Annotated in this window: 54 protein-coding genes and 1 pseudogene (2 of these 55 cut by a window edge); 34 read left to right on the plus strand and 21 right to left on the minus strand. The window is 57.2% G+C overall.

Annotated elements, in window-relative coordinates:
• Together IPP88_10645 and IPP88_10650 are read right to left on the minus strand one after the other, a co-directional pair.
• On the minus strand, positions 1–270 hold the start of the coding sequence (locus tag IPP88_10645; protein MBL0123150.1) for a VC_2705 family sodium/solute symporter. Its footprint begins 1,794 nt before the window's first position; only the first 270 of its 2,064 coding nucleotides appear in the window; the start codon lies at positions 268–270; the stop codon falls past the left edge of the window.
• Positions 267–533, minus strand: a complete 267-nt coding sequence (locus tag IPP88_10650) for a DUF4212 domain-containing protein (protein MBL0123151.1) — start codon at positions 531–533, stop codon at positions 267–269. Before IPP88_10650 ends, IPP88_10645 begins: the two co-directional genes overlap by 4 nt.
• Positions 534–921: 388 nt before the next feature.
• Here IPP88_10650 and lptG point away from each other — a divergent pair, with 388 nt between their 5' ends.
• Positions 922–2,022 (plus strand): LPS export ABC transporter permease LptG, encoded by a 1,101-nt coding sequence (gene lptG / locus IPP88_10655; protein MBL0123152.1) that lies wholly within the window; start codon positions 922–924, stop codon positions 2,020–2,022.
• Here the strand turns inward: lptG and IPP88_10660 are convergent.
• From IPP88_10660 to IPP88_10675, 4 genes are read right to left on the minus strand one after another with little or no spacing between them, the layout of a single operon-like run.
• A complete protein-coding gene (locus tag IPP88_10660; protein ID MBL0123153.1) occupies positions 2,019–2,525 on the minus strand; it encodes an RDD family protein in 507 nt (168 codons plus the stop codon). The genes lptG and IPP88_10660 overlap by 4 nt on opposite strands.
• Before the next feature lie 18 nt (positions 2,526–2,543).
• Entirely contained in the window at positions 2,544–2,978 is a 435-nt protein-coding gene (locus tag IPP88_10665; GenBank protein ID MBL0123154.1) for a DUF3106 domain-containing protein, read from the minus strand.
• Positions 2,979–2,983: 5 nt separating this feature from the next.
• Complete coding sequence (locus tag IPP88_10670) at positions 2,984–3,358, minus strand: DUF3619 family protein (protein MBL0123155.1); 375 nt, start codon at positions 3,356–3,358, stop codon at positions 2,984–2,986.
• A gap of 10 nt (positions 3,359–3,368) precedes the next feature.
• Positions 3,369–3,962 (minus strand): RNA polymerase sigma factor, encoded by a 594-nt coding sequence (locus IPP88_10675; GenBank protein ID MBL0123156.1) that lies wholly within the window; start codon positions 3,960–3,962, stop codon positions 3,369–3,371.
• A 381-nt stretch (positions 3,963–4,343) separates the two neighbouring features.
• Between IPP88_10675 and IPP88_10680 the strand changes: the two genes are divergently transcribed.
• From IPP88_10680 to IPP88_10710, 7 genes are all read left to right on the plus strand, one after another.
• A complete protein-coding gene (locus IPP88_10680) occupies positions 4,344–6,104 on the plus strand; it encodes an acetolactate synthase 3 catalytic subunit (GenBank protein MBL0123157.1) in 1,761 nt (586 codons plus the stop codon).
• Between the two features lie 3 nt (positions 6,105–6,107).
• Positions 6,108–6,599 (plus strand): acetolactate synthase small subunit, encoded by a 492-nt coding sequence (gene ilvN / locus IPP88_10685; protein ID MBL0123158.1) that lies wholly within the window; start codon positions 6,108–6,110, stop codon positions 6,597–6,599.
• 26 nt (positions 6,600–6,625) lie between these two features.
• A complete protein-coding gene (gene ilvC, locus IPP88_10690) occupies positions 6,626–7,642 on the plus strand; it encodes a ketol-acid reductoisomerase (GenBank protein MBL0123159.1) in 1,017 nt (338 codons plus the stop codon).
• Between the two features lie 250 nt (positions 7,643–7,892).
• Positions 7,893–8,780, plus strand: a complete 888-nt coding sequence (gene psd / locus IPP88_10695; GenBank protein MBL0123160.1) for a phosphatidylserine decarboxylase — start codon at positions 7,893–7,895, stop codon at positions 8,778–8,780.
• A 99-nt stretch (positions 8,781–8,879) separates the two neighbouring features.
• On the plus strand, positions 8,880–9,680 hold the full coding sequence (gene pssA / locus IPP88_10700) for a CDP-diacylglycerol--serine O-phosphatidyltransferase (protein MBL0123161.1): 801 nt from the start codon (positions 8,880–8,882) through the stop codon (positions 9,678–9,680).
• Positions 9,681–9,927: 247 nt separating this feature from the next.
• Positions 9,928–11,460: a 2-isopropylmalate synthase gene (locus IPP88_10705; GenBank protein MBL0123162.1), complete on the plus strand. Its 1,533-nt coding sequence runs from the start codon at positions 9,928–9,930 to the stop codon at positions 11,458–11,460.
• Between the two features lie 31 nt (positions 11,461–11,491).
• Positions 11,492–13,003 carry an aldehyde dehydrogenase family protein gene (locus IPP88_10710; protein MBL0123163.1) on the plus strand — a complete coding sequence of 504 codons (1,512 nt, stop codon included), beginning with the start codon at positions 11,492–11,494 and terminating at the stop codon, positions 13,001–13,003.
• Positions 13,004–13,290: 287 nt separating this feature from the next.
• Here IPP88_10710 and purB read toward each other — a convergent pair whose 3' ends face one another.
• Entirely contained in the window at positions 13,291–14,679 is a 1,389-nt protein-coding gene (purB, locus tag IPP88_10715) for an adenylosuccinate lyase (protein ID MBL0123164.1), read from the minus strand.
• Positions 14,680–14,822: 143 nt separating this feature from the next.
• Here purB and IPP88_10720 point away from each other — a divergent pair, with 143 nt between their 5' ends.
• A complete protein-coding gene (locus IPP88_10720; GenBank protein MBL0123165.1) occupies positions 14,823–15,431 on the plus strand; it encodes a glutathione S-transferase N-terminal domain-containing protein in 609 nt (202 codons plus the stop codon).
• A 71-nt stretch (positions 15,432–15,502) separates the two neighbouring features.
• Here IPP88_10720 and mnmA read toward each other — a convergent pair whose 3' ends face one another.
• The 4 genes from mnmA to IPP88_10740 all read right to left on the minus strand — a co-directional run bounded on the left by mnmA (position 15,503) and on the right by IPP88_10740 (position 18,045).
• Positions 15,503–16,579 carry a tRNA 2-thiouridine(34) synthase MnmA gene (gene mnmA, locus IPP88_10725; GenBank protein MBL0123166.1) on the minus strand — a complete coding sequence of 359 codons (1,077 nt, stop codon included), beginning with the start codon at positions 16,577–16,579 and terminating at the stop codon, positions 15,503–15,505.
• A gap of 124 nt (positions 16,580–16,703) precedes the next feature.
• On the minus strand, positions 16,704–17,045 hold the full coding sequence (locus IPP88_10730) for a hypothetical protein (protein ID MBL0123167.1): 342 nt from the start codon (positions 17,043–17,045) through the stop codon (positions 16,704–16,706).
• Positions 17,046–17,195: 150 nt separating this feature from the next.
• Positions 17,196–17,774: a pseudouridine synthase gene (locus IPP88_10735; GenBank protein ID MBL0123168.1), complete on the minus strand. Its 579-nt coding sequence runs from the start codon at positions 17,772–17,774 to the stop codon at positions 17,196–17,198.
• Positions 17,775–17,841: 67 nt separating this feature from the next.
• A complete protein-coding gene (locus tag IPP88_10740; GenBank protein MBL0123169.1) occupies positions 17,842–18,045 on the minus strand; it encodes a cold-shock protein in 204 nt (67 codons plus the stop codon).
• Positions 18,046–18,364: 319 nt separating this feature from the next.
• Between IPP88_10740 and clpS the strand changes: the two genes are divergently transcribed.
• The 6 genes from clpS to IPP88_10770 all read left to right on the plus strand — a co-directional run bounded on the left by clpS (position 18,365) and on the right by IPP88_10770 (position 25,053).
• Positions 18,365–18,688, plus strand: a complete 324-nt coding sequence (gene clpS / locus IPP88_10745) for an ATP-dependent Clp protease adapter ClpS (GenBank protein MBL0123170.1) — start codon at positions 18,365–18,367, stop codon at positions 18,686–18,688.
• A 227-nt stretch (positions 18,689–18,915) separates the two neighbouring features.
• Positions 18,916–21,183 (plus strand): ATP-dependent Clp protease ATP-binding subunit ClpA, encoded by a 2,268-nt coding sequence (gene clpA / locus IPP88_10750; protein MBL0123171.1) that lies wholly within the window; start codon positions 18,916–18,918, stop codon positions 21,181–21,183.
• A 290-nt stretch (positions 21,184–21,473) separates the two neighbouring features.
• Positions 21,474–22,109 carry a NapC/NirT family cytochrome c gene (locus IPP88_10755; protein MBL0123172.1) on the plus strand — a complete coding sequence of 212 codons (636 nt, stop codon included), beginning with the start codon at positions 21,474–21,476 and terminating at the stop codon, positions 22,107–22,109.
• Positions 22,110–22,191: 82 nt separating this feature from the next.
• A complete protein-coding gene (locus tag IPP88_10760; protein ID MBL0123173.1) occupies positions 22,192–23,097 on the plus strand; it encodes a hypothetical protein in 906 nt (301 codons plus the stop codon).
• 68 nt (positions 23,098–23,165) lie between these two features.
• Positions 23,166–23,744 (plus strand): cytochrome c4, encoded by a 579-nt coding sequence (locus IPP88_10765; GenBank protein ID MBL0123174.1) that lies wholly within the window; start codon positions 23,166–23,168, stop codon positions 23,742–23,744.
• 16 nt (positions 23,745–23,760) lie between these two features.
• Positions 23,761–25,053 (plus strand): FCSD flavin-binding domain-containing protein, encoded by a 1,293-nt coding sequence (locus IPP88_10770; protein MBL0123175.1) that lies wholly within the window; start codon positions 23,761–23,763, stop codon positions 25,051–25,053.
• Positions 25,054–25,292: 239 nt separating this feature from the next.
• On the opposite strand, the gene IPP88_10775 is transcribed toward IPP88_10770, so the two are convergent.
• Both IPP88_10775 and IPP88_10780 read right to left on the minus strand, forming a co-directional pair.
• Positions 25,293–26,087, minus strand: a complete 795-nt coding sequence (locus tag IPP88_10775; protein ID MBL0123176.1) for an alpha/beta hydrolase — start codon at positions 26,085–26,087, stop codon at positions 25,293–25,295.
• Complete coding sequence (locus IPP88_10780) at positions 26,084–27,412, minus strand: O-acetylhomoserine aminocarboxypropyltransferase (protein ID MBL0123177.1); 1,329 nt, start codon at positions 27,410–27,412, stop codon at positions 26,084–26,086. Before IPP88_10780 ends, IPP88_10775 begins: the two co-directional genes overlap by 4 nt.
• A gap of 333 nt (positions 27,413–27,745) precedes the next feature.
• Here IPP88_10780 and pbpG point away from each other — a divergent pair, with 333 nt between their 5' ends.
• The 5 genes from pbpG (at position 27,746) to IPP88_10805 (ending at position 32,995) form a co-directional block, all read left to right on the plus strand.
• The gene (pbpG, locus tag IPP88_10785; GenBank protein MBL0123178.1) at positions 27,746–28,561 is read left to right on the plus strand and encodes a D-alanyl-D-alanine endopeptidase; all 816 of its coding nucleotides are present in this window, start codon (positions 27,746–27,748) and stop codon (positions 28,559–28,561) included.
• Between the two features lie 114 nt (positions 28,562–28,675).
• Positions 28,676–29,410: a (Fe-S)-binding protein gene (locus tag IPP88_10790; protein MBL0123179.1), complete on the plus strand. Its 735-nt coding sequence runs from the start codon at positions 28,676–28,678 to the stop codon at positions 29,408–29,410.
• A 99-nt stretch (positions 29,411–29,509) separates the two neighbouring features.
• Positions 29,510–30,919 carry an iron-sulfur cluster-binding protein gene (locus tag IPP88_10795; GenBank protein ID MBL0123180.1) on the plus strand — a complete coding sequence of 470 codons (1,410 nt, stop codon included), beginning with the start codon at positions 29,510–29,512 and terminating at the stop codon, positions 30,917–30,919.
• Entirely contained in the window at positions 30,916–31,566 is a 651-nt protein-coding gene (locus IPP88_10800) for a lactate utilization protein C (protein MBL0123181.1), read from the plus strand. Before IPP88_10795 ends, IPP88_10800 begins: the two co-directional genes overlap by 4 nt.
• A 151-nt stretch (positions 31,567–31,717) precedes the next feature.
• Positions 31,718–32,995, plus strand: coding sequence for a citrate transporter (locus IPP88_10805; protein MBL0123182.1), 1,278 nt, complete (start codon positions 31,718–31,720; stop codon positions 32,993–32,995).
• Positions 32,996–33,026: 31 nt separating this feature from the next.
• On the opposite strand, the gene nhaA is transcribed toward IPP88_10805, so the two are convergent.
• Entirely contained in the window at positions 33,027–34,220 is a 1,194-nt protein-coding gene (nhaA, locus tag IPP88_10810; GenBank protein ID MBL0123183.1) for a Na+/H+ antiporter NhaA, read from the minus strand.
• A 516-nt stretch (positions 34,221–34,736) separates the two neighbouring features.
• Here nhaA and IPP88_10815 point away from each other — a divergent pair.
• From IPP88_10815 to IPP88_10865, 11 genes are all read left to right on the plus strand, one after another.
• Positions 34,737–35,906: a twin-arginine translocation signal domain-containing protein gene (locus IPP88_10815; protein ID MBL0123184.1), complete on the plus strand. Its 1,170-nt coding sequence runs from the start codon at positions 34,737–34,739 to the stop codon at positions 35,904–35,906.
• Between the two features lie 69 nt (positions 35,907–35,975).
• Positions 35,976–36,599 carry a TRAP transporter small permease subunit gene (locus tag IPP88_10820; protein ID MBL0123185.1) on the plus strand — a complete coding sequence of 208 codons (624 nt, stop codon included), beginning with the start codon at positions 35,976–35,978 and terminating at the stop codon, positions 36,597–36,599.
• Between the two features lie 11 nt (positions 36,600–36,610).
• A complete protein-coding gene (locus IPP88_10825) occupies positions 36,611–38,620 on the plus strand; it encodes a TRAP transporter large permease subunit (GenBank protein MBL0123186.1) in 2,010 nt (669 codons plus the stop codon).
• Between the two features lie 113 nt (positions 38,621–38,733).
• The gene (locus tag IPP88_10830) at positions 38,734–39,699 is read left to right on the plus strand and encodes a D-glycerate dehydrogenase (GenBank protein MBL0123187.1); all 966 of its coding nucleotides are present in this window, start codon (positions 38,734–38,736) and stop codon (positions 39,697–39,699) included.
• Positions 39,700–39,713: 14 nt separating this feature from the next.
• A complete protein-coding gene (locus IPP88_10835) occupies positions 39,714–40,562 on the plus strand; it encodes an NAD(P)-dependent oxidoreductase (protein MBL0123188.1) in 849 nt (282 codons plus the stop codon).
• A 172-nt stretch (positions 40,563–40,734) separates the two neighbouring features.
• The gene (locus IPP88_10840) at positions 40,735–41,367 is read left to right on the plus strand and encodes a glutathione S-transferase N-terminal domain-containing protein (protein MBL0123189.1); all 633 of its coding nucleotides are present in this window, start codon (positions 40,735–40,737) and stop codon (positions 41,365–41,367) included.
• A gap of 93 nt (positions 41,368–41,460) precedes the next feature.
• Positions 41,461–41,928, plus strand: coding sequence for a DUF1203 domain-containing protein (locus IPP88_10845; GenBank protein ID MBL0123190.1), 468 nt, complete (start codon positions 41,461–41,463; stop codon positions 41,926–41,928).
• Between the two features lie 144 nt (positions 41,929–42,072).
• A complete protein-coding gene (hrpA, locus tag IPP88_10850) occupies positions 42,073–46,131 on the plus strand; it encodes an ATP-dependent RNA helicase HrpA (protein MBL0123191.1) in 4,059 nt (1,352 codons plus the stop codon).
• 3 nt (positions 46,132–46,134) lie between these two features.
• Positions 46,135–47,310, plus strand: coding sequence for a pyridoxal phosphate-dependent aminotransferase (locus IPP88_10855; GenBank protein ID MBL0123192.1), 1,176 nt, complete (start codon positions 46,135–46,137; stop codon positions 47,308–47,310).
• Complete coding sequence (locus IPP88_10860; GenBank protein MBL0123193.1) at positions 47,307–47,762, plus strand: DUF2214 family protein; 456 nt, start codon at positions 47,307–47,309, stop codon at positions 47,760–47,762. Before IPP88_10855 ends, IPP88_10860 begins: the two co-directional genes overlap by 4 nt.
• A 32-nt stretch (positions 47,763–47,794) precedes the next feature.
• A complete protein-coding gene (locus IPP88_10865; GenBank protein ID MBL0123194.1) occupies positions 47,795–48,370 on the plus strand; it encodes an SRPBCC domain-containing protein in 576 nt (191 codons plus the stop codon).
• 6 nt (positions 48,371–48,376) lie between these two features.
• Here IPP88_10865 and thpR read toward each other — a convergent pair whose 3' ends face one another.
• Positions 48,377–48,901 carry an RNA 2',3'-cyclic phosphodiesterase gene (thpR, locus tag IPP88_10870; GenBank protein MBL0123195.1) on the minus strand — a complete coding sequence of 175 codons (525 nt, stop codon included), beginning with the start codon at positions 48,899–48,901 and terminating at the stop codon, positions 48,377–48,379.
• A gap of 59 nt (positions 48,902–48,960) precedes the next feature.
• Between thpR and IPP88_10875 the strand changes: the two genes are divergently transcribed.
• The gene (locus IPP88_10875) at positions 48,961–49,500 is read left to right on the plus strand and encodes a YIP1 family protein (protein MBL0123196.1); all 540 of its coding nucleotides are present in this window, start codon (positions 48,961–48,963) and stop codon (positions 49,498–49,500) included.
• Positions 49,501–49,535: 35 nt separating this feature from the next.
• On the opposite strand, the pseudogene IPP88_10880 reads toward IPP88_10875, so the two are convergent.
• Both IPP88_10880 and IPP88_10885 read right to left on the minus strand, forming a co-directional pair.
• A pseudogene (locus IPP88_10880) lies at positions 49,536–49,950 on the minus strand (GNAT family N-acetyltransferase).
• A 4-nt stretch (positions 49,951–49,954) separates the two neighbouring features.
• Positions 49,955–50,629: a GNAT family N-acetyltransferase gene (locus IPP88_10885; GenBank protein ID MBL0123197.1), complete on the minus strand. Its 675-nt coding sequence runs from the start codon at positions 50,627–50,629 to the stop codon at positions 49,955–49,957.
• A 474-nt stretch (positions 50,630–51,103) separates the two neighbouring features.
• On the opposite strand from IPP88_10885, the gene IPP88_10890 reads away from it, so the two are divergent.
• On the plus strand, positions 51,104–53,299 hold the full coding sequence (locus IPP88_10890; GenBank protein MBL0123198.1) for a response regulator: 2,196 nt from the start codon (positions 51,104–51,106) through the stop codon (positions 53,297–53,299).
• Between the two features lie 16 nt (positions 53,300–53,315).
• Positions 53,316–53,714 carry a response regulator gene (locus tag IPP88_10895; GenBank protein ID MBL0123199.1) on the plus strand — a complete coding sequence of 133 codons (399 nt, stop codon included), beginning with the start codon at positions 53,316–53,318 and terminating at the stop codon, positions 53,712–53,714.
• Between the two features lie 243 nt (positions 53,715–53,957).
• Here the strand turns inward: IPP88_10895 and IPP88_10900 are convergent, their stop codons facing one another.
• The 4 genes from IPP88_10900 to IPP88_10915 all read right to left on the minus strand — a co-directional run.
• Complete coding sequence (locus IPP88_10900; GenBank protein MBL0123200.1) at positions 53,958–54,821, minus strand: esterase family protein; 864 nt, start codon at positions 54,819–54,821, stop codon at positions 53,958–53,960.
• Positions 54,822–54,975: 154 nt separating this feature from the next.
• On the minus strand, positions 54,976–55,410 hold the full coding sequence (locus tag IPP88_10905) for a GNAT family N-acetyltransferase (protein ID MBL0123201.1): 435 nt from the start codon (positions 55,408–55,410) through the stop codon (positions 54,976–54,978).
• A gap of 94 nt (positions 55,411–55,504) precedes the next feature.
• Positions 55,505–56,827, minus strand: a complete 1,323-nt coding sequence (locus tag IPP88_10910) for a caspase family protein (protein MBL0123202.1) — start codon at positions 56,825–56,827, stop codon at positions 55,505–55,507.
• Positions 56,827–57,671: the 3' portion of a hypothetical protein gene (locus IPP88_10915; GenBank protein MBL0123203.1), read on the minus strand. It continues 301 nt past the right edge of the window; only the last 845 of its 1,146 coding nucleotides appear in the window; the start codon falls outside the window, past its right edge; its stop codon occupies positions 56,827–56,829. The genes IPP88_10910 and IPP88_10915 overlap by 1 nt, the downstream gene beginning before the upstream one ends.

The raw sequence follows: 57,671 nt of genomic DNA on the forward strand, positions 1-57,671 counted from the left end.
ACCGGTTGCCATGCCGTTGAAGAACGCGGGAACGCGTCGACCGGCGACATAGTATTCCGCCGCGTCCACGGTACGGCTCATGATGCCGATCGAGGCATATAGCCCGATGGTGGCGAACAGAAACCAGTAACCGATCCACTTGCGCGACATGCCCATTTGTTCCGCGATGGCAAGCGCAAACAGGAAGGCCAGGAAGCCAACCGTGTAGAAGGTGTAGTACTTCTTCAGTTGCTGGAAAAAACTCTTGTGACTGAATTCCGCCTGGCTCATTCGTCTTCTCCTTCATGCACGCCGTACTCGATATCGAGCTTGTTCATGTAGTGCTGGTAATACCAGATCAGCACGACATAAATAATCAGCGATCCCTGGGCAGCGTTGTAAAAGCCGAGCGGGAAGCCGAGGATCGTGATGCTATTCAGCTCTCTCGAGTACCAGCCGCCCACAAAGGTCACGACGAACCAAATAGACAGCAGTATTGCGGTGATGACGAGATTCTTGTGCCAATATTCCTCTTGCCTAGGTGTTAGTTGCATATTCCCCTCCTGTTTTGACAGCCATTGGATGGACGGACTTCGACCCGTCTGGCGCATCATAGACTGCGAGGCGCGCGGCTTGATAGTAGGGAAAACCCGAACGCCAGCCGGGTACATTTCGCGCCTGAAAATGGTGAATTTCGTATTGCGGCGCAACAATAATTTCGTGGGTATTTCGATTGGGGAATTGACGGGTGGCGGGCTGTTTGCTCTGGCAATAGCACGCCTGCGGGTGCGTTCCTGGTGGCTGCCGTTCATTGTGCGGCGCGCGAAATTGGACGAAAAGGCGCGAATGGCGCGCAACATCCCGGGTTGCGAATCGGTAGAATGAAGTCTATCCGCCGCGTTATTTGCGGCGTTCACTTCATTCCTGGATTCCTACCCCCAAGTGTCGATCCTGTTCCGCTATCTGGCGCGCGAGATTTTCTTGGCCACCTTGCTATTGCTTGTGGCACTGCTTGCCCTGTTTGCGCTCTTTGACCTGATTCGTGAATTGGGTGAGTTGGGAAAGGGCAGCTATAGCCTCTCGCGGGTTCTGACTTACGTGACGCTCTCCCAGCCTTCGCACATTGCGGTGATTTTCCCCATCGCCGCGCTGATGGGGACGCTTTTTGCGATTGCGCGCCTTTCCGCGCAATCTGAACTGACGGTGATGCGATCGTCCGGGTTGTCCATCGCGAGGCTGGCCGGGTTCGCGGCATTGATCGGCCTGGTTTTTTCGCTGCTGACACTTCTGTTTGCCGAGTTCATCGCGCCGGCTTCCGACGAATTGGCGAAACGCATGCGACTGTCGGCCACCAGCACGGTGGTAGCAACCCAGTTTCGCTCGGGTTTCTGGGTGAAGGACGATCTCGCGTTTGTCAATATTCAAAACGTCACGGCGGATACACAGTTGCTCGATATCCGCATTTATGAATTTGACCGTGCCTACCGACTTTCCACACTGAGTGTCGCCAAACGTGCGGTTTACGATTTCGCGCAAAACCGGTGGGTGATGGAAGGGGTGGAAAAAACCACGTTCAAGCCACAAAGCGTGCGCATTGAGCGTCTCGCGACCGACTTCTGGAAGACGGCGATGACGCCGGACCTGTTGGCGGTGCTGAGGGTTAAGCCGGATGACATGTCGTTGCTGAGCCTGTCCGCGTATATCGATCACTTGCGTGAAAACAAGCAGAACAGTACGCGCTATGAACTTGCTTTCTGGGGCAAGGTTTTTCAGCCGGCGACGGTTATCATCATGATGTTGCTGGCGATCCCCTTTGCCATTCAATCGCAGCGGGCAAGTGGCCTGGGAAGCAAACTGCTGGTCGGCATCATGCTCGGATTGGGTTTCTACTTCCTGAATCAGCTTGCGTCGAATCTGACGGAACTGAACAACTGGCCCGCATTGTTGAGCGCGGCAATCCCGCTGATGGTCTTTTTTGCATTGGCCGTGGCGCTGCTGTTGCGCAAGGAATATGCGACCAGGCTGCCGAAGGTGTTGCGTTAGTCAGCCACGACCGAAACCAGGCGTGTGCCGGCCATCCGGTCATGCAGGAACTGGCGGTCGGGATCAAATCGGGCCCACAAAATGGTCGCGAACATTGGCAAACACGTCCACATCGCGATGACCGGGCTGATGCGTTTCGGGAAAAACAACAGCAGTAGTCCGGCAACAGACGGGCCGTAGAACAAAAGCGCACATCCGAAGCGTGCAAGGGCGCGAGTTAGCGTCAACGGTTGCCCGCTCCTGCCGGTGACCCGGAATCGCCAGGTTTTCATGGCAAGGGTTTGGCCGCCGCGTTGCCAGAACCAGGTGAAATAGAACGCCGTGACACTCAGGAGATAGACCTGTGAGAGAAAATGCGGGACGCCTTGAAGTGTCCAGCCTTTGAATCCGGCCAGCGGAAATGCCGCGACAAACAGAACGGCGAGGATCAGCAGGGACTCGTAGGGGAGCGCCGCCAGACGGCGCCAAATGCCGGGCACCTCGGTTGGCTCAGGCCCGGCAATTTCCAGGGAATTCACGGATTACTTGGGTTGTTCGCTGGCCGATGAAGGAGCAGGTTCAGGAACCGGCGCGGCTTTTTTCTCATTCCACTTTTCCCGCAGTTCATGCTGCTTTGCGGGGGGCAGTTTGGAGAGATTCTGATACTTCTCGCGCGCGGCGTTGCGCTGTTCGGGTGTCAGCACCGCCCATTCCTTGATGCGCGCCTGGAAGCGCTCCTGCTGTATTGGCGCCAACTTGGGATATTGCTTGGCCGTCGTCACCAATCGCCGTTGCTGCGTCCCTGACAGCTGGGTCCAGTCCTTCGCGAGGGGCGTCAGGATTTTTTGTTCGGGCGCCGCAATCTTGTTCCACGGCACTTGGGGGGCCGGCTTGGTGCTTTTACTTTCAGCTGCTTGCGCGTACGGACCCGCCGCCGTCAGCGTGGCGGCCAAGAAAAATGCGACGAGTGCGCGCATCACTGCTAGGAAGATTCTTTCACCCACGAAGCAAAATCCTTGTCCAGAAAAGCGTCAATGGGCAATTCGCCCGTCAATAGTTTTGCATCCAGTTCACCGACATCGTCATAGACATCGTCGCCACTATTCAACGAATAGGTAACAAGCGCCGCTGAAACCGCCAGGATCGGCAGCCAGAATAGCGGCTTGCGAATCCAGTTCGACACATTGAGCGTCTGGCCGGAAACCGTGACCAGGCCCAGAATGCTGACGGGCTCGCGGTAAGCATCCATCGCTTTCCGGCGACCGGCGCGCAACTTGGCGAGTTTATCCTCTTCGATACGAGACAGGCCCCAATTCAGGGTGCGCGTGATTTTTTGTCCAAATTCTTCTTCATTCATGATCTTATCCTCAGCTTTCGGACGTGCGGAGAATGGATTCGAGGCTAATTCCCTGATTTTTCAGCATCGCGGAAAGTGCATGAACCGCGCGCGAACAATGTGTCTTGACACTTCCTTGGGAACACCCCATTGCTTTTGCAGTCTCGGCAACGTCCAGTTCCTCCCAGTAACGCAACATGAAAGCTTCGCGTTGACGTCCCGGAAGTTTCTCGACGGATTGTTCGATGATCGTCAGCAATTGTGCCTGCTCCAGCTGGGCAGCGGGTGAAACCGGGATATTGGAGGTGTCGTCCGCCTGCAAAGTTTCGAGAATATCGTAATCTTCGTCATCATCCTTCCCGCCGAAGGAGGAAAACAGTGTTGTCCACGTCGAGCGCACCTTCTGGCGCCGAAACCAGTCACGAATGGTGTTTTGCAGGATTCTCTGGAATAGCATGGGCATTTCGCCCAATGGCCTGTCTGCGTATTTTTCCGCGAGTTTCATCATCGCATCCTGCACGATATCCAGCGCCGATTCGTCCTGACGCACTGCGTACACCGCCTGCTTGAAGGCACGTTTTTCGACGGATGCCAAAAAGTCCGACAGTTCTTGTCTGGTGGCCAGGATTTCCTCTTGGAACAGTGGTTGGTAATTTGCTTGTTACGGCATGCTGGCGACATTGGTTGCCGATTTCCTGTCGCAAAGTCTGCCAATTTTGACATGAAACAACATTTTCATGCGGATCCGGCAAGCGGGAAACTTGACCATTTCACGGGCAATCGGTAAGGTACTCTTTTTTGCACTGCACAATCCGCCGGGCGACCCCTGGTTTTCCCTCCTGAGGGTGGTTTGACGTGGTGGGCAGGACACAAAAGCACGTCGCATGATGGCCGCACAACGGCAACGCGACGCAGCTAGAATTCACAGGTGATTTGGCATACCCGCGACGAGAAATTTTCGTCCCGTTGCCGCTTCCCCTCGGTAACCCTACTCATTGCGCTCAATATGAAACTTTCAGACGCTCCACATAGCTCATCCGCGACCGTCACGCCCGAAGTCCTGAGTGGCGCGGAAATTCTTTGCCGTGCACTCAAAGCCGAAGGTGTCGATTATGTATTCGGCTACCCGGGCGGCGCGGTGCTGGTGATTTACGACGAGATCTATCAACAGAAATCGTTCGCGCACATTCTGGTGCGTCACGAACAGGCCGCCGTGCATGCTGCCGACGCGTATTCCCGATCCACCGGCAGGCCCGGGGTCGCGCTGGTGACATCCGGTCCTGGCGTTACCAATGCCGTAACGGGGATTGCAACGGCGTATATGGATTCGATCCCGATGGTGATTATTACGGGACAAGTACCCACTCACGCGATCGGTCAGGATGCGTTTCAGGAATGCGATACCGTCGGCATTACGCGCCCATGCGTGAAACATAATTTTCTGGTGCGTGATGTCGCGGATCTCGCCGAGACGCTGAAGAAAGCGTTCTATATCGCCACCACCGGGCGCCCCGGCCCCGTCGTCGTCGATATTCCGAAAGATGTATCGATGGCGAAAACGCCGTTTGTCTATCCCGCGACAGTCGAAATGCGGTCGTACAAGCCTGTGAATAAAGGTCACACCGGGCAGATCAAGAAAGCCATGCAGATGCTGCTTGATGCCAGGCAGCCGATGATCTATGTCGGCGGCGGCGCCATTCTGGGCGATGCGTCGCCACAAGTGACGGAACTGGTGAGGCTGTTGGGCTTTCCGTGCACGAATACGCTTATGGGCTTGGGTGCCTATCCCGCGTCGGACCGCCAGTTCGTCGGCATGCTGGGCATGCATGGCACGGTGGAAGCCAATATGGCGATGCAGAATTGCGATGTCCTGATCGCCATTGGCGCGCGATTTGACGATCGCGTTATAGGCAATCCTGCTCATTTCGCGGCCGGCAATCCGACCCGCAAAATCATTCACATCGATATTGATCCGTCTTCGATATCCAAGCGCGTAAAGGTCGATGTGCCCATCGTCGGCAACATCAAGGATGTCGTCATAGATCTGATGGCCTTCATCAAGGCGGCTGAGCAAAAACCGGATGCCAAGGCAATTGCGTCATGGTGGAAACAGATTGACGCGTGGCGCGCCAAGGATTGTTTGAAATACAAAACCGGCGGCGACATCATCAAGCCACAATATGTGGTGCAAAAATTGTGGGAAGTCACCAAAGGCGATGCATTCGTGACATCCGACGTTGGTCAGCACCAGATGTGGGCGGCACAGTATTACCGGTTCGATAAACCGCGGCGCTGGATCAATTCAGGCGGTCTGGGCACGATGGGTGTCGGCCTGCCGTATGCCATGGGTGTCAAGTTCGCGCATCCCGATGCGGACGTCGCCTGCATCACCGGCGAGGGTTCAATACAGATGAATATCCAGGAACTCTCCACCTGCAAGCAATATCATCTGCCGATCAAGATCATTTTGCTGAACAACCGGTATCTGGGCATGGTTCGGCAATGGCAGCAATTCTTCCACGGCGACCGGCATTCCGAGTCATACATGGACGCGCTGCCCGATTTCGTGAAACTGGCCGAATCGTACGGTCACGTCGGCATGAAGATCGAGAAATCGGGCGACGTTGAGGGAGCGTTGAAGGATGCATTCGCGATGAAGGACCGGCTGGTGTTCATGAATTTCATCACGGACCAGAAGGAAAACGTGTTTCCCATGGTGCCAGGCGGCAAGGGCATCAGCGAAATGATTCTGGCGGAGGATTTGTAAGCGATGCGACATATCCTTTCCATATTGCTTGAAAACGAATCCGGAGCGCTCTCACGTGTCGCCGGACTGTTCTCGGCGCGCGGCTACAACATCGAATCCCTGACGGTGGCGCCGACCGAAGACGCCACGCTGTCGCGCATGACAATTGTCACGTCGGGGTCCGACGAGGTGATTGAGCAAATTACCAAGCAGGTCAACAAGCTCGTCGATGTGGTCAAGATTGTCGATCTTAACGAAGGCAAGCACGTCGAGCGCGAGTTGATGCTGGTGAAAGCGCGCGCCGTCGGCAAGGATCGCGATGAATTGAAGCGCACGGCGGATATCTTCCGTGCGCGTGTGATCGACCTGACGGAAAAAACTTACGTGATCGAATTGACAGGCACCGGCGGAAAACTCGATGCATTTCTGGAAGCGATAGACCGGTCACTCATTCTTGAAACCGTTCGCACCGGCGCCTGCGGGTTGGGCCGCGGCGAATGGATTGTGAAGGCTTAGCAGCAAATTACTCTCGGAGAAGAAAAATGAAAGTGTATTACGACAAAGACTGTGACCTCTCACTTATCAAAGGCAAGAAGGTCACCATCGTGGGCTACGGCTCACAGGGGCACGCGCACGCACAGAACCTCAACGATTCCGGTGTAAAGGTCACCGTTGGCCTGCGCAAGGGTGGTGCCTCGTGGGACAAGGCAAAGAAAGCCGGACTGAAAGTTGCCGAAGTATCGGATGCGGTAAAAAGCGCGGACGTGGTGATGATGTTGCTGCCCGATGAAAACATCGGCGACGTGTACAAGAATGAAGTGCACGCCAATATCAAGAAAGGCGCGGCACTCGCTTTCGCGCACGGCTTCAATATTCACTATGGGGTTGTTACACCGCGCGCGGACCTGGATGTCATCATGATCGCACCCAAGGGGCCGGGTCATCTGGTGCGCTCAACTTACGTTGCTGGTGGCGGTGTACCGTCGCTGATTGCCGTGCACAAGGACAATTCCGGCAAAGCCAAGCATTTGGCGCTTTCGTACGCCAAGGGCATCGGCGGCTCGCGCGGCGGCGTGATCGAAACCAATTTCCGCGAAGAAACCGAGACCGATTTGTTTGGCGAACAGGCCGTCCTGTGTGGCGGTATCGTGGAATTGATCAAGGCCGGCTTCGATACGCTGGTCGAAGCGGGCTACGCGCCGGAGATGGCGTACTTTGAATGTCTGCACGAGACGAAGCTGATTGTCGATCTGATTTACGAAGGCGGCATCGCCAACATGAATTACTCGATCTCGAACAACGCCGAGTATGGTGAATACGTCACCGGCCCCAAGATCATCACCGACGAAACACGTCAGGCAATGCGTCAGGCACTGAAGGACATCCAGACCGGCGAATACGCGAAAAGTTTTATCCTTGAAAACAAGGCGGGCGCACCGACGCTGACGGCAAAGCGTCGTTTGCTCGCGGAACACCCGATTGAGGAAGTCGGGGAGAAACTGCGATCGATGATGCCGTGGATCAAAAAGAACAAGCTGGTTGATCAGTCCAAGAACTGATTGCACGCATGGAAAAAAGGCCGGGCGACTGGCCTTTTTTTATGTGTGAGGATAAGGCCGCGCGACATCTTCACGGGGGTTAACACTGGCGATATGATTTATCAAACTCAAGCACTGTAGCGGATTTCCAGCCATAATTGCCCGTGAAGCCGCTACAGTGCTTGAGTTTGATAAAGCTGCGGAGTGCGCGCCGCGATTACATCTCACGCATCGGATAGAATGGCGCTCGTCGTGTCCCCCGGCAACCAACTTGTCTGATCGCCTCGCCGTTTTACTTCAATACCTCTTGCCGAAGCAGGCGCTCACCGCGTTCGCCGGGAAGATTGCGGGCGCTAAAGGCGGTCGCCTCACCACGTGGCTGATCCGTTGGTTCGTGGGCCGCTATGGCGTCAATATGGATGAAGCGGCCAATCCTGACATTGGCAGCTACCCGAGTTTTAACGAGTTTTTCACGCGTCCCCTGCGCAATGGTGCCCGTCCGCTCGCCGACGTGGACTATGTTTGCCCCGTTGATGGGGCCATCAGCCAATTTGGCGCGATCGAGCGCGATCAGATATTCCAGGCAAAGGGCCATCACTATTCGACAACGGCACTGGTCGGCGGTGACTCTGTCCTTGCCGCGCAATTCCAGGATGGAAGTTTCGCGACCCTGTATCTCAGCCCGAAGGACTATCACCGTATTCACATGCCTTGCGATGGGCGTCTGACGCGAATGATATATGTGCCCGGCGCATTGTTTTCCGTTAACCCGGTGACGGCGCGTGGTGTCCCCGGCCTTTTTGCGCGCAATGAACGCATCGTCTGCGTTTTTTCCGGCGCAAAGGGACCATTCGTGTTGACCCTGGTGGGCGCGACAATTGTCGGCAGCATGGCGACAGTTTGGCACGGCGTGGTGAATCCACCGCGCCTCGGTGCAGTCCGCGAATGGACCTATGACACTCAGCAGGTCCTGCTCAAGCAAGGCGACGAAATGGGCCGCTTCTTGCTGGGGTCGACGGTGGTAATGTTGTTCCCGAAAGACACGCTCCTGTTCAACGATCAATGGGCGCCGGCGCGCGGCATTTGCATGGGCGAATGCATGGGCAGGTATGTGATTGCCGGGCCAAAACCAGGCGCGGGCAGCGTTCCGTTACAATAGGCGCATGCAACTATTTCTTCATCGAGATGACGGTTCACGATCGGGAGCCAAAGGTCGCACACCAGGTTACCCAATGCGTGAGTCGCAAGTGATTGGCCGATGATCAATTCGCCCAATCCCAAGATCAAGAAAGGCTTGCTCGATCCCGAGCGCCGCAAGAAGGGCATCTACATCCTGCCAAACCTGTTTACCTGCGCGTCACTGTTTGCCGGCTTCTACGCAATCGTCCAGGGCATGAACGATAAATTCGAGGTTGCGTGCATCGCGATTTTTTGTGCGATGGTGCTGGATGGCCTCGACGGTCGCGTCGCGCGCATGACGCGCACACAAAGTGAGTTTGGCGCGGAGTTTGACAGCCTCTCGGACATGGTCTCTTTTGGCGCCGCGCCCGCGCTGGTGATGTATGAATGGGCATTCAAGCCGATGGGCAAGTGGGGCTGGGCGGCGGCATTTATCTACTGTGCCTGCGCGGCAATGAGGCTCGCGCGCTTCAATACCAACATCGGTGTCATCGACAAGAAATATTTCCAGGGCTTGCCCAGCCCGGCGGCGGCGGCGCTGGTCGCGGGATTGATCTGGGTGCTAAACGACTATCAAATACACGGTGGCGACGTGCGCTGGCTGGCGTGGGGACTTACCGTGTTTGCCGGAATAACAATGGTGACCAATATTCGCTATTACAGCGGCAAGGATTTCAACATGCGGCGCAGCGTGCCGTTTTGGGTCGTGCCGGCGATTTTCGTTGTGTATCTGGTCGTCACCATTGAGCCCTCGCATGTGCTGTGGGGATTGTTTGTGGTGTACGCCTTGTCCGGCTATGTGATGGCGCTGATGGCACTGATGCGTGGCGGCGACAAGAAACCGCCAGCGAACCCGCCCAGCACCCCGGCGGCGCAATGAAAAATGCCCAAGGCAATGATTGGATAGTCCCAGGGGTATTGCTCTGCAGCAAGGCTCGCGCTATATTGTGACCATGAACGCTCGTTCAAATTCTTGCATTACCCTGCCGGCCAGCCTGACTCTTGCGCTTGGCCTGCTGCTGCGCGTCGCGCGCACATAACTTCCCCTCCCTCTCGTTGTATTCAGCGCCCGTGAAATCGGGCGATAAAGTATTTTCACGTTCGGAAATCAGGTAACGGAGATTGCAATGGATAAATTGATCATTTTTGACACCACCATGCGCGACGGCGAGCAGAGTCCCGGCGCATCAATGACCAAGGAAGAAAAAGTTCGCATTGGCAAACAACTGGAAAAGATGCGCGTCGATGTTATCGAAGCCGGTTTTGCCGCGGCCAGCGAAGGTGATTTCGAGGCTATCCACGCGGTGGCAACCGCGGTGAAGGACTCGACAGTGTGTTCACTTGCCCGCGCGCAGGCGGGCGATATCCAGAAGGCTGGCGATGCCATCAAACCCGCCGCGCAGGGGCGCATTCATACCTTCATCGCGACTTCACCGATTCACATGCAGCACAAGTTGCGCATGTCACCGGATCAAGTGCTGGCGGCCGCGGTCGATGCGGTGAAATTCGCACGCACCCTTTGCGACGATGTCGAGTTCTCCGCCGAGGACGCGGTACGCAGCGAAACGGATTTTCTTTGCCGGGTGTTCGAAGCCGTGATCAATGCGGGCGCGCGCACTATCAACGTGCCCGACACCGTCGGCTATAGCGTTCCCGAGTTATGGGCGGAACGCTTTCGGTCATTGATCGAACGCGTTCCGAATGCGGACAAGGTAATCTGGTCCACGCACTGCCACAACGATCTCGGCATGGCGGTCGCCAATTCGCTTGCCGCGGTGCACGCGGGCGCTCGGCAGGTTGAGTGCACGATCAATGGCCTCGGTGAGCGCGCGGGCAATGCATCACTGGAGGAAATCGTGATGGCGGTGCGGACGCGCAAGGATTATTTCAATGTGGAAACGCGCATCGACGCCACCCAGATCGTGCCGGCCTCCAGGCTGGTGGCGACAGTGACCGGCTATCCGGTGCAGCCGAACAAGGCGGTGGTCGGCGCGAATGCATTTGCCCACGAGTCGGGTATTCATCAGGACGGCGTGCTGAAGCATCGCGAGACCTACGAGATCATGCGTGCGCAGGACGTGGGCTGGAACGCGAACAAGATCTCGCTCGGCAAACTATCCGGCCGCTCGGCATTCAGGCAGCGATTGAAAGAACTTGGCATCGAACTGGAATCAGAAGTCGCGCTAAACGTCGCCTTTCAGAAATTCAAGGAGCTTGCCGACAAGAAGCACGAAATCTTTGACGAAGACCTGCACGCACTCGTATCCGACGAATCCATCACACCCGAGATCGAGCAATACCACCTGGTATCTCTCACCGCGCACATCGAGACCGGCGAAGAGCCTTATGCGCGCCTCGTGATTGCAGACGGCGGCAAGGAAATGTCGTGTGAGGCGAAGGGCGCGGGTCCGGTTGACGCGGCGTTCAAAGCGCTGGAAAGCGTCGCCCACAGCAACTCGGAGTTACTGCTGTATTCGGTGAACAACGTGACCGAAGGCACCGATTCGCAGGGTGAAGTGACGGTGCGGCTGTCGAAAGCCGGGCGCATCATCAACGGCGTGGGAACGGATACCGACATCGTCATCGCGAGCGCCAAGGCGTATCTGAATGCGTTGAACAAGCTCGCCCACAAGGAGCGCATGAATCCGCAAATGGGGTAACCTACCGATCTTTCCGCTTCCGGCGACACTCATGGATACCAAGGATTTACTTTCCCGGCTGGGCGTTGACCTCTCTGCACATGCGGGCGATCACCTCATATCACGTTCGCCCGTCGATGGGGTGGCGCTTGCGTCATTGCGCAGTGACACACGTGAGACGGTGGCAAAAAAGATCAGCGACGCGCATGCGGCGTTCCTGAGTTGGCGCACCGTGCCCGCGCCCAAGCGAGGTGAACTGGTGCGTTTGCTCGGTGAGGAGCTTCGCGCCAACAAGGATGTGCTCGGCAGGCTCGTCACGCTTGAATCCGGAAAAATTCTTCAGGAGGGTCTGGGCGAAGTTCAGGAGATGATCGACATTTGCGACTTTGCCGTCGGGCTTTCGCGCCAGCTTTATGGTCTGACGATCGCCTCGGAACGCGCCGGCCACCGGATGATGGAGCAATGGCATCCGCTTGGTGTCGTCGGGATTATCAGCGCGTTCAATTTTCCCGTCGCGGTATGGGCATGGAACACTGCGTTGGCGCTGGTGTGTGGCGATACCGTGATCTGGAAGCCGTCCGAGAAAACACCGTTGACCGCGCTGGCGTCGCATGCATTGCTGCAACGTGCCGTTAGGCGTTTTGCGGATGGTGGTAATGTCGTGCCGCAGGGTTTGTCACAAGTAATCATCGGACGCGCGGATATCGGTGAAGCGATGGTGGATGATGCGCGCGTTGCACTGATCTCCGCGACGGGCTCCACTCGCATGGGACGTGCAGTGGGAAATCGCGCTTCCGCGCGGTTTGCCAAAACCATCCTGGAATTGGGCGGCAACAACGCGTTGATCGTGGCGCCCAGTGCGGACCTGAAGATGGCGTTGCCCGCGATCCTTTTCTCTGCGGTGGGAACGGCGGGACAGCGCTGCACTTCCTTGCGTCGCCTGATTGTGCATGTAAGTGTTTACGATCAGCTATTGCCCAAGCTGAAGGCTGCCTACGCGTCTGTCCGCATCGGTAATCCGCTCGACGAAAACACGTTGGTGGGACCGCTTGTGGATGAAGCCGCATTCAACGGCATGCAAGCCGCACTTGCGTCCGCTGCCCGCGAAGGCGGCACGGTTCACGGCGGCGAGCGCGTGCTTGGCAATGAATTTCCGAACGCCTTTCATGTGCAGCCGGCCATCGTGGAAATGCCTGCGCAGACGCCAATCGTCTGTCACGAGACCTTCGCGCCAATCCTGTACGTATTGCGCTATGACGACTTCGATCAGGCAATCGCCTTGCAGAACGGCGTGCCGCAAGGTTTGTCTTCCGCCATTTTCACCAGTGACATGCGCGAAGCCGAACAATTTGTCGCGGCAGGCGGCAGCGATTGCGGTATCGCGAACGTCAATATCGGCACGTCCGGTGCGGAGATTGGCGGAGCGTTTGGTGGCGAGAAAGAAACCGGCGGCGGTCGCGAATCGGGTTCCGATAGCTGGAAGGCCTATATGCGCCGCGCCACCAATACCATTAACTACTCCCGCAAATTACCGCTGGCGCAAGGCATCAAGTTCGACATTTGAGAAGGCGTCGCCGGATTCACTTCAAGTGCCGGTGCGAGAGCAGTGCATGGCTCGGCGGGATAGGGCGCTTTTATTAACGCTGTCATCCCGGCGCAGGCCGGGATCCAATTTTGATAAGGACATGATGCATTGACAAAGACTGGGCGCCGGACGAAATCCGGGGCGACAGAAATTGAGTTTGAGAAGTACCCAATGCATAAAGTCCGCGACCAGCTTGCCGTTTCAGGCATTTTCGGCTCGAAAGGCGCGCCAGCGCTTGAGTTTGTGCACTCAATCGCGCCTGACGCTCAGATTTCCGACGCGAGCCTTTGTGCGTCGCCGATATAAGTTGCCGGCGTGAGTTCCAGCAATCGCGTTTTGTCAGCGTCAGGAATCGCCAGCCCGGCGACAAACTTCCGCAGTGATTCCCGTTCAATGCCGCCTTTGCCGCGGGTGAGTTCCTTCAATTGCTCGTAGGCGTCGTCGATGCCGTGTTTGCGCATCACCGTCTGTATCGGTTCGGCGAGCACATCCCAACTGGCATCAAGGTGTGACGCAATTTTCGCTTCATTGACTTCAAGCTTGTCGAGTCCGCGCGCCAATGAGTCGTAGGCCAATACACAATAGCCGAAGGCGACGCCCATATTGCGCAGCACGGTCGAGTCGGTGAGGTCACGCTGCCAGCGTGAGATCGGCAACTTTTCCGCCATGTGCCGCAAGAGCGCATTGGCCAGACCAAGATTGCCTTCGGAGTTTTCGAAATCGATGGGATTGACCTTATGCGGCATGGTCGATGAGCCGATTTCGCCGGCTTTCACGCGCTGTTTGAAATAGCCGAGGGAAATGTAGCCCCAGATGTCGCGATCCAGGTCGATGAGCACGGTATTGGCACGCGCGATGGCGTCAAACAGTTCCGCCATGGCATCGTGAGGTTCGATCTGGATGGTGTAAGGGTTGAAGGTGATGCCGAGGCTTTCCACGAATGATTGCGCAAATGCTTGCCAATTGAAATCGGGGTACGCGGACAAATGCGCGTTGTAGTTGCCGACGGCGCCGTTTATTTTCCCGAGTATTCGCGTATCCGCGATGGCGCTGCGCAGTCGACGCAGGCGATACGCCACATTCGCCATCTCCTTGCCCATGGTCGTTGGCGTGGCGGCTTGACCGTGGGTATGGGAAAGCATGGCCAGGCCAGCGTGACGGTGTGCCAGCGTTTGCAGCCGGGATTCAACACCGGCGAGCGCCGGCAACAGCACAGTCTCGCGCGCACTTTTCAGCATCAGTGCATGCGAGAGGTTGTTGATATCTTCCGACGTGCAGGCGAAGTGAATGAAGGCCTGCGACGCGACGACTTCCGCGTCGCCGGCGAATCGTTCACGCAACCAGTACTCAACAGCTTTGACATCGTGATTAGTGGTGGCTTCGATAGCTTTGACGGGCTCCGCATCGGGAAGCGAAAAAGTGGCGGCTGCGTCGCGAAGTGTCTTTACCGTCGAGTCGCTGATTCGCGCGCATTCGGAAATTTCCGCTGCCTGGGACAGCGCAATCAGCCATTCGATTTCGATCTGAACCCGAAACCGTATCAGCGCGAATTCGCTGAAGCAGGCGCGCAGGCTGGCCGTTTTCCTTTCGTAGCGGCCATCGAGTGGAGACAGTGCGGTCAGAGAATTCAGCGGAAGCAGTGCGGGGGAGGACATCAGAACGCCTTAGGAACGCCACGGGGAGATTACGGAAAATTTTACCACGCACCCCTCAATGTGCCCTTGTCGCGAGTGCCAACTCATCGGCGCAAGATATCGCAATGTTATACTTTCAGGCTGAAAATATTGAGAAAACAAGAATGAAACTGATCGCATCGTATACCAGCCCGTATGCACGCAAGGTCCGGGTTGCCATGGCGGAAAAACGCATCGAATGCGATTTCGTGCAGGAAAACGTATGGGCTGCCGATACCGCCGTGAATCAGTACAACCCACTGGGCAAGATTCCGGCGTTGATTCTCGATGATGGCCTGGCGGTCTACGATTCCCGCGTGATCGTCGAATACCTGGACAGCATCAGTCCGGTTTCCCGGCTTATTCCGGAGAACGGGCGCGATCGGCTATTGGTGAAACGCTGGGAAGCCCTCGGCGATGGCATTGCCGATGCCGGTATCGCCGTTTTCCTGGAAAGGAAGCGCCCCGAGGCTCAACAAAGCATGGATTGGATCGACCGCCAGATCGGCAAGGCGGAATACGCGATCGCCGCCGCCGCGAACGAGCTGGGAAACAAGGATTTCTGCCACGGCACGGCACTATCCCTTGCCGATATTTCGCTTGGTTGCGGTCTGTTGTGGCTTGAGTTTCGCCTGCCCCACATCAAATGGCGGGAGACATACCCAAACCTCAAGGCTTGGATAGAAAAACTCGAGTTGCGCGCCGCATTTGTGGAAACTGTGCCACGCGCCTGATGATCCGCGCTACGGCCAAATCGGCTTTCTTCTTTGCACTGTAGTGAAGTGCCGGTCCAGCTCCAGAAATCTCAGCGAATGACGCCGCCACCCAGACATACTTCTCCTGCATAGACGACCGCGGACTGCCCCGGGGTTATGGCCCACTGCGCATTGTCAAACCGCAACGCGAACTCACTGTCGTTGGCGGCGCTGAGATGGCAGGCTGAGTCAGTCTGGCGGTAACGCGTTTTGGCGGCATATGAGCCCGCTTCGGACGGTGCGTGGCCGCTAACCCACGCCGCATCCTGTGCAGCCAGCTCGTTCTTCAGCAGCAAGGGATGTTCATGCCCCTGTACGACGACCAACCGGTTTCTATCAAGCTCTTTTCCCGCTACAAACCACGGCTCGCCATCCCCGTCGCGGGTGCCGCCTATACCCAGTCCCTGCCTTTGACCGAGCGTGTAGTACATCAGGCCCTCGTGGCGTCCAATGCGCTTGCCGGTGGGCGTGACCATGTCGCCCGGCTCACGCGGCAGGTATCGTTGTAGAAATTCCCGGAAAGGGCGCTCACCGATAAAACAAATTCCGGTTGAATCTTTCTTGGCGTGATTCGGCAGGCCCGCCTCTTGCGCCAGTCTGCGTACGGCCGACTTCACCAAATGTCCGACCGGAAACAACGATTTTGACAATTGGTGCTGGTTAAGGCGGTGCAGGAAGTAGCTCTGATCTTTGCCTTGATCGAGCCCCTTCAATAGTTCAAACCGCCCATCGACTTCACGTACGCGAGCATAGTGTCCCGTGGCAATCTGATTCGCGCCAAGATTGATTGCATGTTCGAGGAACGCCTTGAATTTGATTTCCGCGTTACACAATACATCGGGATTGGGCGTGCGGCCGGCAGAATATTCGCGCAGGAATTCGGCGAAAACCCGCTCCTTGTATTGGGCAGCGAAGTTGACCGCCTCGAAGTCAATGCCGAGCACATCGGCTGCCGCGGCGGCGTCAATGAAGTCCTGGCGAGTCGAGCAGTGTTCATCGTCGTCATCGTCCTCCCAGTTCTTCATGAACAGGCCGACCACGTCGAATCCCTGCTGCTTCAATAGCAACGCGGAAACCGACGAATCCACGCCACCGGAAAGGCCCACCACGATACGTTTTTTTGACATGCAAGGATTATCTGGCAGACAGAGAAAAATTCAAGCGATCACGTGCCGCACAAATACAAAGGGCGGAACCGTGGTTCCGCCCTTTATGGCGCGAAAGCAAATCCCGCGCCGAACGCCGTGAGGCTTACTTCTTCGGTGCGTCAGCTTTCTTTGCTTCTTTAGCTTCTTTGGCTTTCGCTGCCTTGGCGGCTTTGGCTTCCTGTTTTTCTTTCTTGATCCGGGCAGCTTTTTCCTTCTTGGTTTCTTTCTTCATCGCGTCAGCCTTGGCGGGCGCAGCTTTGCTGACTTCAGCAGCTTTGGCAGGAGCAGCGGCGGCGGCAGGCGCGGCAGCAGGAGCAGCCGCTGCGGCAGGAGCAACCGCTTTAGGCGCTTCAGTTTTGGCGGCGGGAGCAGCCGGCGCTTGTGCGGCGGCATTCAGTGCGACAGCCGCGAACAATGCTGCAGCGATAGTGGAAATGGTCTTCATTTATTGATTCCTTAGAGGGTGAGTGAGAAACGTGAGTCTGTTCAGACAGATTTATGTCTGTCGCAGGGAATAACGCGCCGCAGTATAGCCGGTTGACACCGATTTGTGAACATTTTTGTCAAGCAGCGAATGACTCAACTCATTCACTTTTCAGGGTTTTTTTGTCGTTTTGATGCGCTGCGTCATGCTTGTCGGCACCTCGACCGCGCGCCATTTTCCCGGCAATATTCCATCTAGAACCCAGGATCCGATGGCGACTCGCACCAATCGCAGGGTCGGATAGCCAATTTTGGCCGTCATGCGCCTGATTTGGCGGTTCTTACCCTCGGCGATACCAATCTCCAGCCATGCGGTCGGTATGTCTTGCCGGAATCGAACGGGCGGATCACGTGGCCAAAGACCGGCAGGTGGCGCCAACAGCTTTGCCGCAGCAGGAGCCGTGACAAAATCACCGAGGTCTACACCGCGTCGTAATGGATCCAGATCGGAATCGGTTGGCTCGCCTTCCACCTGTGCCCAATATCTTTTGACTATTCTTCGCGCGGGGTCGGCAATTCTGGCTTGCAAAATGCCGTCGTCCGTCAATAGCAACAATCCTTCGCTGTCGGTATCAAGCCTCCCAGCCGGATAAACGTCTGGAATATCGACGAAGTCCTTGAGCGTAGGTTTGTCGCCAGAAGGGCTGAATTGGCAGATCACCCCATGAGGCTTGTTGAACGCGATCAACATTTTGGTGCCCAATAAAAAACCCCCGTGATTGCTGCCACGGGGGTTTTGATCGTTGCCTTGGAAAAGATCAAGGATTACCGATATTTGATGCTTGTTTACCTTTGGGACCCTGGGTCACTTCAAAGCTGACTTTCTGGCCTTCTTTAAGGGTTTTGAAACCATTCATCTGGATTGCCGAGAAGTGGGCGAAAAGATCATCGCTCCCATCGTCGGGGGTGATGAAACCAAAACCCTTTGCATCGTTAAACCATTTGACTGTTCCTGTTGCCATGCGAATGCTTCCTTTTACAAAAACGGGTTGGAGGCGCCCGGAATCGTTTTGCTGTCAAGGCCCGCAACCGCTGGAATGCAAATGCAGACAACCTCAAAGCCAAACTCCAAACCGCCTTTTACCGGCTATATTTTGCCAAGTCAATAGCCAGGCCGGATTTTCGCTTAAACACGTTGTATGAATACAAATTGCCATCTTGCGCGCCCAAAATGCACAAGGTTGGTGCAAACTCCCTGCGCCGGCGCGGCGCAGAGACGTGGCACTTGAATGCGCGTGACCTTGCCCCTATTATTAAACAACGCTTTTAGTTTTCGATCGCATGGCCACCAAGCAACCCAAATCAAACGACCACGGCAGCACGGAGCTCAAGGAAAAGCCGGCACAGACCAAGCCTCCCGCAATGTGGCAGGTGGTGATGTATAACGACGACTACACGCCGATGGAGTTCGTGGTTGAAGTGCTTGGGCAGATTTTTGGCCACAACTTCGAACGGGCAACGCAAATCATGCTCAAAGTTCATACCGAGGGGCGTGGTGTCTGCGGAATTTTCCCGCGCGATGTCGCGTCAATGAAAGTTGATCAGGTGGTTGACCTTGCACGCGTCAATCAGCATCCGCTGCGCTGCGGCATGGAAGAAGTCTGACATGGGCGGGCAGTGAAACACACCACGCACGCTGTCACCGCATTGCATGTATGCTTGATTGCGTGATCAAGCGTTTGATGAGCAGTTGGTAGAGATGATGGATTGCTTGGCTGTCTGAAGACAATATGTGCCGGCTCTATTTGCCGGGAGTTGTCCCGCAAGTCGTATTGAGAAATGTGGAGCGATCATTGAAAAATCGTTTCGAAATGAAATTGGAAAGGTAAATCATGATCGCCCAGGAACTCGAAGTCAGCTTGCACATGGCATTTGTCGAAGCGCGACAAAAGCGGCACGAGTTCATTACGGTCGAGCACTTGTTGCTCGCCCTGCTCGAAAATCCGTCCGCACAGGAGGTGCTGAGAGCGTGCGCGGCCAAAGTTGACGAATTGAAAAAAGCGCTGACGGAATTCATCGAACAGCACACGCCAATTGTCGCCGGCGATGGTGAAGTAAACACGCAGCCGACACTAGGTTTTCAGCGCGTGATACAAAGGGCCATCTTGCACGTGCAGTCCTCTGGCAAGAAGGAAGTCACTGGCGCCAACGTATTGGTCGCGATCTATGGTGAAAAAGACTCGCACGCGGTGTATTTCCTGCATCAACAAGGTGTTTCGCGACTGGATGTTGTGAATTTCATTTCGCACGGCATCTCCAAGGCGGCGCCAGGAGGCGGCCAGAAAGAGGAGGCCGAGACTGAAAATGCAGAGGGTGAGCAGTCCGGCGGTGCGCTGGAAAGTTACACGTTGCATCTCAATCAGATGGCCATCGATGGCAAGATCGACCCGCTGATCGGACGCGAGCACGAAGTTGAGCGCGTGATCCAGATTCTATGCCGCCGCCGCAAGAACAATCCGTTGTTGGTGGGTGAAGCCGGCGTGGGCAAGACAGCGATTGCCGAGGGGCTTGCCAAGCGAATTGTTGATGGCCAGGTGCCGGAAATACTCGCCAAGGCGCAGGTGTACTCGCTGGACATGGGGGCTCTGCTGGCGGGCACGAAATATCGCGGCGATTTTGAACAGCGTTTGAAAGCGGTACTGAAGCAACTCATCGAGAATCCGAACGCAGTTCTGTTCATCGACGAGATTCATACCCTCATCGGCGCGGGATCCGCATCGGGCGGCACGCTGGATGCGTCCAATCTGTTGAAACCGGCGCTTTCTTCCGGGCAGTTGAAGTGTATTGGCGCAACTACCTACGGCGAATATCGCGGCGTCTTCGAGAAGGACCACGCACTCTCGCGGCGCTTCCAGAAGATCGATGTGACCGAGCCTTCCATTGCCGAGACCATTGAAATCCTGAAGGGTTTGAAGAGCCGTTTCGAGTCCCATCACGGCGTCAAGTACACCTCGACCGCATTGACGACTGCGGCCGAGCTCTCCGCCAAGTACATCAACGATCGTCATCTCCCGGATAAGGCCATCGATGTAATCGATGAGGCCGGGGCGGCGCAGCGCGTGGCGCCCAAGTCGAAGCAGAAGAAAACCATCGGCAAGCCGGAGATCGAGGAAATCATTGCCAAGATCGCGCGCATTCCCACGCGCAATGTGTCCTCCGATGACCGTAGCGCATTGAAAACGCTGGACCGTGACTTGAAATCCGTCGTGTTTGGCCAGGACAAGGCAATCGAAGCGTTGTCCTCAGCCATCAAGATGGCGCGTTCCGGCTTGGGAAATACCGCGAAGCCGATTGGGTCATTCCTGTTCTCCGGCCCCACCGGTGTCGGCAAGACCGAAGTGGCCAAGCAACTCGCATTCATACTCGGCGTGGAACTCATTCGCTTTGACATGTCGGAATACATGGAACGCCATGCAGTATCGCGTTTGATCGGCGCGCCTCCCGGCTATGTCGGGTTCGATCAGGGCGGCTTGATGACGGAGGCGATTACCAAGCATCCGTATTCCGTGTTGTTGCTCGACGAAATCGAAAAGGCGCACCCGGACATTTTTAACGTACTGTTGCAGGTGATGGACCATGGCACCCTGACCGACACGAACGGGCGCAAGGCAGACTTCCGCAATGTCGTGATTGTCATGACCACCAATGCAGGCGCCGCCGAGCTTTCAAAAACGTCGATGGGTTTTGCCAATGAACGCAAGGCTGGCGATGAAATGGCCGAAATCAAGCGCATGTTCACGCCGGAGTTCCGCAACCGGCTGGACGCGACAATTTCGTTTGCTCCGCTCAATGAAGACGTCATCCTGCGCGTGGTCGACAAGTTCCTGATGCAGCTCGAAGCGCAGCTCACCGAGAAGAAAGTGGACGTCACGTACACCGAGGGGCTCAAGAAATATCTGGCGAAGAACGGGTTTGACCCGACTATGGGCGCCAGGCCGATGGCGAGGTTGATTCAGGACACGATTCGTCGCGCACTCGCCGAGGAGCTTTTGTTCGGTCGCCTGGCAAGTGGTGGCAAGGTGACCATCGATGTTGATGCAGATCAAAAAGTGAAACTCGACATCAGCGAGGAAAAAGAGCCGGTCACGCAAGAATCCTGACGGGCGCCGGTACAGCACGATTCCGGGAAACCGCTTGCCTCGCACGGCAAGCGGTTTTTTTTCGTGCGGCGTAAATTACCCGAAAGGAGTATTGGCGCCCCCCCTTTTTTGTGTCATCTTATTTTTCAGGTCTGTCACAAACGGATCTTGCAAGCATGGTGCGGATGCTACCGTCGGATGGAGGTTATTGCCTTCTTTGCGGCGGGTCACAAGAAAAGCATAATCGCATGCCATCAGAGGTCGATTTTTCCCGCCGCTACTGACGCCTTGACTTTGCGAGATGTTGAACCATGACTGAAAACCCCGCCCCGCCTTCCCCCGGAACCGCTTCCGCAGGAAAAGAGACCCTTTGGCAGCGCCTGAGGCGGCCGCCAAAATGTTCAATGCTGCGCATGATCATTCTGGGGATTTTCGGCGGCATCGCCATCTGGGGTGGCCTCAATACCGGTGTCGAGTACACCAACCGCACGTCGTTTTGCCTCTCCTGTCACGAGATGACGATTCCCTATGAGGAATACAAGAAGTCCATTCACTACAGCAACCGCACCGGCACCAGCGTCTCGTGCGCCGAATGTCACGTAGCGGGCAGCAAACATCCATTCGATTACGCGCGAAAGCTGACCGCGAAATTGCTGGCGGCCCGTGACGTGCTCGGGAAAATCTCGGGCGTGGTGGATACGCCGGAAAAATTCGAAGCGCATCGCCTCGTCATGGCGAAGCGCGTCTGGCAGAAGATGAAAGACACCGATTCCGCCGAATGCCGGAATTGTCACGACTTCAAGACCATGGACCCGACCAAGCAGAAAGATCGCTCAGTGGTGAAGCACGAAGGCGCGATCGAAGACGGCAAGACTTGTATTGATTGCCACAAAGGCCTCGTCCACAAGCCGGTCCACCAACTGCTCGAAGTAGCGGACGCAAAATAGCAAGACGATGCCAGATCCAGCCCGTCACTCGTGGACGGATTTTATTTTGTCCGCCGATTCGGGCGGCTACAACGGGAGTCAGATGATGAAGAAAGTATTGGTCGCGGTTGTCGGGATGCTTGCCGCTGGCAGCGCGATGGCTGACGTGGATTGGTCAAAAGTCCCGCCCCGCAAGATGACTTTGTTCTATCCGGGCCAGTCCGGCCTGGAGTGGATCATGAACAAGGCGGACCACTCCGCCGTGCCCGATATCGTCGAGAAGAAGCGCACCTGCGCCAAGTGCCACGAAGGAGACGCCAGCGAAATTGGCGACAAGATCGTCGCGGGCAAACCCGTTGGATATTCCAAGACCGTTCTGGAGCCCACGCCGCCACCGGGAAAGGTCGGATCAATCCCGGTCAGTTTCCAATCGGCCCATGACGGCAACAAGATCTACTTTCGCTTCGAATGGGTACCACCGAAGATCGGTGACAAAAAGCTCGACGCCAAGAACGAAGTCAAGCTGACCATGATGTTTGACGGCGGCGGTACCGTCGAGGGTGCCAACCTCAATGGCTGCTGGAGCACCTGTCACATGGATTTGCGCTCCATGAAAAACGCCAAGGACGACAAGAAGCAGAAGTACATCAAGGACGCCAACTTGGCGGGCGGCAAGTTCATGGATCTCATCCAGTATCGCAGCGGCAAGGGTGAGAAGCCTGTCGACGGTTACGTCAGCGACGCCCGTCACATGGAAGGTGGCAAGAGCCTCGTCAAGGCCGAAGGCAAAAAGGATGGCAACAAGTGGATCGTGACTTTTGAGCGGACGCTGGCTGGGAGCGGCACCGGGGACCACACCATCGCCGCCGACAAGGTGTATAACTTCGGTTTTGCGATCCATGAGGATCACACGAACGCCCGCTTCCATTTTGTCTCGCTCGGATACCAGTTCGGCCTCGACAAGGCTGTACCGGACGTGAAGAGTTACATCAACGTCATCAAACAATAAGCGTGTCTGGCAAATCAACAGGGAATCATTCCTAGCCGTTCTTTACAAGCAACCAGGAGGAGATAAAGATGAAAATAACTTGGCATAAATGGGCACTCATTGCCGGTGTGCTGGCGATGTCGGGAACTGCTTTCGCGGCACCGCCGTCACCCGAAATGCTGGCCAATGCCTGTGCCGGCTGTCACGGCACAAACGGTGCCAGCGCGGGCCCGAGCATGCCCAGTCTGGCAGGGCAATCACAGCTTTCCATTGTTGAGTCGATGAAAGGGTTCAAGAGCGGTGATCGCCCCTCGACCGTCATGGGGCGTCTGGCCAAGGGTTATTCCGACGCGGACTATGAGGCGATGGGGGGATTTTTCTCCAGGCAAAAGCTGTTTGCCACCAGCCAGTCCGTGGACAAGGTCAAGGCGACCAAGGGTGAAGAACTTCACGAGAAAAATTGCGCACGTTGCCACGTTGAGAATGGCAAGGAGATCAAGGATAACTCCCCGATTCTCGCCAGACAATGGGTGAAGTACCTGGAAATCCAGATGCAGGATTACGCCTCCGGCAAGCGCAAGATGTTCGACCGTAAAGAGGAAAAAATGAAGCCCCTCTCCAAAGAAGACCTCGAAGCCATCGCGCATTTTTACGCCAGCGTCAAATAATAAGGGAGGACAGAATATGACTATCGATCGCAGAAATTTCCTCAAGTTGCTTGGCGCGGGCGCGGGTGCGGGCTCGCTTTACGGTTGCGCGGGTGCTCCGGCGGTCTCGGTTGTTTCGGAGATATTGCCCAAGACAGGTCGCCGCGTGGTGGTGATTGGCGGCGGCTACGGTGGCACCATCGCCGCCAAGTACGTCCGTATGTATGACCGCAGCATCGAAGTGGTGCTCATTGAACGAAATCGGCAGTTCGTTTCCTGCCCCTTCAGCAACCTGTACATCGGCGGCATCATGAAGGATTTGACGCCGCTGACGATCGGCTACGACAAGCTTGCCGCCAACCATGGCATCAAGATGGTTTACGACGAAGTCACCGCCATCGATCCGGCCGCAAAGAAAGTCGTGGTCCGCGGCGGCACGATCGCTTACGACCAACTGATCGTCTCCCCCGGCGTTGATTTCCGTTTGGACGAGATCAAGGGCTACGACCCCAAGCAGACGCCCGACGTCATGCCGCATGCATGGAAGGCCGGCGAACAGACGCTGTTGTTGCGTAACCAGTTGGTCGCCATGAAAGACGGCGGCACTGTGTTGATCACCGTGCCGCTGACGCCATACCGCTGCCCGCCTGGTCCCTATGAACGTGCCAGCATGATTGCCATGTACCTCAAACAGGCGAAGCCAAAGTCGAAGCTGATCGTACTGGACTCCAATCCGGACATCGTGTCCAAGGCGGGCCTGTTCAAGAAGGGCTGGGCCAAACACTATCAGGGTATTCTTGAGTATCGTGGTGCCAAGAAGGTCACCGAAGTGGACACCAAGTCGAAAACCGTCCTGGTCGAAGGCCTGGAGGCGGTGACGGGTGACGTGATCAACCTGATACCGCCCCAGCGTGCTGGCCACATCGCGGTCGCCGCCGGCCTGGTCGGCCCGGACAAGAACTGGTGCCCGGTCAATCCAACCACCTTCGAGTCGACGATCCACAAGGGTATACATGTCATTGGCGATGCGTCGATCGCGGGTGCCATGCCGAAGTCCGGCTATTCGGCCAACTCCCAGGCAAAGGCGTGCGCCCTCAATCTGGTCGCTGCAATGAACGGAAAGGAGCTGACGGAGTTTTCCGGGATCAATACCTGCTACAGCTTTATCACCGCCAAGGAGGCCGTCGAAGTCACCGGTGTGTATAAAGTTGACAAGGGTGCGATCGTCGCCGCCGCCGGCTCGGTTGGCGTATCTCCCGATTTGTCGGAACTTGAGGCGATCTATGCCGAGAGCTGGCTCAAGAACATTCTTACCGAGATGTCGACCTGATCCCAACGGGTAGAGACATCAAGACAAACCCCGCTGCGGCGGGGTTTGTCTTTCTTGGGGCTGAGTCGCTCAACTTCGATAACAACGCGTCGCAACGCTGTCTGCTGAAAAATGATTTCTTTGGCAAAACTCAAGCACTGGCGCGGCTTCTCAGCCGTTTTTTGTCTGAGAGCCGCGCCAGCGCTGGAGTTTGTCTGAATGGATGTCGCATGCTTCTCTATGGGGGCAACGCACACGCATCATGACTTCAGAAAATTCCTCAATGTATCGAGGGTTTTCCCTGGTGCCTCCTGCATCATGGCGTGCCCGGTTTCTTCGAGTTTCAAAACGCAGCAATCAGCGATGCGCGCGGCCAGCGCCTGCGCGGACTTCGCCGGTGTCATCATGTCGCGCATGCCTGCCACGACAAGAGCGGGTACGCGGATATTTGCAAAGAACGCGTCATCCGGGACGAACACCTGACAAGCCGTGAGATCGTTCGCGAGTATTCCCGGTCGGCTTTGCTCGAGCAAGCGTTTGTAGGCCATCATCGAGGATGTGCCGGGTGTCGGGTTCCTGCCCCACTTCAACTGCGGCGCATGACCCCATATATTCAGCATGTCAAATGCCTCGGCGGGTCGGTGACGCGCCGCGTCCAGCAACACGTCCGAGACCGGCATTGGTGCGCTGGCGCCAAGCAACGCAATCTGTGACACGCGGGTGCCGTGGCGTGCCGCACAATCGAGTGCGATCAGCGAACCCATGCTGTGTCCCACCAGCGCGGCCTTGGTGACGGCGCCGTTGTCGAGTAGGTCGATGAGCCAGTCGCCGTAAGCGGCTATGGATGTTTTCGCCTCGCCAAAGCTCTTGCCGTGTCCCGGTAAATCAACGGCCATTGCGTTCCACCCGTGGTGCGCGAAATAGCGCGCCTGCAAGGTCCACACGCTGTGGTCATTGGCAGCGCCGTGAACGAAGATGACGGTCGGTTTGGACGAATCGAACGGTTTTCCGCCGGTGTACACGTACGCGGGTTGCTGCTGAACCAGGAACTTCATATTCCGGCTACCTTGCCAGCGGCATAAAGCGCTTTCGATAAATCTTCAATGAGATCGTCAACGTGCTCGATGCCGATCGAGAGCCGGATGGTTCCTTCGGAAATGCCGGAGGCTTTCAGTGCCGCCGCATCCATGCGGAAGTGTGTGGTGCTCGCGGGATGAATGACGAGAGATTTTGCGTCACCAATATTGGCCAGGTGAGAGAACAGCGAAAGTTTTTCGATGAAGGTTTTCCCAGCGACCTTCGCCAGGCCCGGTCCGCCCCTGACTTCAAAACTGACCACCGCGCCAGCGCCGTCCGGCAGCAGTTGTTTGGCGACAGCATGATCGGGATGCGATTCCAGTTCGGGATAGGTCACTCGCGCGACCGCCTTGTGGGATGACAGGAATTCGACAATTTTTCGTGTGTTCTCCACATGCCGCGGCATGCGCACATGCAATGTCTCTAGCCCCTGCAAGATCTGGAAAGCGGTCATCGGCGCCATGGCGGCACCGAAATCCCGCAAGCCTTCGCGGCGCGCGCGCAAGGCGAACGCGGCGACGGACGATTCCTCGCTCATTACCATGCCGTGAAATCCGTCATAGGGCTCGGTCAGCGTGGGAAATTTGCCTGCATTTTCCCCGTCCCCTTCCCAATTGAACGTGCCGCCATCGACCAGCACACCGCCGATCACCACACCGTGTCCGGATAGGAACTTGGTCGCGGAGTGCATGACGATGTCAGCCCCCTGGGACACGGGGCGCGACAGAAACGGCGTCGTCAGCGTGGCATCAACCATCAGCGGCAGGCCTCGCGAATGCGCGATTTCGGCCACCATCGGGATGTTCAATACGTCGAGGCCGGGGTTGCCGACGGATTCGCCGAACAACAACCGGGTATTCGGACGAATGGCGGCTCGCCAGGCGTCGGCGTCGCGACCATCGACGAAACTGGTTTCAATGCCAAAGCGTGGCAAGGTATAAGAAAGGAGGTTATGCGATCCCCCGTAAAGCGCATTTGACGCCACGATGTGGCTCCCGGCACCCATCAGGGTGGCGATGGCGAGGTGCAACGCCGCCTGGCCTGACGCGACCGCGATAGCGGCCGGTGCACCTTCCAGCGCCGCCATGCGTTCTTCAAACACGCTTAGCGTCGGGTTGGAAATACGCGAATAAACGTGGCCAGTCCGCTCCAGATTAAATAAAGACGCTGCCGTGTCGATATCAGGGAAGACAAATGAAGCGGTTTGATAAATAGGTACGGCGCGGGCACCCGTTGCCGGGTCAGGTGACTGGCCGGCGTGAACGGTCAGGGTATCCAAGTGCGGGTATTTTGGGGCGGACATGGTGTTTGTCAGTGAAATTCAGCAAGTTGCGATTGAAATGTAAGGCTTGGCGTTAAATCTTGCCAGAACCCCATTGTTTTTGTTATGGTGTCAGGTCAAGTTATGTTGAACCGGCAATAATTGACTGGAGCAGGTTCCCTTCACTCCAACTCGTCAAAGAGAAGGCGTGAGAAATGCGGCGCGATGAGGTAAGAAATCGTCGTGCCGGATAAAAAGGATGGTATCGGCGTGCAGCGGAATTCACTACCTATTATCGCGGCTTTTTGTGCAGCGTTGCTCGCAAGTGCGAGCGCGGATGTTTGTGCCGAGTCCGCCAGAAAAGCCAGGCCGGTTTTGCAAAAATCGCGCGCCACGCCTGACCTCACCCGCGAGGGGGTGCCCAATCTGCTGTCGCACGCCGCCATGGTGTTTGATCCAATGACCGGCCGCGCGCTGTACGCCAAGAACGCCGACGTGCCAATGCCGATTGCCTCCATCACCAAGTTGATGACCGCAATGGTGGTGCTGGAGGCCAAACAGAATATGGACGAGCCGGTGATTATCGATAGCGCGGACATCGATACCATCAAAAGTTCCCGCTCGCGCCTGCCGGTTGGCACCGCGTTTCGGCGCGAGGATTTGTTGCGGCTTGCCTTGATGGCGTCGGATAACCGCGCGGCTGCCTCGTTGGGCCGCACTTATCCCGGCGGCACGCCTGCATTTGTCGACGCCATGAATGCCAAGGCGAAGCTGATTGGCATGCAGAATTCCAGATTTGTCGATCCAACCGGCTTGGCACCCGCCAATGTTGCAAGCCCGCAGGATCTCGCGCTGCTGGTTGCCGAAGCGTCAAGCTTTCCGCAGATTCGTGAGTATTCGACGACACCGCAATTGCACGTCACGCTTCCGAACGGCAAACGTGCCATGGGCTTTAACAACACCAATGCGCTGGTGCGTTCCTCGAGCTGGGATATCGGCCTTTCCAAGACCGGCTACATCAACGAAGCAGGAAAATGCCTGGTGATGCACGCGACCATCGGCAATAACCCGGTGGTGATCGTATTGCTCGATTCCTGGGGTAAGCTGACACGAATGGGCGATGCCAACCGTATCAAGAAATGGCTCGAAAATCGCAAACAACTGGCAGCGCTTGGGTCGAAGACTGGCTGACGCCATTGGCGATTCCATCACAACGCGGGTTTTCCCGGCGTTGCTGTTTCTGCGGCGGCCATTTAATTGACTGTCGTCGATTAGGTGCGAACCGGCATGCGCTAATATGCGCCTATGAAAGTCGGCCTCTTCGTTACTTGCCTGGTTGATCTCGTCCGCCCCAACATCGGGTTTGCGGCGCTGAAGTTGCTGGAAGACGCGGGCTGCGAGGTGATCGTGCCGCCCGACCAGACCTGCTGCGGCCAGCCGGGTTACAACTCCGGTGCAAGGGACGTGGCGAAAGCGCTTGCGAGGAAAGTACTCGCGGAGTTTCGCGATTGCGACTACATTGTTGCGCCATCAGGTTCATGTTCCGGCCAGATAAAGGTGCACGCGGTTGAAGATCTGTTTCATGGCGAACCCGAGGAAGCGGAATTTCGTGCACTCGCCGCCAAATGGTTTGAGCTGTCGGATTTTCTGGTCAACGTATTGAAGCGCGACAGTGTTCCGGGGAAGTTTGCGGGCAGCGTGACCTATCACGATAGTTGCTCGGGCCTGCGTGAGCTCGGCATCAAACAGCAGCCGCGCGCACTGCTGGCGAAAGCCGGCTGCACGCTAAATGAGATGCAGGATTCTGAAAAATGCTGCGGCTTTGGCGGGACCTTTTCGATCAAGCTGGGCGAAATCTCCACGCGCATGGCCGAGAACAAGTGCGTCAACATCGGTGTTGCCGGAGCGGACGCGCTGGTGGGCGGTGACCTCGGCTGCCTGCTGAACATTGAAGGCCGCCTGCGGCGCAATGGCGACCTGAAAACGAAGGTTTATCACTTCGCCGAGATCGCGGCGGGGATGACGGAAGGCAAACAGTAAACACCAGTACTGGCGAGGTGTTCCTGGCAATATTGTCTGGAGAGGCCCGCCGAATGGCGATCTACGTGCATTTATGCTTGGTGGCTGACAGGAAAACCGATGCAAGTTCAAAGCATGCATTTCAAGCAAACGGCGAGTGGCAAGCTCAACGATGCCGTGTTGCAGGGCGCGATGAAAAAGGCCAAGGGCAAGTTCGTCGACGGGCGGGCGCTTGGCGTGGCCGAGGTCGATAACTGGGAGGACATTCGTACCTATGCCGCGGAACTTCGCAATCGCGTCATCGACAATCTTGATGCGTACTTGCTCGAATTCGAGCGCAATGCCATCCGCCGCGGCGCCAAAGTGCATTGGGCCGAAACTGCCGAGGAAGCCAACGCGATCGTGCTTGGCATCGCCCAGCAGAATGGCGTGAAAACGGTCACCAAGTCGAAATCGATGGTGACCGAGGAAATTGCCCTCAATGACGTGCTGATCGCTGCCGGTATTCACGTGATGGAAACCGATCTCGGTGAATACATCCTGCAGCTGGCACACGAGCCGCCTTCGCATATTGTGGCCCCGGCCATGCATAAGTCGAAAGAGCAGGTCGCGGAATTGTTTGCCGCCGCGCATCACAAGCCGCTACTCACCGACATTGGTGAACTGACGCGCGAAGCGCGTGAACAGTTGCGCAGCCATTTTCTCGCCGCCGACATGGGTATCTCCGGCGCCAACTTCATCGTCGCCGAAACCGGCACCACGCTCACGGTCACCAACGAAGGCAATGCCGATCTGGTGACCACGGTGCCGCGCATTCACTGTGTGGTGACGGGTATTGAAAAGGTCATCCCGACACTGGAAGATTTCGCAACGCTGATTCGCCTGTTGCCGCGCTCGGCCATCGGCCAGTCGATCGTCAATTACCTCACGCTTACCACCGGCGTGAAGTCTCCGGATGAGACCGACGGGCCCGAGCAGATGCATGTCGTGCTGGTCGACGCCGGCCGCACCAAGCTGGTCGGCAGCGACATGAAAGACATGCTGCGCTGCATCCGCTGTGGCGCGTGCATGAATCATTGTCCGGTCTACCAGAACGTCGGGGGCCATGCGTACGGCTGGGTATACCCGGGGCCGATGGGTTCGGTGCTGACGCCCACCTATGTCGGCATCGAAAATGCCGGCGACCTTCCCAATGCAGCCACTTTCTGCGGCGAATGCCAGGTCGTGTGCCCGGTGAAGATCCCGCTGCCCGACTTGATGCGCAAATGGCGCGAGAGGCAGTTTGACCAAAGGCTGCGGCCGTTTGGCGAGCGATTTGTCATGTCGGTCTGGGCGTTCTTCATTCAGCGGCCGCGCCTGTATGCGTTTGCATCGCGCATCGGCGTTCGAGTGGCCGTGTGGATGGGTGGCAAAGACAAGCTGATTCATTCACTGCCCGGCATCGATGGCTGGACCGATGGGCGCGACATGCCGGCACCGCAGGGAAGAACCTTCAGGGAACTCTATGCGGCGAGAAAGGGCGGCCAATGAGCGCCCGCGAAAATATCCTCGCCCGCATTCGCGAGAAATCCGGCCGCAATGGCGTGACATCGGCGCCAGAACTTGCTGCCGTGCGCGCGCACATTGCGGAGCACGCGTGCGGGCCACTGCCGTCGATCTCGCGGCACGATCCGGTCACGCATTTCATCGCCGAATGCGCACGGTTGAAGAGCACCACGGCCGAACTTGACGACATCGCCGCGCTGCCGGCGGAAGTGGCGCGCTACATCGCGGCCAATGCCTTGAGGATGCGCTGCGTTGGCTGGCACGAATTTGCGGCGCTCAACTGGCAAAGTGCCGGGATTCAGTTCGATGATCGTCCTGCCAACGGCGATGATTTGATCGGCCTGACGGGAAGTTTTTGCGGGATCGGTGAAACCGGCACATTGCTGTTGCTCGGCGCGCCTGCCACGCCGAAGGCCACCGCCCTGTTGCCGGAAACGCATATCTGTGTGGTGAAAAAATCACGCATTCTGGCAACGATGGAAGATTCATTCGCGCTGATGCGAAATGAGATCGGCGAGCCGCCGCGCGCGACTTTTTTTGTGTCCGGGCCGTCACGTACAGCGGACATCGAGCAAACGCTTGTAATCGGCGCGCATGGCCCCTATCGGGTGCACGTCATCCTGATTCCGTGACTCTGGCTCCTGTCGGGGCTGCTAGAATCGGCGCATTGCTTCCGGAGGTCACATGCCGAAATTGAATCTGTTCCCCCGCCTGGCGCTGATATGTTTCATGGTGTTCGCGCCTGTCGCCGCAATGGCCGCGCCGACCGAAGGCGTGACACTGATCAAGGTGGGCGGCATCCCGGTCGATTTCATCCTGTTTGCGATCACGCTCCTCGGGGTAGCGCTGTTTCACGGCCAGACCCTTTATGTCGCGCTGGCAGGCGTGGTCACGATTTCGCTCTACAAGATTGTCTTTACCGGCTTCAAATTCGGTCCCGGCGTCTCGGGCTGGATTTCGCACATGAGCCACGAGTGGGTGATTCTCGCCAACCTGCTTTGCCTGTTGATGGGCTTCGCGCTACTGTCGCGGCACTTCGAAAAAAGCCATGTGCCGGTGATATTGCCGAAATATCTGCCGGACGACTGGAAGGGCGCGTTTGTGATGCTGATCATGGTATTCGTGTTGTCGGCGTTCCTCGACAACATTGCCGCCGCATTGATCGGCGGCGCAATGGCGCATCAGTTGTTCCGCGCCAAGGTGCACATCGGTTATCTCGCCGCCATCGTCGCTGCTTCCAACGCCGGCGGAGCAGGTAGCGTCGTGGGCGACACCACTACTACCATGTTATGGATTTCTGGCGTAAATCCGATCCAGGTCTTCGATGCCTATGTGGCCGCAGTGGTCGCGCTCATCGTCTGCGGAATCCCCGCTTCGCTGCAGCAGCATAAATTCTCGCCGATTCTGAAGGATGCGCATGCGCACACACACGTCGACTGGACCCGTGTCGGCATCGTCGCGCTGATCCTGATTCTGGCCATCGGTACCAACGTGACGGTGAACATGAAATTCAACCATCTGGCCGATCATTTTCCCTTTATAGGCGTGGCGGTCTGGGTGGCGATACTGATTTCCATACCGCTTCGCCGTCCCGATTGGGAGCTCTTGCCCGATGCCGGCAAGGGCGCAATCTTTCTGCTGTCGCTGGTGACCTGCGCGTCGATGATGCCGGTCGAGGAATTGCCTGTCGCGTCGTGGATGAGCGCACTGGGGCTTGGCTTTGTGTCAGCCGTGTTTGACAATATTCCGCTGACGGCGCTCGCGATCAAGCAGGGAGGCTATGACTGGGGCTTCCTCGCCTATGCAGTGGGTTTCGGCGGATCGATGATCTGGTTTGGCTCATCGGCGGGCGTGGCATTGTCGAGCATGTATCCCGAAGCGAAATCGGTGGGCCTGTGGCTGAAGCACGGCTGGCACGTTGCGCTAGCGTACGTGGTCGGCTTCTTCGTCATGCTGGTGGTACTGGGCTGGCATCCGGACGCGCCGACCAAGAAGGGTGCCATCGTGTCACCGGCTGTAGCGCTGACGATTGCCGCGCCGCCTGAGGGTTCGCCCAGATAGTTTGGGTCGCCTCATAGGGGAGGTAGTGGTTTTACGACCGCGCGTTGGCACTGACGTCGATGTCAGCAGGTTTGCAAACGAGTCTGAGCCATAAAAAGCCGATTATTCCCGCTGTCAGCGATGCCACGAGAATCGCCATCTTGGAAGCGTTGATTCCTTCTGTATTCCCGGCAAAGGCGAGATTGGCAATGAAAATGGACATCGTGAAGCCGATACCGCCAATCATTCCTGCGCCAACGGCATGCCGCCATTTCAAGTCGGGTGGCAGATGACATATCCCGGCTGATATAGCGATCAGGCAAAGCAGCGTCACCCCTAAGGGCTTGCCTACCACCAGACCGGCGATGATGCCCACGCTGTTGGTGCTGGTGAGGCTTTGCAGCCAGTCCGCGCCAATGGGGATGCCGGTATTTGCGAGCGCGAAAATGGGCAGGATCAGGAATGCCACAGGTTTGTGCAGGAAATGTTCCAGCCGGTGTGACGGCGACGCGGCATCGCCGTCCTTCGCCGAGAAGGGGATCGCAAACGCCAGCATGACACCTGCGATCGTTGCGTGAATTCCGGATTTCAACATCAGGAACCACATCAACGCGCCGCCGAGCAAATACGTAACGAGCGACATGATCCTGAAAAGGCGATTCAGCGCCAGCAGCAGCATCCAGACTGATAGCGCTGCGCAGAGATACCACACCGATAATTTCGCGGTATAAAACGTGGCAATGATGACGATGGCACCCAGGTCGTCGATGACCGCGAACGCCACGACAAATACCTTCAGCGACGCCGGGATACGATTTCCAAGAATGGCCAGCACACCCAACGCAAACGCGATATCCGTGGCCATCGGAATCCCGATCCCGGCCTGCGTTACGGTGCCCGCATTGAACGAGAAATGAATGAGTGCGGGCGCTGCCATGCCGCCGACGGCTGCAAAAATGGGTAACAGCGCATTCCTGAGGTCAGATAGCTCGCCGACATACAGTTCGCGTTCAAGCTCCAGGCCGATGAGCAGAAAGAAAATGGCCATTAGCGCGTCGTTGATCCAGTGCTCGACGCTCAGGCCCCAAACTTGTCTTTGCCAAATTCCCGAATACTCGGCGCCAATCGGAGAGTTCGCGATCAATAGTGAGATTGCGGTGCAAATAATGAGCAGAATCCCGCTTGACTTTTCCGAGTCGAAAAACTCGTTGAACGAATTTGACAATGCCCGCTGGACTTTGCTCACGGCAGTCCTTTGATGTGAATTTCAAGCTGTGTGGTTTTCACTTGCGGCATATTGCGGCTTTGTTGTCGAGTTTGATATGCATGGCGCCGATCGGCGTGCAGGGAATGTACTCGCCCAGCCTGTTTATTCGATCAATTTAAGCAGACGCCATTTTGCACGTTAATGTTCAGCCTGCTCTGAGCCGAAGCAGTGGTCGTGGCCGTGATGCCTGAGAGGTTTGCCCATATCGCGGCACGGTCGAAAGAAGGACAATTTCCGTTGAAGCCATTCGTGGATGTAACCGCTACGATTCAGATTGATGCGCACATGTTGCGATGCACAATGGTATTTGAATAATAACTGTTACGACATTTTTTTGATGCAGGCCTATTGCGTAACGAATGACGGGCGACTAGCATCTATGGCTGAACATGGCGATAAGCAGTGAAGTAAGAAAAAACTGCATTCGCGGGACGGAATGAATTCAAGCAAGCCGATTCAACCTGACGCACGACAATCCCAACCCTAGGAGGCTGTATGACAAAAGAAATCAAATCAACCGGCACGTCTGTCGACAATAAACCGACGCGTCGCAAATTCCTGGCCGGCACCGCAGCAGCAGCGGGTGCGGCGATAACCAGTTTTCCCATGATCGCCAAGGCGCAGACCGGGCCGATCAACATGCGCTGGCAGAGCACCTGGCCGACCAAGGATATTTTCCACGAATACGCGCTGGACTTCGCCAAGAAGGTCAACGACATGACCGGCGGCGACCTGAAGATCGAAGTGCTGCCGGCCGGCGCGGTGGTGCCGGCTTTCGGGCTGCTGGATGCGGTCGCGAAGGGCACGCTCGACGGCGGCCACGGCGTGCTGGGTTACAACTACGGCAGGCAGAATGCCCTCGCGCTATGGAATTCTGGCCCGGCATTCGGCATGGATGCCAATATGCTGCTGTCCTGGCACAAATATGGCGGTGGTCAGGAACTGCTTGCCAAGCTGTACAACTCCATCGGCATTACCACTGTTCAGTCTTTCCTGTACGGCCCGATGGCCACGCAGCCGCTGGGCTGGTACAAGAAGCCGATTACGAAAGAGGCGGATTTCAAGGGCTTGAAGTTCCGCACAAATGGCCTGGCGATTGACTTGTTCACGGCGATGGGTGCTGCGGTCAATGCGCTTCCCGGCGGCGAAATCGTGCCGGCCATGGACCGCGGCCTGCTCGACGGGGCCGAATTCAACAATGCCACGTCCGATCGCCTGTTGGGCTTTCCCGATGTATCCAAGGTTTGCATGCTGCAAAGCTACCACCAGAGCGCGGAAACGTTCGAGATTACGTTCAACAAGCCGAAGTACGATGCGCTCCCGGCGAAAATGAAGTCGATCATCGCCGGTGCCGTCGAAGCCGCATCCGCCGATATGTCCTGGAAAGCGATTGATCGTTATTCCAAGGACTACATTGACCTTCAGACCAAGGACAAGGTCAAGTTTTACAAGACCCCGGATGCAATCCTTCAATCGCAACTCACGCTTTGGGATGCAATCGTCGCCAAGAAGTCGGCGGAAAACCCATTGTTCAAGGAAATTGCGGCATCGCAGCGGGCATTTGCCGAACGCGCGGTCAAATGGGAACAGGACACCGTGATCAGCCGTCGCATGGCGATGAACCATTTCTTCGGCGCCAAGGCGGCTGCCCCGACGAAGGCTTAAGGGGTTTCTCGCGTCAATCATCGACCATCCGGGCCACGTCCGGATGGTTGATTTTTTTGGGCAAGCAAAATGCAAAAACTGTTTCTTTTCGTTGACAAGGTGAGCACCTTTGTCGGGCAGACTTTTTCGTGGCTCGCGCTGGCATTGACGATCACGATCTCCTGGGAAGTGTTCTCGCGCTATTTTCTCGACACGCCGCATTCATGGGCGTTCGACGCCATGATCATGATGTACGGCGCCATGTTCATGATGGCGGGTGCGTACACTTTGTCCAAAGCGGGCCATGTGCGTGGCGATGTGCTTTACGGTTTCTTTGAGCCGCGAACCCAGGCCAGTATTGACCTGGTCTTGTATGTCCTCTTTTTTATTCCCGGGGTGATCGCGCTCTGCTGGGCCGGCTACATTTATGCTGGCGAATCCTGGGCCATGAACGAGCACTCCAGCATCACCGCGGACGGCCCCCCGCTCTACCACTTCAAGACGATCATTCCACTCGCCGGCGTGTTGTTGCTGATGCAGGGTATCGTCGAAATCCTCCGCTGTATTGTGTGCCTGCAAGTGGGCGAATGGCCGAAGCGCGTCGAGGACGTCGAAGAGGTTGACGTCGAAAAGTTGAAAGAAATGGTCCACGTCATGGACGAAGATATCGCCAAGCTCGATAAATACGTGGTTGCGCAGGAGAAAGCCAAATGAAGCTGCCGACCATACGCAAGGAACTCTGGTTCGGCTTTGGCCTGATGGCGATCATCCTTACTGTTTTGATTTCGGTAACCCCGTGGGGCCATCTCACCAACGGGCACCTTGGCCTGATCATGCTCGGCTTGATTGTGGTGATGATCATGCTCGGCTTTCCGACGGCATTTACGTTGATGGGCATGGGCGTCCTTTTTGCCTGGGTTGCGTATCGCAGTGTGAATCCGGACCTCGCCGTGCGACAAACACTGGACTTGATGGTGCAGCGCGCTTACTCGGTGATGTCCAACGATGTCCTGATCGCCATTCCGCTTTTCGTCTTCATGGGTTACCTGGTCGAGCGTGCCGCGCTGATCGAGAAGCTGTTCAAGAGCCTGCACCTCTCGATGGCGCGTATCCCTGGGTCGCTGGCGGTCGCTACCATCGTCACCTGCGCGATTTTCGCGACGGCGACCGGCATTGTCGGCGCGGTCGTTACGCTGATGGGCCTGCTGGCACTGCCGGCCATGCTGCGCGCAGGCTATGACGTCAGGCTTTCCGCGGGCGCCATCACCGCCGGCGGCTGCCTGGGCATCCTGATCCCGCCCTCAGTATTGCTAATTGTGTACGGCGCGACCGCCGGTGTGTCCGTCGTCAAACTCTATGCGGGCGCGTTTTTCCCGGGCCTCATGCTGGCGGGGCTGTATGTGGGATATGTAATCATCGTCGCGATGTGGAAGCCGCATCTCGCGCCGCCGCTCGCGGCGATTGATCGCGTGGTGCCATTGCCGCCGCTTGCCAAGTCGCTGGCACCTCTGGGCAGCAATGCCGTTGCCGGCTTGTTCGGCGGCCTGAAATCAACAAGCTTTGCCAAGCGTACGGTCGTCGGCCAGTTGTTTGTTTCCCTGATCCCGGCGATTGTCATCGTCGTCTTGCTGGGGGTGATGTACACCACGGCGACGGCGCCGGTGGTAGAGGTAGATACCACGGGGTTGGTCGAGTCAGGTGGCGCGGCTTCCGCGTCCTTTGAGGAAAAGTCTGTAGACGCGTCATCGGGATTACAGGAGCCGCCGAAAGAAACAGGCGGACTGCAGGAGCCACCCAAAGAAGACGGCGGTCTCAAAGAGCCGCCGGCGGAAGTTGCCAAGGAAGCAGTTGTCGAACCTCCCAAGGTGGTCCCCGCCAAAGCCGCAGAAGCCAAGCCGGCTGCCACGCCAACTGCCGCCGCTGAGCGCGTCCCGGCGCCAATCTGGTATTGGGTGGTGTTTGGTGTCGGCATGTCAGCGCTGGCCTTGACTTACTGGCTGATGAACTGGGAGCGGCTGGAAATCTTCAAGATGCTGCTGACATCGTTCTTTCCGCTCGCCGTGCTGATCATAGCGGTGCTGGGGTCGATCGTTTTCGGCCTGGCAACGCCGACCGAGGCCGCCGCCGTCGGTGCCTTCGGCGGTTGCATTCTCGCCGGGGCCTATCGGTACGTGAACGCGCGCAAAACCAAACCCGCCAGTGCCATTTCGACCACGGCCAGGGAACTGGGCGGCATTGTCAAGGAGTCATGCTTTCTCACCGCGAAGACCACCGCGATGGTGTGCTGGCTGTTCGTCGGCTCGTCGATTTTTTCGGCGGCCTTTGCGTTGCTGGGCGGACAGGAAATCATCGAAACCTGGGTGCTCTCGCTGGGATTGACGACGATTCAGTTCATGCTGCTGTCCCAGTTCATCATCTTCATTCTCGGCTGGCCGCTGGAATGGACCGAGATCATCGTCATTTTCATGCCGATCTTCATTCCTTTGCTGGCCAAATTCAACGTTGATCCATTGTTCTTTGGTTTGCTGGTCGCGTTGAATCTGCAGACAGCATTCCTGTCACCGCCCGTGGCAATGGCGGCGTTCTATCTGAAAGGCGTGTCGCCGCCGCACGTGACCCTGAATCAGATATTCGCGGGGATGCTGCCCTTCATGGTCATACAAGTGGTGGCGCTGGCGCTGCTCTACATCTTTCCCGGGATCGGGATGTGGCTGCCGAATACTTTGTACAAGTAATGCTATTCCGGACGACGTTGTCGCCGGAATAACTCGCCGGGTTGAAGCGGACGCTGTTTGCGCCGCTTAACCCGGCGGGTTGGCCCCCCGCCATCCCTCAAACTGTGATGCAGATGAAACCGAAAACTCTGATTACCCGGCAGGTCTTCCCGGAGATCGTTGCGATGCTTTCGCAACAGTTTGAAGTGGACCATAACGAGAGTGACGACATCTTCACCGCAGAGGTGTTGCGCACGCGCGCGGTTGGCTGCGCGGGAATAGTGGCGTGCCTTACCGAAAAAATTGACGCCGCCTTTCTCGACGCCTGTCCGTCCGTGAAGGTTGTAAGCAATATCGCCGTGGGCTACAACAACATCGATATCGCCGAGGCGAGCCGGCGCGGCGTGATGGTCACCAATACGCCCGGCGTGCTCGACGACACCACCGCGGATCTCACGTTCGCGTTGCTGATGGCGGCGGCGCGTCGCATCACCGAGACCGAACGGCGCCTGCGCAATGGCGAATGGAAGAAAGGTTTCGCGCTTCAGCAATGGCTGGGTACCGATATTCATCATGCTTCGCTGGGCATCATCGGCATGGGTCGCATTGGGCAGACGATTGCCCGGCGCGCGTCGGGATTCGATATGAATGTGCGCTACTTCAATCGCACACGGCTGGACGAAGCGCTCGAAGCAAAGCTGAATGTGGGCTACGCAAGCAAGGAAGAGATCCTGCGTGAAAGCGATTTTGTGGTGGTGATGGTGCCTTATTCCGCGGTCACGCATCATTTGATCAAGGCCGGGGACCTGGCATTGATGAAGCCATCGGCAATTTTTATCAACACGGCGCGCGGCGGCGTGGTCGATGATGTTGCGCTGATCGCGGCGCTGAAAGAGAAGCGCATTGCCGCTGCGGGCATCGACGTATTTGAGGGTGAGCCCACATTCAACGCCGAGTTCCTGAAGCTCGACAATGTCGCAATGACGCCGCACATCGGCAGTGCCACGCACGCCACACGCATGCGCATGGCCGCACTCGCGTCGGTAAACATGACAGCCGCGCTGACGGGCAAGATTCCCCCCAATCTGGTAAATCCTTAATTCAGGAGTTCAGCATGAAAGTCGCATTTTTGGGCCTTGGCGTCATGGGCTATCCCATGGCTGGACACCTCAAAGCCAAAGGGCATGACGTCACCGTATATAACCGCACGACAGCCAAATCAGAAGCTTGGACGAAACAACATGGTGGAGCCTTTGGCAAGACCGTTGCGGAAGCAGTCGCAGGCAGCGAACTCGTCATGATGTGCGTCGGCAACGATATTGACCTGATGGAAGTGGGTCAGGCGGCACTCGCAACGATGAAATCCGGAACAATCCTGGTCGATCACACCACCGGGTCGGCCGATGCCGCACGAAAACTCTATGCGATCGCAAAGGCAAAAGGCATTGGTTTCATAGACGCGCCGGTCTCGGGCGGGCAAGCAGGCGCCGAGAAGGGTCAGTTAACTGTGATGTGCGGTGGTGATCAGGCGGTCTTTGACACGGCCAAACCGGTAATCGACAGTTATGCGAAGGCCACCACATTGATGGGCGCGTCTGGCGCGGGGCAACTGACCAAGATGGTTAACCAGATTTGCATTGCGGGCCTGGTGCAAGCACTCTCGGAAGGATTGGCATTCGCGGAAAAGGCCGGGCTCGACGGCAACCTGGTGCTTGATGTCATTTCGAAGGGCGCGGCGCAATCGTGGCAAATGGAGAATCGGGGCAAGACCATGCTGAAGCGCGAATTCAATTTTGGATTTGCCGTGGACTGGATGCGAAAGGATCTGGGCATTTGCATGGAAGAAGCGCGGCGGAATGGAGCAAAGCTACCCATCACCGCGCAAATCGACCAGTTCTACAAGGAGGTGCAAGAGTCAGGTGGAAACAGGTTTGACACCAGTTCCCTGATTACGAGACTATAGCGATAGTTTCCTCGGTCTTTTTTGCGCCGACCGGGCAGTTCATGTATGTGCAATTAACGGCGATTTGGCTATTGCGGCGAGTACTTGCTTACATGATTTGACCCGACAGCTATGACCCGGACCGCTTTCGCGCGTGCTCTGCTGTTCTCGTTCTGGAAAGAAAAAATCAAAAATGATAAAGCTCTTTTATTCACCTGGCGCCTGCTCCCTCGCACCGCACATCGTCCTCGAAGAGCTCGGCATTGCCTTTGAACCGGTTCTGGTATCGCTAAAGGACGGCGACCACAAAAAGTCGGATTTTCTAAGGGTGAACCCACGTGCGCGGGTACCGGCGCTGAATGTCGACGGCAAGGTCCTCACCGAAACCGTCGCCATCCTGACGTATCTGGGTGGCGGCTATGCCGAACGTGGTCTGTGGCCGAAGGATACCTGGCGGCAGGCGGAAGCACTGTCGCTCATGTCTTGGCTTGCATCCAGCGTGCAAGCGGCCGTTGCCGGTATATTCCGCACCGAGCGTTACAGCACCGATGAATCGGCGCATGCCAGCATTATCGCGACCAGCCGCGCCACACTTGAGAAGTACTTTGCGGAAATCGACAAAATGCTCACGGGCAAGACCTTCGCAATGGGTGGTCAATACACCGTCTGCGATCCGTATCTGCTGGTGTTCTTTCGCTGGGGCAATCGTATCGGCATCCCCATGAAGGAAAAATATCCGGTGTGGACCAAGCATGCACTCCGCGTGGCCTCGCGGCCGACAGTCAAACGTGTCCTTGAGGTCGAAGGGATACAGATCGAAGGTTGATGTTGCAAGCGCCAGAATTTGTTGCCTGAATTCCGGTCGCGCCGCAGCGCTCGACAGGCGAAAATTTACGCACTTTGATTGACGGAGTGCGACATGAATTTTCGAATCACAGGGCTTTCCCCTGAATCATTCAGGGCCATTTTCAGTCTGAATGATGCTGAGCTTGCCACGCTTGGCGCGCAACGCGTGTTTGCCGATGACTCAGCAGGATTTCCGTGCCGCGTCAGCCTGACGCACGCCGCGCCGGGCGAAGAGTTGATACTCATATCCTATGCGCACCAGACAGCGCGATCCCCTTATCAGGCGGCCGGTCCAATATTCGTCCGAAAGGCCGCCACGGTAGCTTGCGAGGCGGTGAACAAAGTACCGGAACCGGTTCGCATCCGTTTGCTCTCAGTGCGCGCCTACGACACGACTGACATGATCGTTGAGGCAGACGTGGTGGATGGCGTGGAAGTCGAATCGCTCATTGATCGTTATTTCGAGCGCGAGGATGTCGCGTACCTGCATATCCACTATGCACGACGCGGCTGTTACGCCTGTCGCGTGGACAGGGTGTGAGTGCACCTGATCATTGCAATAAACACAAGCACTGGCGAGGCTTTCAAGCCAAAAAGCCATCAAACGCCGCTCCAGTGCTTGTGTTTGAGCTTTCGTTGCTATGAAACCGCTATCGCCGGTCCAGCCGCGTAAAATGCGCGGTCTATGCCACCGACCGCAACCCCGCGTTTTTCGTTTGAAGAAGTCCTTTCCGCCGACCGCGGGAAACTGATTGCACTCGACAAGAAGCGGCGGGACTTCGTACGCGCGGGGAAGGCGCATGATCAACTTGATCAGCAATTTGATACCCAGCTCAGTTCCGCGCGCGCGCGGTTCGCGGCCAAGCGATCGCGTCATGCATTGGTTGCAACGCCCACGTTCGACGATGCGCTGCCGATTGCCGAGCGTCGCGCCGAAATTGCCGAGCTGATCCGCGCGCATCAGGTGGTAATCGTCTGCGGCGAAACCGGATCGGGCAAGACCACGCAGTTGCCGAAAATTTGCCTGGAACTGGGTCGCGGCATCAATGGCATGATCGGCTGCACGCAACCTCGGCGCATCGCTGCACGTAGCCTCGCCACGCGGCTCGCCAAGGAGTTGGGCGCGGCTGGCTCGCACGCGGTGGGCTACAAAATTCGCTTCAACGACCACACCGACGAAAATACTTTCGTCAAGATCATGACCGATGGCATTCTGCTCGCGGAAACGCACAGCGATCACAGCCTGTGGGCCTACGACACGCTGATCATTGATGAGGCGCACGAGCGCAGCCTGAATATCGATTTCCTGCTGGGCTACGTGAAGCAGTTGATGGCCAAGCGGCCCGATCTGAAAATCATCATCACGTCGGCCACCATTGACCCGCAACGCTTCTCGAAACATTTTGATGGCGCACCCATCATCGAAGTGTCGGGCCGAACCTATCCTGTTGAAGTTCGCTATCGGCCTGAGCATTTCCTCGACGATGCCGAGGACGCGGTGCCGATCGAAGACGCGGTGGTCAAGGCCGTCGACGAGATTTTCCACGAAACGCACGAAGGCGACGTCCTGGTGTTTTTGCCGGGGGAGCGCGAGATTCGCGATTGCGACGAAGCGCTGCGAAAACATCATCCGGCACAAACAGAAGTGCTGCCGCTCTATTCGCGCTTGTCCAACGCGGAACAGGACCGTGTATTTCAATTGTCTGGCAGGCGACGCATCGTGCTTGCCACCAACGTCGCCGAGACTTCGCTGACGGTACCGGGAATTCGCTTTGTCATCGACGCGGGCGTCGCCCGAATCAATCGTTACAGCACGCGAAGCAAGATCAACCAGCTACAGATTGAAGCTATTTCGCAAGCCTCCGCGCAGCAACGGTCGGGCCGCTGTGGACGTGTCGCCAGCGGCATCGCCGTGCGCTTGTATAGCGAAGAAGATTTCAACGGTCGCCCACCGTTTACTACGCCGGAAATCCTGCGCACCTCGCTGGCGGACGTGATCCTGCGCATGAAATCGTTGGGACTGGGCGACGTGCAGGATTTTCCGTTTATCGAGCCGCCCAGCCCGCGCATGATCGAGGACGGCTACCGCCAGTTGTTTGAATTGGGAGCGGTTGACGAAAGCAAAGGACTGACGGCGCTCGGCTGGAAACTGGCGAAATTTCCGGTCGATCCCGCGATCGCGCGCATGCTGCTGGCTGCCGAGCGCGAGGCGTGCGTGCGCGAGGTACTGGTAATCGCATCCGCATTGTCGGTGCAGGACCCGCGCGTGCGTCCGCACGACAAGCAGCAGGAGGCGGCGATAGCGCACGAGAAGTTCGCGCATCCTCAATCAGAGTTTCTGGCATTCGTGAATTTGTGGACGTTTTACGAAGAAGCCTGGAAGCACAAGAAATCTCACCGCAAGTTCGATCAAATGCTCCACGAAAATTTTCTCTCGCCGATGCGCATGCGGGAGTGGCGGGACGTGCATGCGCAGTTGGTGGAGGTGTGCGCGTCAGCGGGGATGCATGTGGACGCTTCGCCGAAACAGGGCCGTGTCGCCGCCACCGCAAATCCGCCACCGCCCGCAGGCGAACGAAGCGAGCGGAGGAATTCCGGTGGTGAAAAAAAAGAAACTGCCTCTCCTGCCAAGTTGGCTCCCGCCCATTACGACAACATTCACCGTGCACTCCTTACCGGTCTGATCAGCAACGTCGGCACCAAGGGAATTGAAGGCGACCACTATCTCGGCACCCGCGGCATCAAGTTCCAATTGCCACGCCGTAACCAGCAACACGCGGCGCAGAAGGCGGCGAGGATGAAATGGGTGATGGCGGCCGAGCTGACCGAAACGACTCGCGTCTATGCGCGCACTGTCGCCTCGATAGAGCCTGAATGGATCGAGCAACTGGCGGCGCATCTCGTCACACGCACACATTTCGAACCGCACTGGGAGCGCAAGAGCGGGCAGGTGGTGGCGTTTGAACAGGTGTCCATTTACGGGCTGGTCATCAATCCGCGAAGACGCGTGCATTACGGCGCGATCAATCCGGTTGAAGCGCGCGAGATTTTCATTCGGCAAGGCCTGGTCGCGGGTGAAGTCGATACGACGGCTAAATTCCTGCGGCTGAACCAGAAGCTGATCGAGGATATCGAGGACATCGAGGCCAAGGCACGGCGCCAGGACGTACTGATCGACGACGACGATATGTTCGCGCTATACGATGCGGCGATTCCGGCCGATGTGGTGAACATGGCCGGCTTTGAAAAATGGCGGCGCGAGGCGGAGAAGAAAACGCCAGGTGTGCTGGAATTCACCCGCGAGCAATTGATGCGGCGCGGCGCGAATGAAATCACGTTCGAGCTGTTTCCAAAATCCCTCAAGCACCGTGGCGCGGTGTTTCCCCTGGCATACCGTTTTGAGCCCGCACATATGATGGATGGCGTCACCATTACACTGCCCGTGGCGGTACTCAACCAGGTGAATGCCGCGCGCTTCGAATGGCTGACCATGGGCATGCTGCGGGACAAAGTAACGGCGCTGTTTAAAGCGCTGCCGCAGAAGGTTCGCAGCCAGATCGTGCCGGTGCCCGAAACCGTGAGTGAGTTCATCGGCCATGTGACGCGTCGCGCAGGTATGAATGATCTGTCCGCCGCCGAGATGCCGCTGATTGACGCGATGACGGCTTTTCTGCGTGACGTGAAACGGATGGACGTGGTGGCGGATGCGTGGGATGTCTCGCGCCTTCAGCCGCACTTGCTGATGAACTTCCGCATCGTCGATGCAGACGGCAAAGAGTTGGCTATGTCGCGCGACTTTGCCGCGCTGAAGGCGCAGTTTGCCGATGCGTCGCGCACGGTATTCTCCACGCTGCATCGCAATCGCCTCGAACGCGACGACATCACCAAGTGGGACTTTGAGGCGTTGCCGGAAACCATCAACTTTGAACGCAACCAGATCCGTTACGACGGTTACCCGGCGCTGGTGGATCGCGATACGTCTGTATCGATCAAGATTTTCGATGAGCGACAGGCCGCCAGACATAGTCATCGACGCGGACTGACGCGCTTGTTCATGCTGGAGCTGGCGGAGCAGGTTAAATTTCTGGAGCGCGGCATCAAGCTATCGCCCATGGCGGCGTTCCAGTATGTACATTTCTTCCCCGAGTCAAAGAACCATACCCAGGACGCAATGCGCAAGGAGCTGGTGTTCGCGGCATTCGCCGGCACGATGGTGGACACGGCATCCGAAGAGATCCGTAGCGAAGACCAATTCGCTGAGACGCGTGCGGCGGGCAAACCGAAACTCGCCGGCACCTTGCAGGCGCTGGTGAAAGCGATGGAGGAATCGTTCGCGGCGTCCGCTGAAATACGCAAGCTGCTGGATGAACGCTACGTGAAGACCTGGGAACACATCGGCCCGGAAATCGAGGATCAGTTGCGGCATCTGTTCGAGCCGGAATTCCTGCGCAATGTTTCAATGGCGCAGTTGCTGCATTTCCCGCGCTATTTGAAAGCAATCGTGCTCAGGCTCAACAAGGCGCGGGCAGGCTCGATGGAACGCGACCTCGAACAGGCGCGCTCGATTCGACCGCTATGGCAGAATGCATTGAAGCTGAAAGACTGGCTGGAACCGAAAGCCGCTGAGTACCGCTGGATGATCGAGGAGCTGCGCGTGTCGCTGTTTGCGCAAGAGCTGCGGACGCCGTTTCCGGTTAGCGTAAAGCGCGTGACTCGGGCGTGGGAAGAACTGGAGAAGAAGTAGAACATGAAGCCTGAATCCTTCCGTCGCCTCGCGTCCCGCATGTCCCACATCGCGCCATTCGAGGTAATGGAAATTCAGACGGCCGCGCGTGAGCTGGAGCGGCAGGGCAAGGACGTGATCCACATGGAAATCGGTGAGCCCGATTTCACCACGCCGCAGCCGATTGTGAATGCTGCCATCGCCGCACTCCAAACCAAGCCGATGTTCTACACGTCAGCGTTGGGTATCCAGCCGCTGCGCGAAGCCATTGCCGCGTTCTACGCAAGCAAGTATGGTGTGAGCGTTTCGCCGGAGCGCATCATCGTCACGGCGGGCTCGAGCGCGGCGCTGTTGCTGGCGTGTGGTGTGTTGCTGAACGCGGGTGACGAAGTGCTGATGGCCGACCCGGGTTATCCGTGCAATCGCCACTTTGTGCGCGCCATGGAAGGTGTGCCTTGCACGATTCCGGTGGGGCCGGAGCACAATTACCAGTTGACGGCCGGGCATATCCGCGCGCATTGGAACGAACGCGGCGCGGCAGCGCTGGTGGCATCGCCCTCCAATCCGACCGGCACATTGATCGCCCATGACGAACTGCAGCGCATTCACGGCGAAGTCGCCACTCGTGGCGGCATGCTGATTGTCGATGAAATCTATCAGGGGCTCACGTATGACGTGGCGCCAGCCACCGCACTGTCGATCAGTGATGACTTGTTTGTGGTCAACAGTTTTTCCAAGTATTTCCAGATGACCGGTTGGCGGCTCGGTTGGCTGGTGGTGCCCGCCGCCTATGTGCGTGACGTGGAGAAGCTTGCGCAGAATCTGTTCATCTCAGCGTCCACGCCTGCACAGCATGCGGCGCTGGCCGCATTTCGTCCAGATACCCTGGCGATACTCGAACGGCGCCGTGCCGAATTCCAGGTGCGAAGGGACTTCCTGATTCCCGCGCTGCGCGAACTGGGCTTCAAAATCGCCGTTGTTCCCGAGGGTGCGTTCTACATTTATGCGGATTCGTCACAAATTGCCACTGACAGCTTCGAACTTTCGCGCAGAATACTGCAGGAAGCGCTCGTCGCGTTGACGCCCGGCAAGGATTTCGGTCATGCCGCGCCGGAACGTCATATTCGCATCGCATACACCCAGACGGTACCGCGCCTGGCTGAAGCGATCAGCCGCATGAGAGGAGTAATACACGCATGATGACCGACGCGCTGCTGGCGTTTTTCCACTACTCGGCAATATTTGTGCTGTTCGCGTTTTTAACCGTCGAGGCAATGCTGCTGCGAAATCCGCTGGACGCGAATACGGTTCGCTTGATCGCGCGGGTTGATCTCTGGTTTTTTGGCGCAGCACTTTTGACACTCGTCTCAGGTTTGATGCGTCTGTTCTGGGGCGCGAAGGGGGTCGGTTTCTATTCGCCCAATCCGGTATTTCATGTCAAGGCGGGTCTATTTATCGCCATCGGCATGCTTTCATTTCCGCCAACGCTGCGATATATCAGTTGGGCAAGGCAGCTCAAGGCCGACGCAAATTTCCTGCCATCCGAATCGGAGCGGCGACTGGTGCGCCGCCTGGTCATGATTGAGCTTCACATAGCGTCCGTGTTGCCGCTGGCGGCTGTCCTGATGGCGCGGGGAATCGGATTGGGGTGACTGGCAATTGATTGAATTAACAGGAGGACGTGATGAAGATGTCGAATTTGTTTTTACTCGCCGCGACGGTTTTGCTGGCTGGTATCGCTAGTGCGCAGGAGCGTGCCATCACCGAGAAGATCACGGTGAAAGCGAATGTCGATGACGTCTGGAAAGCGTGGACGACGACGGAGGGTATCAAGTCGTTTTTTGCGCCGGACGCGAAGGTAGAATTGAAAGTGGATGGTCCGTTCCAGGTTTACATCAATCCTTTTGCCGAGCCCGGTATGAAGGGTGCCGATGACATGAAGATCATCGGCTTTCAGGAAAAGAAAATGCTGTCTTTCACCTGGAATGCGCCGCCCTCATTGCCTGAAGCCCGCAAGCAGCGCACGGTCGTGATCGTGCGGCTGATTTCGCGTGGCGACGCGCTGACCGATGTCACGCTGCATCATGTTGGCTGGGGTGACGGAGGCGAGTGGGACAAGGCATACGATTACCTTTCCAAGGCCTGGCCAAATGTACTCAAGAACCTGCAAAAGCGCTTTGACAGCGGACCCGTCGACTGGAAGAATTGGCTGGATATGCTGCGTCCCAAATCGGCGCCGGGTGTGGTCGAGAAGAAGTAACGCGGATCAACCGTCAAGCTGCCAATGCCTGAGCACGCGGTAGACCGGTCCGCCAGGTGTGCGCGTGGAATCGACAAGCACGAAGTCCTCCACGCGCCATTCGATGGCTGGTATTTCTTTTGGTGAGGGCCACGTCTGGCAGTCTCTGGCGATCGTGATGTGTGGCTGGTAGTCGGTGTTGCTGTCACGATGAATGAATTGCCCAAGATCGAGTTCCGGCAAGAGTGAGTTCCGCAATTCGTGCAGCGCGGCAGGCGTGCCGGTGCAGCCCAGCCAAGCCACCTTGGCAGCCGGAAAATGTGCGCGTGTATCAATATTCAATGCGAACGATTTTGCCTTGACTCGATCGCCGCATTCAAGCGCCATCGGCACGCGCAAGTCTGGTGTCTGGCCCAGGAAAACCAATGTCATGTGCAGCGTATCAACGCGCATCGGCCGTCCGCGATATTCGCGCATCGCCAGATCGCGTTGCACAACAAGCTGGGCGCGCACTTCAGGGTTCGGCCACAGGGCAAAGAACAGGCGCGGCATAATGGACTCATTTGAGCGGGATGACCATGGGCATTTTGAACCGTATCAGAGGAATGATGTTGAACCCCCAGGCCGAGTGGGATGCCGTCGCACGCGATGAGCCCGGGTTTCGCGTGCTGCTGCGGAATTATCTGATACCGCTGAGTTTGCTGGCACCGTTGGCAACGGTTGCCGGCATGCTCTCGTTTGATACGCGGTGGAATCCCGAATACGGCTATTCGCTGTTGCGTGAACGTGCACCCGTCATCGCGCTGGCTACTTACTTTTTCCAGATCGCCAGCGTGTATCTTCTGGCGGGTATGCTCTTTCTGCTCGCGCGCACGGAGGGCCGTTCGCCCGGATTTCTGGTGACATTGCAGGTTGCGGTGTTCGGTTCGATTCCCGTGCTGCTCTCCGGTGTAATGCTGGTGATTCCATTTGGTGTGATGTTCACGATGATGGCGATGCTGTATTCGTTCTACCTTTATTACCTGGGCGCGGAACGATTGATCGGCATTCGCCCGGCGGACTCCGCGATGTTCATCGGCGTGGTGATGTTCTGCATGATGGTACTGTCGAGCCTCATGGGCGCAGTTGCGTCGTGGCTGGGAATTCTTTAACCTCGTGTCCGTGGATCCTGCCTTTTCACTTCCGATCAGGCGGCCCCGTCAACCAGCGGCGACACTCGCAATCGTTCCATCGCCACGGATGAGGTGCTGAACCCGAGCTTTGTAAAGAAACCGGACGCGCCGTCGTGGCCGGTGCGCACCAACCAGGTAATGCGCTTGTTGTTGCCCATCACATGCTGCACCAGTGCGCGACCGACGCCTTGCCGCTGGTGTTCCGGAGAGACAACAACCATGGACAGGTAGCCGTTTGAAAGGCCATCGGTAATGCCTCGCGCAAAACCGATGATTTCCCTGGCCTTCGAACGCCACCGCGGTGCGTGGCGTGTTGGAGATGAGTAAAGCGAACTGCGTTGGGTTGCCGACCCGATGTGTCCAGCCACATGCGCAGAGGAACTGGCGGACTGACTCGACTTCCGGTTTGTGAAGGTCGCGGATTTGCATGGCGTCAATGATTACCTGAGCCGGCTGCCAAGTCGGCATCAGGCGCTTGCTCATTGTCCGGCCACAGGTCGAACGAAAAGGCAGGTGCGATCTTCATCGACTCAAGTTTTCCTTCCAGCAATTGACGCACATGCGGCCACTCCGGATCAATGATGCTGAAGCGCGCGGAATTCCGCTTCCGGCCATTCGGCATGATTCGCTCGTGACGAATAATGCCCTCTTCCATGGCGCCAAGCCGAAGGATCGCCGCGCGCGAGCGCTCGTTCAATTCATCCGTCGTGAATTGCACACGGATGCAGCCGAGAACTTCAAAGGCATACCGCAGCATGAGGTACTTGGCCTCGGTGTTCACATAGCTTCGCTGCCAGGATGCTGAAATCCAGGTATGGCCGATTTCGAGGCTGCGATTTTTCTGATCCATCCGCCAAAAGCGCGTCGAGCCGACTACTTTCCCGCTATCAATTAGTGTGATCGCAAAGGGACGCGTCGTGTCGCTGCTTGGGCCTTCCAGGGCGGCGGCAATGTAGGCGGATACCGAGTTGGTGTCGGGAACAACCGTGACGTTCAAGTTCCATAGCGCGCCGTCGGCAGCCGCCGTGGCGAGTGCGGGCGCGTCGGCCGCCTCGAGTGGCCGGAGGACGATGCGGTTGCCGCGTAGCGAAATTGAAGATGCCCACATTTTGCACAAACTCCAAAACTGACGGACGCCTCCCGAATGACGATTCATGCGCTGTCACCGCTGGCGGTCGCAATGGCCGGGACAAATCGGGACAATTGAATTCAAGTGCCAGATGAAATGTAGTGCGGCCCATTTGAAATTGCAAACTCTTCATCCAATGACGCGAAAAGTTGCGTCGCACGAATTTTCGGAATCCGATGCGCCTGCATTAAACTCAAGCGCTGGCGCGGAATTTCAGGCGTTTATAGTCCGGAAGGCGCGCCAGTGCTTGAGTTTTATCATTTTCTGGTTGCTCGAATGCGCGTTGAAGAGGATTGGACTTGGCTTGCCAAGCCTGAACGCAAGCAATCGCCCTTCATCGGCAATTGGCTCTCAAGTTGTGGCGGAATCCGCCGATAACAGTTGTTACGAATGCCCGTCATGTTGACTCCCGCGCTATGCGTCGATAATCAAACGGACAAGATAGAGAGTTCCGTGACGAACGCCGCACCGAAGACAGATATTGAACAACAGATATTTGCCGAGCAAATCGCGCTTGTGCATGGCCTGACGCCGTTCACGCTGTTCATGTCGATGATTGGCTCGACGCTGGTGCTGTTCGCGGTGTGGGGAAGCGCACCGCGGTCATTGCTGATCGGCTGGTATGTCTGCCACCACATCGTCACGCTTTGCCGCTACCTGGAAATTCGCGCATACCGGCGAGCAACGCCGTCACCGGTTGATGCCGGCTTCTGGGCCAAGCGTTTCGTTATCGGCACGACCTGCGCTGGTGTGATCTGGGCAATTGCCGGAACCGTCCTGTTTCCGCCGCCGGGGCACGCGACCCAGTTCTTTGTCGGCATCTATCTGATTGGCGTCGCGGCATCGGGCATGTTCTCGCTGGCCCAGTATTTTCGCGCCTACGTGCCGCTGGCGGTCTTGTCGATCGCGCCGATGTGCGTTTGGCTGCTTGCCTCCGGCATTCCCGACCAGCAGTTCTCGGGGGGTGCGTCTTTCCTGTTTCTTTACATCGCGCTTTCGAACGCGCGCCGCTATGAACGCCTGAACAGGGATTCGATTCGCCTGCGATTGGAGATTGAACAGGCGCGCGTGGGGGCCGAAGCGGCCAGCCGCGCGAAGTCGCAGTTCCTCGCCAACATGAGCCACGAAATTCGCACGCCCATGAACGGCATCCTCGGCATGGCCGAACTTTTGCTCGATACGCCGCTGTCCGAGCGGCAGCGGCGTTACCTGGAAACGCTGCACCGCTCGGGCGTAAGCCTGCTCGACATCATCAACGACATCCTCGATTTTTCAAAAATCGAGGCGGGTAAGCTGGAGCTCTCGATGTCGGCGTTCAGCCTGCGCGCGACGCTGAACGAACTGTCGGATGCGTTCGCCGAACGCGCCAGCCGCAAAGGGCTGGTGCTTACCTGCAAGATTGCAGAGGATGTGCCCGACGCGCTGGATGGCGACGTGGTGCGGCTGAGGCAGATCCTCAACAACCTGATTGGCAACGCCGTCAAGTTTACGGAGAAGGGCCGCATTTCGGTCCTCGTGACGAACGTGCCGGGCACGGCCATGCGCCTTCGGTTCTCGGTCAGGGACAGCGGCATTGGCATCTCGGCGGAAAGCCGCGCATTGATTTTTGATGCCTTTGCCCAGGCCGACGTTTCCCATACACGGCGCTATGGCGGCACCGGACTCGGCCTGTCGATCTCGAAGCAACTGATCGAGCTCATGGGCGGCCACCTCGGACTTGACAGTACGCCCGGTGTCGGGTCAACGTTCTGGTTTGAAGTTTCCTTCGCGCCGGCTACCCGGATGCCGGTCGAGCGATCAGCATCATCGAATAATCGCACGCTGCGGCCCTTGGCCGGGCATGCGCTGCTGGTGGAAGATCACGAAGTGAACCAGGTGGTTTCGCGCGCGATGCTGGAGTCCTTCGGCCTGCGCGTCAGCATCGCCGAAAATGGGCTACAGGCGCTGGACGCGATCGCCGCTGAGAGTTTCGATATCGTGCTCATGGACTGCCAGATGCCCGAGCTCGACGGCTACGAGGCAACCCGCCGCCTGCGCTTGCGCGAGACAGATGGGAACGTGGATGCGGAACTTCGCCTGCGCGTCATCGCTGTTACCGCGAATGCCATTGATGGTGATCGCGAGAAATGCATCGCCGCCGGGATGGACGACTACCTGTCGAAGCCTTTCCGGCAGGCCGAACTTCATGCCGTGCTGGTGCGCTGGTTGCGGTCAGACGCGGCGAAAGGCGTGCCCGATGGCGTTGTGGCGGTGACAGCAGTTGAAAGCAAAGGCGTCGATGACACCACGGTGCGTCCCGAGGGTGTCGATGACGAGGTGCTTGATCGCCTTGCGGCGTTGCCGAAGCCGGGAATCGTCGAGCAGGTGGTGCGGCTCTATCTGAGCAATTCGAGCCGCGCGCTATCCACGCTGCGCGTGTCGCTGGCGCGCGGCGATCGCGAGACCGTGACACAGTGCACCCACGATCTCAAGTCGAGTAGCGGATACGTTGGTGCAACCGGATTGGCCGATATCTTCGCGGCGATGGAACGCGCCGCGCGCACCGGTGATCTGGCGCGCATCACGGCCATGCTGCCGGGAGCCGAAGCAGGCTATGGGCCGGTCTGCGATCGCCTGCGCAGACGCCTGGATAAAGGCACGAAAACGTGAAAGGAGGAGACGCAGTATGAAGACCCCTGAGCCCGCAACGATCTTGCTGGTTGATGACGACGAAACCGGCCGTCTGCTTGTCAAATTGTTTCTCGAACATGCGGGTTTCCGCGTGTTCGAAGCCGACTCCGCCGAGTCTGGCCTTAAGCTTTGCAGCCGGCAGCGATTTGACCTTTGCCTCATCGACGGCATGCTGCCGCGCATGGATGGATTTCAGATGGTACGCAACTTGCGCGCAGTGCCGGAATATCGTGACGTGCCGCTTGTAATTCTTTCGGGCCTCGACGGCGCGGAATGGCCCTCACACGCAATGGACGCGGGCGCCACGGATTTCATTTTGAAGTCAAACGATTGGAATGGCCTGGTGGAGAGGGCACGAAAGCTGACCGCAACGCCGGCAAGTCGCGCGTCATGATTGGACGCAAAAAGCAGAATGTTGTCGGCGCGGAATTGCCAATCCTGCGAGGTTAGCAGGTTCCGTATAGCGTCGAAAGACCGCTCGCAACGTCACTCAGCCAACTCATCCATTGGAATTCAAACGCAAGCGCTGGTGCGGCTCTCTGGCACAAAAAGGCCGGAAATCCGCGCCAATGCTGGTGTTTCGATATTTTATGCTGGGCAATTGCAGCGTCCGGATGTGTTTATTTCTTTCCGGTTTTCACCGCGCGCCCACGATGCGCGCGCTCATGAACTGCAACGCATCGGACAGCGTATCGCGCCAAAGCATCCATTCGTGGCCGCCGTTGACGATGCGCAATTCAACCGCGTCCGGCTGATGCAAGCGCAATTTCTCGTACAACATCGCCGCTTGTAACGCGATGCCAAGGGGATCGTGGTCACCGGAATGAATATACAGCGGGACAATGACCCCGGACTGCTTGTAGGCTCCAATGTGCGAAACGTAGTTGAGAGACTTCCACAGCGCTGAGTCGAATTTGCCGTCTTTCTGGAACTGTGGATTGCTTTCGCCCGATGAATGACTTGGTGGAACAGGGTCGTAAATCGCCGGGCTCAGAATGGCTGCGGCGGCGAACATCCCTGGAAATTTGAAGACGAGATTCAATGACCCGTAGCCACCCGCCGACAGTCCCGCGACAATCCGGTTGCCGCGCCGCGAGTCGACGCGGTATTTGCCTTCCGCGTGTGGAATGACATCCTTGATCAGTGCCGTCTCGCCTTTCTCATTGGCGCCATCGACCCACCATGCCGTCGCATGCCCCGGCATCACGACAATCATCGGCTGAATCTGCCGCCTGCCGATCAGCGCATCCATTGTTTCGCGCGCGCCACCTTTCGAAAGCCAGTCGTTCTCGTCACCGCCTGACCCGTGCAGCAGATACAGGACTGGATAGCGTTTGTCGTCTTTCTTGTAACTGTCCGGGAGGTAAACCGTGTACTTGTAGTCGCGCCCAAGCGTTTCCGAGCGAAAAATTTCGGTGAATATTTCACCTGCATCGACCGATGCGCTGATGGCCAGCGTAACGAAAAAAACCACATAGGCACGCAGCAGTCGCATGTTCATTTTTCCTGTAAATGCCAATGATCGGATATCGGGTTCCGCCGGATTGCCATGGCGAACTCGCAACATGTTCTTCACGAGTGAGTTTAAGGCAAGGTGATGAAGGCTTCAGAAAGCCAATGCATGTCGCGTCACCCGGTGGTGCCGCTTTGAGTGTTTACGCTTTGGGCCGATTGAAAAGTTCATAGTGCATGTCACCATCGGGTTGCAGACCTTTGCCTAACCATCCTGCCGTTTCATAGAACCGTTGGGCGCGGGTATTGGATCCGGTGCTGAGGTACAGCCGTTTGAGTTTTCCGGAGAAGAGCCAGTTGACCATTGCTTCATGTAAGCGCCGGCCATAACCGCGACCTTCGTAATCCGGATCGACGAACAGCGCCCAGATATTGCCGGTTTCTGCGTTGCCAACCGCGAACGCGACAACCTTGCCATCGGCCTCGATCACCCAGCCGCGGCCGGTCTTCTCGATGGCAGGGACGTAGTGCGCTTCGGTGATGACCGATGAAGTGAGCCGGTTCTCGCGCACGGCAAGGCGAACCCGATGCATCGCGGGAATGTCTTGGCGAATGGCCTGGCGGAGAATGGCGTGCATGTGGAATTGAGCAGAATTGCGGGAAGCAAATCAAGGCAATTCGCGGTCGTGCCCATTCGGGACCGCGATTTGTGCGGGTGAAACGCCGCTGCCCCTACATCTTGGTATTGGCTTCCTCGGGTACAACCAGCATACGCGGCGTCTGCGAATGTCCCATGGTGCGCGCGGTGCGTATGACGGACGGTTTGGTCTGATCGAACGCGTCGGCAAAGTCGTGTGCCTTATTCAAGGCCGAGATATACGCCTGCGTAAAGGCGCCGCCCCCCAACTTGGGCGACTCCATCGACTCTTCGTTCTCGGACGCCGATACGATGACGATACGCGCGGCCTTCAAGTCCTTTGCTTTCTGGGCGAGATCCTGAATGCCCTCTTGAGAGAGACTTGCGGAATAATTGGCTTCCTTGGTCTGTCGTGACAGCGAGCGGGTGCGCGAAGGCAGAAATCCCGGGACGGCAATGAAGGTCTTGCCGCTATAGCAGGTATCAAGCACAAGGACGGTGCGCACATCGCTTAATGTCAGTTGGGCAATAAAACCTTGCAAGTCATCGTCGCTCAATGCCGTTTTACGATTCGTGACGACAAATTCAAAGGAGTCGGATTTGCCGCCCACCTTTTGCTTGGGAAATTCGGTGTCATTCAGGACGATATCGAATTTGCCCATCGCATTGGGCAGGCCGTGGCTGGCAACAAAAAGTACCACCGTATCGCCGGAGTGCGATTGGTCAATGATGCTTCGCATGGCGGCCTTCACGGCGGCGGAGGTTGCTTTTCCCTGAGTCATCAGTTGAATCGACTCCCGCGGCACGGAACCGCCGCTGGGTGAAACCATCACGTTGTAAAAGTCCTTCGCGTCTTTTTCCGAATACTCGAGTCCATTTTCTTTCGGCAAATATTTAAACTCGCCAACCCCAACAATGAGGCCAAATGTTCTCGGTCCACGCTGACTTTGCGCGTTTGATGAAGGCCGGGGTGTGGGCGCCGCGGGTTGCGCGGTGGGTTCCGATGGCGATGCCGCCTGTTTTGCGCCGGGTTCGAGTCGCTTCATCATTTTGCCGACCGTCGAGGCAAAAGCCGTATTGAAACCCTTGAGCCGGTACTTGATGTTTCCCGGTGTCGTCGGGGCCACGCGTTGCAGGCCGATGATGGCACGTGTCGCGGCAAAGGCGGTCTCCACCTCGTCCCGGTTTTCATACTCTCCGACCAGTACAACCCTGCCATCCGAAAAGCCCCTGGTCACATCGGCTTTACGCAGGCCAATCGTCTGGAATGCCCGACGGACCTCAGCGATTTCGGCGTCGGTGACCGGGTCAATCTCTGATGATGGCTGACCGCTGGAAAGCAGGGGAACAAACAGCCACGCCAGTGCTGCAGCCAGTCTTGCGCAATGTTCGAACAGCGAATTTCGAGTCGTTGGCATCACTTTACCGGGGTAAGGTCACGAGCGGGAAGCCAACCGGTAATTGCCGGTTCGGCGGTTACTTTGAACCACAACACCGTATTGTTGTTTACCTTGATTTCGGTCCGATCGTCGACGCGCACAGGAGCGCCCTTTTTCAGGTTGCCGACGACCTTGCGTTTTGTTCCGCTATCGGAATAGAGCGAGACGCCGCGCGCCGTAATATGAGTCGCAATCAATTTGGCGGCTTCCGTGGATGATGATTTGAGCGCGCGCGTGGCAACAGTCGAATCAACACCGCCTGCATCGCTTGCACTTGAAGTGGAAGCCGCCGAGGCCGAATACTTGCGCGGGCGTTCGCCAGTACCCAGGACGGCAAAATCGACGTTGCGGGTCGACTTCATGCCATCCGCGTCAATGGTGAGCGCGTAACGCATCGGGACCGGGAGTGGCAATGGCAGCTCGGCACGCGGCGGTATTTGCAGTTTATGACGGTAACTCATGCGCTGTCCTTGCTGGATGATCACATCTTCGACGTAATCATCTTTTCCTTCTTCGGCAATCGTGACCCAATTCAGGCGATCGCGGCCCATTCTATTTGCGGCTTCCAATGGAATGGGTCTTCCCGAACTGTCGAGCAGCGGTTTGCCCTGGGCATCAGCCAGGACCAGTTTGTTATCGTCGGTCGTCATGAACCGGACAATTTCGACCTTGTGCCTGAACTTGGCCTTGATATCCTTGGCGGCCGGGTTTTCTGCGTAGTACGTGAAGTCGAACTCAGGCACGGGCGGCTCATTCTCGGTGCCATTCAATTTGACCTCCAGGCGCTCCAGATTCATGCCAGCGCGGCGTCGCTCGGCTGTCG

Source organism: Betaproteobacteria bacterium (genome assembly GCA_016720925.1).
Classification (GTDB): domain Bacteria; phylum Pseudomonadota; class Gammaproteobacteria; order Burkholderiales; family Usitatibacteraceae; genus UKL13-2.

Bases quoted from the DNA above. Each gene is read 5' to 3' on its own strand.
- IPP88_10650 (MBL0123151.1), bottom strand. From the start codon at position 533: ATGCAACTAACACCTAGGCAAGAGGAATATTGGCACAAGAATCTCGTC.
- IPP88_10665 (MBL0123154.1), bottom strand. From the start codon at position 2,978: ATGCGCGCACTCGTCGCATTTTTCTTGGCCGCCACGCTGACGGCGGCG.
- IPP88_10670 (MBL0123155.1), bottom strand. From the start codon at position 3,358: ATGAATGAAGAAGAATTTGGACAAAAAATCACGCGCACCCTGAATTGG.
- IPP88_10680 (MBL0123157.1), top strand. From the start codon at position 4,344: ATGAAACTTTCAGACGCTCCACATAGCTCATCCGCGACCGTCACGCCC.
- ilvN (MBL0123158.1), top strand. From the start codon at position 6,108: ATGCGACATATCCTTTCCATATTGCTTGAAAACGAATCCGGAGCGCTC.
- ilvC (MBL0123159.1), top strand. From the start codon at position 6,626: ATGAAAGTGTATTACGACAAAGACTGTGACCTCTCACTTATCAAAGGC.
- pssA (MBL0123161.1), top strand. From the start codon at position 8,880: ATGATCAATTCGCCCAATCCCAAGATCAAGAAAGGCTTGCTCGATCCC.
- IPP88_10705 (MBL0123162.1), top strand. From the start codon at position 9,928: ATGGATAAATTGATCATTTTTGACACCACCATGCGCGACGGCGAGCAG.
- IPP88_10710 (MBL0123163.1), top strand. From the start codon at position 11,492: ATGGATACCAAGGATTTACTTTCCCGGCTGGGCGTTGACCTCTCTGCA.
- purB (MBL0123164.1), bottom strand. From the start codon at position 14,679: ATGTCCTCCCCCGCACTGCTTCCGCTGAATTCTCTGACCGCACTGTCT.
- IPP88_10720 (MBL0123165.1), top strand. From the start codon at position 14,823: ATGAAACTGATCGCATCGTATACCAGCCCGTATGCACGCAAGGTCCGG.
- mnmA (MBL0123166.1), bottom strand. From the start codon at position 16,579: ATGTCAAAAAAACGTATCGTGGTGGGCCTTTCCGGTGGCGTGGATTCG.
- IPP88_10730 (MBL0123167.1), bottom strand. From the start codon at position 17,045: ATGAAGACCATTTCCACTATCGCTGCAGCATTGTTCGCGGCTGTCGCA.
- IPP88_10735 (MBL0123168.1), bottom strand. From the start codon at position 17,774: ATGTTGATCGCGTTCAACAAGCCTCATGGGGTGATCTGCCAATTCAGC.
- IPP88_10740 (MBL0123169.1), bottom strand. From the start codon at position 18,045: ATGGCAACAGGAACAGTCAAATGGTTTAACGATGCAAAGGGTTTTGGT.
- clpS (MBL0123170.1), top strand. From the start codon at position 18,365: ATGGCCACCAAGCAACCCAAATCAAACGACCACGGCAGCACGGAGCTC.
- clpA (MBL0123171.1), top strand. From the start codon at position 18,916: ATGATCGCCCAGGAACTCGAAGTCAGCTTGCACATGGCATTTGTCGAA.
- IPP88_10755 (MBL0123172.1), top strand. From the start codon at position 21,474: ATGACTGAAAACCCCGCCCCGCCTTCCCCCGGAACCGCTTCCGCAGGA.
- IPP88_10760 (MBL0123173.1), top strand. From the start codon at position 22,192: ATGATGAAGAAAGTATTGGTCGCGGTTGTCGGGATGCTTGCCGCTGGC.
- IPP88_10765 (MBL0123174.1), top strand. From the start codon at position 23,166: ATGAAAATAACTTGGCATAAATGGGCACTCATTGCCGGTGTGCTGGCG.
- IPP88_10770 (MBL0123175.1), top strand. From the start codon at position 23,761: ATGACTATCGATCGCAGAAATTTCCTCAAGTTGCTTGGCGCGGGCGCG.
- IPP88_10775 (MBL0123176.1), bottom strand. From the start codon at position 26,087: ATGAAGTTCCTGGTTCAGCAGCAACCCGCGTACGTGTACACCGGCGGA.
- IPP88_10780 (MBL0123177.1), bottom strand. From the start codon at position 27,412: ATGTCCGCCCCAAAATACCCGCACTTGGATACCCTGACCGTTCACGCC.
- IPP88_10790 (MBL0123179.1), top strand. From the start codon at position 28,676: ATGAAAGTCGGCCTCTTCGTTACTTGCCTGGTTGATCTCGTCCGCCCC.
- IPP88_10795 (MBL0123180.1), top strand. From the start codon at position 29,510: ATGCAAGTTCAAAGCATGCATTTCAAGCAAACGGCGAGTGGCAAGCTC.
- IPP88_10800 (MBL0123181.1), top strand. From the start codon at position 30,916: ATGAGCGCCCGCGAAAATATCCTCGCCCGCATTCGCGAGAAATCCGGC.
- IPP88_10815 (MBL0123184.1), top strand. From the start codon at position 34,737: ATGACAAAAGAAATCAAATCAACCGGCACGTCTGTCGACAATAAACCG.
- IPP88_10820 (MBL0123185.1), top strand. From the start codon at position 35,976: ATGCAAAAACTGTTTCTTTTCGTTGACAAGGTGAGCACCTTTGTCGGG.
- IPP88_10830 (MBL0123187.1), top strand. From the start codon at position 38,734: ATGAAACCGAAAACTCTGATTACCCGGCAGGTCTTCCCGGAGATCGTT.
- IPP88_10835 (MBL0123188.1), top strand. From the start codon at position 39,714: ATGAAAGTCGCATTTTTGGGCCTTGGCGTCATGGGCTATCCCATGGCT.
- IPP88_10840 (MBL0123189.1), top strand. From the start codon at position 40,735: ATGATAAAGCTCTTTTATTCACCTGGCGCCTGCTCCCTCGCACCGCAC.
- IPP88_10845 (MBL0123190.1), top strand. From the start codon at position 41,461: ATGAATTTTCGAATCACAGGGCTTTCCCCTGAATCATTCAGGGCCATT.
- hrpA (MBL0123191.1), top strand. From the start codon at position 42,073: ATGCCACCGACCGCAACCCCGCGTTTTTCGTTTGAAGAAGTCCTTTCC.
- IPP88_10855 (MBL0123192.1), top strand. From the start codon at position 46,135: ATGAAGCCTGAATCCTTCCGTCGCCTCGCGTCCCGCATGTCCCACATC.
- IPP88_10860 (MBL0123193.1), top strand. From the start codon at position 47,307: ATGATGACCGACGCGCTGCTGGCGTTTTTCCACTACTCGGCAATATTT.
- IPP88_10865 (MBL0123194.1), top strand. From the start codon at position 47,795: ATGAAGATGTCGAATTTGTTTTTACTCGCCGCGACGGTTTTGCTGGCT.
- thpR (MBL0123195.1), bottom strand. From the start codon at position 48,901: ATGCCGCGCCTGTTCTTTGCCCTGTGGCCGAACCCTGAAGTGCGCGCC.
- IPP88_10885 (MBL0123197.1), bottom strand. From the start codon at position 50,629: ATGTGGGCATCTTCAATTTCGCTACGCGGCAACCGCATCGTCCTCCGG.
- IPP88_10895 (MBL0123199.1), top strand. From the start codon at position 53,316: ATGAAGACCCCTGAGCCCGCAACGATCTTGCTGGTTGATGACGACGAA.
- IPP88_10900 (MBL0123200.1), bottom strand. From the start codon at position 54,821: ATGAACATGCGACTGCTGCGTGCCTATGTGGTTTTTTTCGTTACGCTG.
- IPP88_10905 (MBL0123201.1), bottom strand. From the start codon at position 55,410: ATGCACGCCATTCTCCGCCAGGCCATTCGCCAAGACATTCCCGCGATG.
- IPP88_10910 (MBL0123202.1), bottom strand. From the start codon at position 56,827: ATGCCAACGACTCGAAATTCGCTGTTCGAACATTGCGCAAGACTGGCT.